Consider the following 57,671-nt stretch of genomic DNA (forward strand, 5'->3'; position numbering starts at 1 on the left):
ATGCTTGTCTCAAACGGGATGCGTATAATACTTTGCATCCATTTTTTGTCAACAACTTTTTGCGTTTTTCTTTGCTTAGGTTGTTGATAAAACGCTTCAATTTGTGGGCTTCTTGTTGCCCTCTCGTTGAAGAGGTGCGCATTCTACAAACTTCTGAGAACTACGCAACCCCTGTTTTAAAAAAACCATAAAAAAAGCGACCGTTCGGTCGCTTTTTAAACAATACAGTGTATTTAGCTTGTTTTATGCTCTTTTTCGTCAGCATTGACGTCGGCGGATGGCGATTCAACGTCGTCTTCGTTGTCTTTAAAGTCGGCATCAGCTTCTTCATGATCGCCTACTACATCATCTAACGTCATTTTGTCGACTGTGCGAAATGTATTAACCGGTCCGGCCAGCGCATACAACGCAAATACAATAAACAGAACCAACGCAGGTTCGGTAGCAACAATAACAAACACCATCAGGATAATGAGTAGGGCAACAAAGGGAACTTTGCCATGCCAGTTAACTTCTTTAAATGAGTTATATTTAAAGTTGCTCACCATTAGCAGGCCTGCCGCAGACGTTACAATGGCAACTAACCAACCATAATCGTTGCCATTGGCGCCGTATTCCACGCCAACCCATACCAGCCCTGACACTAACGCCGCAGAGGCGGGGCTTGCCAAACCTTGGAAGAAACGTTTATCGGCAATGCCAACTTGGGTATTAAAGCGGGCCAATCGTAACGCTGCCCCAGCAACGTAAATAAAGGCGGCTAGCCAACCCAATTTACCCAGCTCACTTAAGCCCCAGTTATACGCCACCAGCGCTGGCGCCATACCAAACGACACCATATCAGCCATCGAATCATATTCGGCCCCAAAATCACTTTGGGTATTAGTCATTCTGGCAACCCTGCCGTCAAGCCCATCGAAAATCATCGCTACAAAGATAGCTACCGCAGCAGCTTCAAAGCGTCCATTCATAGATGAGACTACGGCAAAAAAGCCCGAGAATAGCCCTGCTGTAGTCAGCAGATTTGGCAACAGATAGATACCTTTGCGTTTACTTTGAGACATAGTTCCTCGTTTGTTGGATACGCTTACAGGCTTTAGTATTTCATAAACCAACCCATGCTAGATAGTAAAATGTGGTGCTTCCGGTTCACTGGGCAGTACCTATTTCTATTCGCCGACTACGTTATATTCTGCCTTTTACCTATGCCAGCACGCACTATTGTGCGACTCACTACGCTCATTGGTGATTGAAGATTGCTTCTGTTACCGGGTTAGCTACAGCCAACGGACCACTGCCCCTTTTGCTGTTTAATTATTCAATTTGTTATCTTTGCCCCGTCATAAGCGTTACCGCCGAATGGCTCCTGGGCTGAATTTGGGTAAGTAGGATGTGCTGTGCGCTTTACCTGAAGATTCAAAACGTTGATTGGCTGATTGGGGTTGCTAGCTAAACAATACGCTGATAACGCAGTTTAATAACCAGCCCGGGCTGTTATGCGACACCCGACATTATTTGCCACCCCATATTTACTGTTATTAATAGCCAAGGGACGACTGCCAGTAATAGTTGACGGGTAACATATAACGGCCTCCTAGAGTTTAGTTTGCTTTCGATGCTAATTCACAATCTATATTGGCCACCTAACGTCGCAAGGCCCGTTTAGCGCTTTGCTGTCAGCTTATCTGAATTCACTAACAGCCTATACTTACAATGGTAACCTTAAAGCCCGGTTTGTGGCGGAGCAAAACAGCGAATATGGGCTTAGCGAGCTAGCTCTCGCTAACAAAGGCTCGCAGTGTGTCGATATCCACCGGCTTTACAAAGTGGGCATTGAAACCCGCGGCCTGGGCGCGTTCCCTATCGGCCGATAGTCCGTAACCGGTCAATGCTGCCAAAGGAATTGTTGGTAGTTTTTGACGTAGGTGTTTAGCAACTTCGTAGCCGTCCATGCCGGGCAGCCCGATATCCAACAGAATAACCTGCGGCTTGAATACTTCTACCTTCGCCAGCGCTGCAGGTCCATCATGAACAATGACCACTTGATGGCCGGCGACTTCCAATAACAAGGTCAGGGTTTCAGCAATATCAATATCGTCCTCCACCACTAATACACGTTTATGACACGTCGTACTGTTGCGTACTGTTGACGCTTGAGACTGTAACGCCTCATTAGCTGTTGCCAAAGGTAATGTTACTAAAAATTCTGCGCCCTGATTTAACCCTTCGCTATGGGCCTCGACATGTCCCCCGTGTAACTCTACGAGGCGCTGAACGATGGTTAGGCCAATGCCTAACCCCCCTTTTGACCGATCAAGCCCACGCTCCGCTTGCTTAAAAAGATCGAAAACCCGCGCCAAAACCTCGGCGGTAATACCGATACCGGTATCTTTCGTGCGCAGTTGCACATGTTGCTGTTCGCGCGTAACAGTAAACTGAATATTCCCCCCCGGATCGGTGTACTTAGCTGCGTTGGTGAGTAAATTCACCATTATCTGTTCAAGTCTTATCGAGTCTCCTATTACTATCACCGGCTCGTCGGGTAGCTCAATATGCAGTGTATGATGATTATCTTCCATCAGTACACGTACGCTTTCCAGCGCGTGTACAGCAATCTGCACCAGGTCCACCCGCTCTTTCTTAATCTCTACTAACCCCCGCGTAATACGCGATACATCTAATAGGTCGTTCACTAACCCTTGAAGAATACTTGCCTGGCGATTGAGAATATCCAGATACCGCGGGTTAGTTTTTGCGCTGTCCTGTTCCAGCAGCTTGACTGTATTGCTGATTGCGCCCAGGGGATTACGTAGTTCATGGGCTAGCATTGCCAAAAACTCATCCTTACGCTGGTCTTCTTGCTTCAGTTGCTCGTTGGCAACGCTTAAAGCCTCAGCGGCTTCCCGCCGTACTCGCGCAAGTTCGAGGCACGCCCCTACCCGTGCAGTGAGCTCTCTTGCGGAAAATGGCTTAACCAGATAATCATCAGCACCGGCCTCAATTCCTTCCACCCGCGCTTCTTCGCCTGCACGCGCCGACAGTAGAATAACCGGAATACTTCGGGTCGCGGTGTTACTGCGCAATATTTGAAGTAGCTCGAAGCCATCTAAACCAGGCATCATGACATCCGCTAAAACCAGATCGGGGGCCCTCTTTAAGATACGCTCCAGGGCGGCCTCGCCATCGCTGACGGCTTCAACCGCCCAGTAGGAGCCCAGTAACCGTTGCAGATAGTCGCGCATATCGGCGTTATCATCGGCCAGCAGCACACGAGCCTTATGGGTGTCCGACGCATCCTCTGACGAACCACTATGCGACGCTGCGTTCAAAAGCCGGGGTTCTTCACCCTGCGTATCACCGGCGTGAGGTAACCAGCGTAGCGCCTCTTCTACATAAGGACGAGCGCCCACCGCCGTGGTGGAAAGTGTGCGCTGAGCACAGATTTGTTCCGGCGGGAGATGCGCAGCTCCTAACGGGATCTGCACAACGAAGGTAGAGCCTACCCCGAGCTGGCTACGCACATTGATTGTGCCACCATGTAGGTTCACCAGCTCGCGCACCAAGGACAAGCCGATACCGGTGCCTTCATGGGTACGATCATGGGCGTTTTTTACACGGTGGAAACGCTCGAAAATATGTGGTAATTCTTTATCAGCAATGCCTACACCACTGTCTTGCACCTGCAACTCTACTTGCGTATCAACCTGGCGCAACGCGATACAAATCTCACCGTCAAAAGTAAATTTCAAGGCATTAGAAAGCAGGTTAAGGACAATTTTTTCCCACATATCGCAGTCAACGTACACCTCTTCATCAAGCTCAGCCATATCAACCACCAGGGCCAGCCCGGCTTTTTCAATAGCTGAGCGAAACGTACTGGCAAGCTCCTGGGTCAGGTGGGCTAAATCGGTAGGCTCATAACTTGCTTCTGTGCGCCCCGCTTCGATACGTGAGAAATCAAGCAGCGTGGTGACCAGTTTAAGCATGCGTAACGCATTACGGTGAACCATTTCCAGTTCAGGGTTTTTGAGCACCTGTTGCGGCGAACGTAATGCATCTTCAGCCGGCCCCAGCATAAGCGTAAGGGGGGTGCGCAGTTCATGGCTTACGTTGAGAAAAAACGCTGTCTTTGCGCGGTCGAACTCTGCGAGTGCTTCCGCTCGCTTACGTTCCTCTTCATAAGCGCGGGCGATACCCACGCTTCTGGCAATACGGTCAGCGGCGAGCCGAATAAGTTCTTTGTACGCGGCGTCAAAGGCCCGCATGGTACTTACCCCCACTACCAGATAACCATAATGTTGATCTCCTGTACCGGTTAAAGCGGTAGCGACGGCCCTGGCAGGAGCATGGTCCCAGCGACCACCCGGCATGGTATCGGGAGTGTTGACTACCAGTAGGCTATCGGCAGTTACCTGCGATAACGGCCATGTGTGGGGGCTAGCAGAATCCAACCCAATAACAGCCGGCTTTCCCGGGCCTTCATAATTGTTGAGCCCCGCAGTGGCAACCAACGTGGCGTTGGCTCCCTCGGCATCAACCAGATAGAGCAACGCAAAGGGAAAATCAGCATCATTGCCAGCGAGTACATTGGCCGCCATTTTACAGGCATCTTCTGCTGAACCGGGCTTCTGCTGAGCGCCCAGATCGCGCAGCAGAAGTAACTGACGTTCACTTTGCACTTGTAAGGTGGTTTCCTGACAGGTTACGAGCACCCCGCCGATCCCACCCGCATCATCCCGCACCGGGCTGTAAGAAAACGTGAAATAGGTTTCTTCTATAAAGCCTTTGCGGTTCATGGGCAAAAGCAGGTGCTCATTCCATGTTGCTCCCTTTCCACTAAGAACATGTTCGGTTTGCGGGCCCAAAATATGCCAAATTTCCTGCCACACCTTATGTGCCGGCCGTCCAATAGCATCTGGGTGTTTTTCACCTAACACTGGCAAATAGGCTTCATTATAAATATGCAAAAGCGCCGGGCCCCACCACAAGGTCATTGGAAAACGGTTCTCAAGTACCATCGCGGCCGTTGTCCGTAGGCTTGCCGGCCAGGTTTCATAGAGGCCAAGCTGCGTTTTAGACCACTCAAAGGCGCCCAGGCGCAGCGCAAGGTCGTCATGTCCTGTCAGCAGATTATCGACATGCTCTATATTCGGGGTGGGTTTCGTCATACTGCATATTCCGGGTTTTTATTAGTCTTGTCATACGACGTGCTAATTGGCGATTATCTTTCTTGCTACACAATACTATTTGGCTAGTGGTTTGCCAGTGTTTTAGTTGGATAACTATAGCAATGGACAAATTATACTCGATAGGCGGCTAACGCTTTAATCCTTAGGCATTACTAATTTAAATTAGCAACTTAATCATCATATATAGGGCTGCGAAGCGCTATGTAAAATACCGGTAAAATACGGGTGAAATGTCCGGTAATAATTGATATCTAACCCCGCCTATTTGCGCGCTATATTGCTACCCTGCTTATATAAAGGAGTAAGTAAATGGCACAGGCCGCCACATCCGTTTCCTTTGGTTAGCGCAGCGAACATCTGGTGCATTGGATACCTCGTTTACCCTAGCTGACAGGGGACTATAGGCATCCTCTTAGTATAACACCGGGCGTTGGGCTAGGTGCGGCGACTTGTGTACGTATATCCGGTTACCCTTACCTTCAGGCCAAATAAGTTGAACTATTCCAAATTCCCTGAAGTAAAAAGTGTGTAAATTCATCAGGCGGAGATCACCTTATCTGTCGACAAAAGGACCTGATATGAAAGAAAAGGCGCATCGTTCTACTATTCTTCTGCCGGTATTTATACCTGCCGTAGTTATCATTTTGTTACTTGTGATAGGCACAATCAGTGCTCCGGAACTGGCGGGGGAGGCTTTCGCCAGTTCCCTTGCCTGGATAACCCAAACCTTTGGTTGGTTCTACATGTTATCCGTAGCATTATTCCTAATGTTTATTGTGGCTGTCGCTGCATCCGGCTGGGGCAATATAAAACTTGGCCCGGACCACGCAGAGCCGCAATACAGTTTTCCTGAATGGTTCGCCATGCTGTTTTCCGCAGGCTATGGCGTAGCGTTACTCTACTTTGGGGTGGCGGAGCCGGTTTTACATTATGCCGCGCCTCCCGCTGGCGCGCCGGAAACGGTAGATTCCGCAAAACAAGCGATGCAAATTGCCTTCTTCCATTGGGGGTTTCATATTTGGGCCATTTACGGTCTGGTGGGCTTGGTGTTGGCGTACTTTGCCTTTCGCCAAGGCCTGCCGTTATCAATCCGCTCTGCATTGTACCCGCTGATTGGCGATAAAATTTATGGGCCTATAGGCCATGCCGTAGATGTATTCGCTATTCTGGGAACCTTGTTCGGTATCGCTACTACACTTGGTTTATCTGTTACACAAATTAATGCCGGCTTGCATTTTCTATCGGCGGATATTCCTATTGATATCAGCGTGCAAATTAGCACTATTGCTATAGTAACTGCTGCCGCTACGGTATCAGTATTGGCGGGTATGGATAAAGGCGTAAAGCGCCTATCTATACTCAATATGGTACTTGCCATTGCACTAATGTCGACAGTATTTATTTTTGGCGAAACCGTTCATATTCTCGAATCTTTTTTACAGAATACCGGCAGCTATTTAAGTGGAATTGTAGAGCGCACGTTTAACCTGCAAGCCTATAGCCGCAGCGACTGGATTGGTAACTGGACCCTGTTTATCTTTGGCTGGACCATTGCGTGGGCCCCGTTTGTTGGCATGTTTATCGCCAAGATCAGTCGCGGCAGAACCATACGTCAGTTTGTTGTTGGCGTAATGCTGGTACCCACTATGTTCACCTTTTTATGGTTCTCGGTATTCGGTGACACAGCGCTTAATGCCATCATGAATGAAGGGGTCACTACCCTTATTTCCGATGTACAAGACAACGAAGCGATTGCTTTGTTTAAACTTTACGACTTGTTACCGTGGTCTTCAGTGTTGTCGGGACTCACCGTTATTCTGATCATCACCTTTTTTGTTACCTCATCTGATTCTGGGTCATTAGTTATTGACTCGCTGGCCTCAGGCGGCAATGAGCACAGCCCGATGTGGCAACGTATATTCTGGGCAATGCTTGAAGGCACGGTAGCAGCGGTTCTGCTTTTGGCAGGCGGGTTAAACGCATTACAAACAATGACCATTATAAGTGCACTGCCCTTCGCCATAATAATGCTAGTCGCCGCTGCAGGGCTATGGCGCGCATTAATTATAGAAGGCCATCGTACTGACAGTTTGCAAGCACATACACTGAACAAGAATAATAAGCGTAGCAGCCAATGGCAAAGTCGGTTAGCTGCTATGGTGGATTACCCCAGTAAAGATAAGGTACACACTTTTATTGAAGAAACCGTAATTGAAGCGATGAATGATGTTCAGGCAGAACTACATTCCCGGGAGTGGGATGCAGAGGTTGAATTCGACAACTCGCTGGGTCGCGCCTATTTAACCGTGAAGCGTCATCATCATATGGACTTTATTTATGATATTCGGATGACCGAACATTTAGTCCCTGGTTTCAGTTATGCCGAGCTTAGGGCCGAAGATGACGAATCAGAAAAATACTATCGGGCGGAAGTATTCTTGCGCCGTGGCGGGCAAGCGTATGATATTTACGGCTATGAGAAACACAGTATTGTTAAAGATATTCTGGATCAATTTGAAAATTATTTGCACTTTTTGGACAACACCCCTGGCCAACTACCTTGGCAGATGGACGCCCATGACGAGATGTTGAATAAACCGAAACCATAACTCGCCATACCAAACCACAGTTACTGCCAGCCCCTCGCCTGGCAGTAACTGAATAATGTATACGATATTTGCAAAGCTCGAACTTGTACGAGATAGCGACCCCCATTTTAAAGGATTTTGGTCGCCCCAATGAACGTTTATGCAAGATAGAGGGAAACTGTGAGCCCCCTGACTCTTACAGAAGCTCTAGAGCGTAACTACTGAAATTGGTTTTGGGTATAACTGAAAGAATGCAAACAAACTGTTTATCAGAAAAGAACACGCCCTGATACGCCCAGCGAAGGACTTGTTTTACCGCTGCACTATGGCTTGTCGGCAGAGTGTTAAGCGGCTTAGACTTATCGAGGAAAACCGTGGAAGACCCAATAGGTTCAATCCAGCAAACCGTTTTTGTATTATGCGCGATAGCGATTAGTGCAGTGCTATTTAGCTACTTTTTCGTCGCGAAGGTTTTAATAGCAAGAGGTGTATCCAAAACCAAAAGCATAATAGCGGGAAAAGCGAGTACGACGATATTGTTCTTGGTAGCTTCGTTTATTTATCTAACTTACAAGTAGAGTTTAGAGGTGGGCAGCAGATGTTAAAGCCTCATCACGCCTTCAGCAAAACAGTAGGGTCACAACTCATCACCAGCAGCGCAATACTTCATGCTATGTTACTGGGGATTGAATAACGAATAGCGTTATTTACGTTTAAGTTACCTAAAAAAGGTATTTTATATGGCCCAATTTGCTACCAAGCCGCCAAAAATACTTGTCTGCGAAATATGACAAGCGTTATGTTGATGTCCTCTCCCATCGCTAATGCTAAGGGCGTATTTTATCTTAATTTTCTTACTCCTATGGCGTTTTACCCAGCTACCAGCCCCAACATAACTTTCTAGCGAGTTATAACTGTCAAACTTCCGTATCGGTATTGTAAAATTTTTTACTGATATAAAGGATGAGTTTGCATGTATTTTCCGATAATACTTTTATTTCATTGCTTACTGCCTTTCCCTGGGTAGCAACACTTAAGTTTTGTCAGTTTGTTCCACTACTTCTACCGTAAACTGCTAAGGGTATTGTTTCCTTTATTTACATACACCGCGAAGATACGTTGTAACCGTTAACAGGGCCAAGCAAAGTATGATAAGTCCCGGCTCCTTCCTGTATTTATTATCGAAACCCATATAGATACAGGGCATTTAACGCCGTTGCTCTTAATATCATTAGCTTAATATCATTGCGTTAATAGCCTCTTCTTCTGGCCCCCACACCTCCGTATGCGGAATCTTGTTTCACTCTCATCTATCTTTGCGCACAACTCTAGCTGACGACGGGAAAGCTATAGAAATCGGTAGTGAAGATGATAATTCTTGAAAATAGTATTGTACATTCAAGGCCTTACACCACTCTTTACACTTCATCCACCTGAGCTTCATTGCGCGGGAAATGATCTGGCTTGAAACTGGAAGTTATATAAATCTGTAAGTTCCAGTTTCACATGAAATTCTGGTATTAATAAATTCAATGAGTTACATTTTTTCGTACAAAAATAAACCGTTATCTTTCCGCTTAAACGTGAAAAATTAGATAATTATTCCATTGCACTGTGAAATTTTCTCGACAACATTTTGTCGTTAACTATCTAATTCTGCTCTTAAAAGCGAGGACAACAATGTACGACGTTAGATACGGAATGAAGCAAAAAGTATATATGTATTTAGATGTTCAGAAGACACCCATAAATAAGACTAGCAGAGATCAATAGAAAGAGAAAGAATAGGCTGGGAAGAGCTTTATTTACAAAAGCCTGATTACAACATCTTAATAATACAGGCTCAATTAAAGGGCGATTTTAGGTAGAAAGAAGGTACCGCCTGCGTTTTGCTAGTAAGCGTCAGTCCTGTTTGAATATCGGTTTTGAAATAGCTTTATGGCCTGATTTAATTCTTCTGTTTTGTTATAAAAAGTGAAAGTAGACTTTACTTGACCAAAACCTGGGAACTCTAAGGCGTTTAAATAAGCTCTCAGCTTTGCTTCGTCACAGTTGGTAGCATTACAAAAATAGGGAACCACAAAATACCGTTTAAGGAAATTGTCGAGTGTAATAGGATTAAAATTGACCTTTCTCGTGGTGGAAGTGTATTTAACCCATTTATCTGTACTAGCTCAGACCTGATCTGACAGTTACCCGTTTCACGGTGCCAGTGTCAGATTAGCTTTGAGCTAAGTTCTTCTCAGCCCAAATCTGCTTCCCATCGGTTAATGTTTCCATTGGCGTTCTGCCGCAGCACATTTTGCCCTGATGAGTCCTTCCATTGTTGTAGTATTCCAGCCACTCGTCCAGATCTTTCTGTAATGCTTCCAGCGAGTCATAGAGCTTTTTGCGGAAGGTGACCTGATAGAATTCATTCAGGATGGTTTTGTGGAATCGCTCACAGATCCCATTGGTTTGCGGATGTCGCGCCTTGGTTTTTGTGTGGTCGATATCGTTGATGGCTAAGTAGAGCTGATAATCATGCTGTTCCACTTTGCCACAATATTCTGTGCCCCTGTCTGTCAGAATCCGCAGCATGGGCAGCTCCTGAGCCTCAAAGAACGGCAACACTCTGTCGTTGAGGATGTCGGCCGAGGTGATTGGCGTTTTGGTCGTGTAGAGCTTGGCGAACGCAATTTTACTGTAGGTATCAACGAAGGTTTGCTGGTAAATGCGGCCGACACCTTTGAGGTTGCCGACGTAGAAGGTATCTTGCGAGCCTAGATAGCCGGGATGGTGTGTTTCAATCTCACCGCAGGCCTCATCATCCTGCTTTTTCTTCTCAAGCGCGGCAACCTGCTCATCGGTCAAAATGATGCCTTCGCTTTCAACTTTGGCTTCCAGTGCGGCAAGTCGCTTTTTGAAGTTTTCCAGATTATGTCTGAGCCATATCGAGCGAACACCGCTGCCTGAAACGAACACGCCTGCTTTACGCAGCTCATTACTTGTTCTGGCTTGACCGTGAGCGGGAAACTCAATGGCGTGAGCTATGACAGCTTGTTCGGTCTGCTCATCGACCCTGTTCTTGAGATTAGGTGTGCGTCTTGAACGGTTAATCAGCGAATCAACACCGCCTTCTTCAACCAACTCCTGATACCGATAAAACGTGTCACGAGACACGCCCATCACTTTGCAGGCCTTCGATACATTGCCCAGCTCTTCAGCCAGATTTAACAGTCCTGCTTTGTGTTTGATGATTGGATTGCTAGTATGCAACATGAGAGTTACCTATTTTGTTTTGATTAAAGATTCGACACCTTTATCAAAACGGGTAACTCTCATCTTTTCAAGAAGAAGTGTCAGATTAAGTCGAGACTAATTCAAATCAAGTCGGCGGGTTTATGTTCGTGAGCCGCTACAGCTAGCTTTGGCAAACAGCGACTCTATAACATGCAGTACGGACTTCCCAATTTTCGCGGCGGCGGATAGCGCATATTCCTGACTAAAACCATCAGTAGCCTTCTGTCGAGGGTGTTTGTGCGCGTATTCGGTTGTAAACCCACCTTGTTCGTTACTGATTGTATGTAGCGCCACCTGACAACCGTCTACATAAATCAGGACAGATGTGCTGTTTATTTTGACAACGCCTATTTTGTTGCGGAATTGAAAGGGGACAGAGTAATAGTGCCCTCGCACTAAAATGTGCCCATTCTATTTGATTTGGCTTGTGGCGCAGTAAACACCGAGCTTCGGCAATGGGTTAGGTAGCGGTTTTAAATGCATTTTTTCTTTTTCCAAAAACGCACTTTTACGGCAGCCTGGTTTGTTCGTAAATGGCTTTGAATTGTAAGATTCAAGAAGTGACTCAACTGCTTTTCGTACTTCGTGAATATTCCTAAACGCTTGCTTACGTAGCTTCTTTATTATCCAGCGATTGGCGATACCTACTGCGTTTTCGACGAGTGCCTTATCTTTGGGCTTTCTGGGCCGAGCAGGGTCAATATTAACATCAAACTCCATCGCCAATTCTTGATACAACACATTCAACACAGGCTCTCGACCCGCTTTTATCACAGCGGCTTTTGTATTGTCAGGTATGACTGTATTCGAGACACCACCGAAATGCTCAAATGCCGCAACATGAGCCTCGACAAAGGATAAAGCAGTCAGGTCAGGAGTCGGATAGACAAATGTATACTGAGAGCAAGGCAGAATGGCGACGAAAAAATACACTTTCTGTGATTTGTGGTTGTCCAGCACTATTGTATCGCCAGCAAAATCAACTTGGATTGCCTCGCCTGGTTCATGCTGTAGAACAATAGACAGCTTCTGCAAATCTCTCGCCTTCTGTACTTTTCGATAGCAAGTCGATGGTGCAAAGGCATTCTCGGCATCACGTTGATATGCTTCAATACAATCAATGATAGATTCATTTTCGTTCTCAACCTTATCGAGAATGCTGTCGATATCCGGTGGCGTTCTGTCTGGGCGATCCCACGTCCCAGTGGTTACATAATGTCGAACATCATTGTCAGACATGGTCTTTAGGGTTGAACTGGTAATTGGCTCATCATCATAAATAGCAGCATAACGCTTCAACGTATTAATGCTCGAACCCGTTGATGTACTGAGTTTTGCCCAATTTATCTCTTTCCTGGCTTCTTTCACTCTGATGATACGATTTAATGAATATCTGCGTATATGTGGTGTCATAGTGCTCACCTTTTCAGCACGCAGGCGGACGCCCCCATGAGACTCATGAGGTTTGACAATAATTCTTGAAGTGGACTATGCTGGAATTGTCGGTGAATAATTCGACAATTAAAGCCCCTCAGTCAGGGTGGTCGAAGACCCTGACTGAGGGCAATCCTCATTCTTTCTCTTTGTCTGCGTGCTCTATATCAAAATTAATCTCCACGTCTGCCTGACCAAACGTATAAATTATGAACAGAAATTATTCAACCCTGTGCAGTTAGCGTGGGCTAGTTACAAACGCATGATTTTGAGCAAAAAACCTTGAGAGGAAATGGCGAGATCGTTCTTACACAAATGAGATGTTTTTGAAAACTTACTTTCAAAATATCGATTTTCAAAAATTTAGAAAATTATAAACTGTTGTTTTACTATTTATTTATGAGGATTTTTGAAGTTAAGTGAGAGAGTATTCGATTTTTTTAAAGTTCTTTCTAAAAAAAGCACTACTGCAAAAAAAATTCAGTGATCACTAGATTTTCCCCACCATACTTTTATTTCCGCTTGCGTTCAAGCAACAAATAGTAAAATAACCGTAGATTTAGTTATTCTATCAATAGCAAAAATAATTCTATAAAAACTATCTGTTTTTGATTTAAATCTGAAAGGCTACCTGCAATAGCATGATATTGGTATAGTTTTTATTTATCAATAAGTTGGAGTGGGTCTCCGAATCAATTTATTCGATAGAGCAGGTCAGAAGTTTATAGAAACAGTAATCAATTATTTCAAGAGTGACCCATCAACGTAGAGAGAATACGCAGTTGCAATTTATCCCCCAAGTTGACAGCCTCTCTCAAAAATTTTGATAGAGTGTTCTCAAAAGTTCTGATGGCATTTCTCGGAAAGCCTGACAGCGAGCTAGATCAGTAAGCTGTTGGAAGAGAGTTGGACAGATTTCAGTGGGTCGTTTTTTCTTTCCATCGTGCTGAATGGTGATGCGACTGGCCGTAATGATATTAAACTCTTTCAGTGGCACCGTCGCGAAGTTGGTGGAAGAGCCGCATTTCCAGCGATTTAACTCTATTATGATAAAGTCGTAATGAAACTATCATAATGAAACTTTCATTACGAGGCACCTGGCGGCGGCTTGCGCATAAGCTCGCAAGGAAATGATGTGACAAATGCTATAACGTCTCATCCACATTTGGCGCAATAATGCGCTCACTCACACTAGTTAAATCAATCCTCATCTTTTTCAATCTTGTGTGCATCAATGTTGTTAGGGGCATCAAAATGGTTATGTAACTTGACCATTCTACACATATTTTTTTGGACTTGCGCTTGCGATCGCTCCCGCTCAGTAAGTTAAATTTCTGATGACTTATCCATTTTCTTTTCCATTTTAAGTCCTCATTGAGATAAAAAGATGTGCGGCACTGGCAACTAGAAATGATAAATTAGTGATAGCAAAATGTTCACCCTTCGCTCATAAGGCGCGTCTGAACTATAGGATTATCTAGGACAAAGCCTCTCAAAATACGAGAGGCCTTTTAGGTTTTAATCTAATCAATCGTTTAGTCGCTTTGCGCTACAAAAGATTTTTTTCTCATACCCAAGTAAACGCCAAAGCAGCCTAGAAGAAATAGTACAGCTGAAAGAATGTAAACTGATTTCGTATATTCTCCGTGATTGGATTTTTTCTCGCTAAAGTTCGTTACCTTTTCTCCATCTATTGATATTTCATAAACTGTTGAGTCGGATAGATTCTCCGCATTATCAATTATTAACTCCACTTCTCGTTCGGTGTCTGCCAACAGCTTTTCCACTAAGTTAAAATTTCCGAAGTGTCGGTAATAGATGATTGGTTCATCATATCCTTCAATTTTGAATCGTATCTTCCATCCTAGAACTTCAACATTAGATGCTTTTCCTGCGATTACTTTAGTTGCCGAGTAGTCTGGGAAACTTCTGTTACTAATACCCCAATAGAGCAATGCCAGACTAATCAACACCACAATAAATCCGCTCAGTGTATAGATATATTCAGCTATTCTCGATTTCATTGATCTTCTCTTCGAATCTCTTGTGCTGATATCGCGACTGCACTCTCAGCAACTTCTGTCAATGCACTTCTCCCCGCTACCCCAACAGTGACTGTAGTTGCTAGAGCTGCGGTTGCACCGCCTTCTACAGCTTTTAAAGCTGCCTTAGTCTTATCGATTTCAACAGGGTTTCCTTGTGCAATATCACCAGCGGCATCTGCTACAACCTGTGTTCCTCCGGCTGCTGAAGCTCCTGCAACAGTAGATTTTACAATCTCTTTCGCAGCCTGCTTACCTGTATTTTTAGCTGCCTGAGTAACAGCAGTTTTCAAAACAGCTGATACTGCTTGGCTTCCTGCACCGCCAGTAAGAACACCAACCAGAGCACCTGCGGCTCCAGCTACTAGTGCTTCACTATTTGAAAAGCCCAGGTCTTTCGCTTGATTGTAAGCTGTATAAGCACCAATTGCTCCGGTAATGAGCTGTATGAATTCGCCGTCTGGGTCAGTGTACTTATATGGATTGTTATTAGCGTAAGCATAGCGGTTGAAACCATGTGTAATGCTATTGCCACGCTGCATGTGCGCCAACGCATCCACTGGATCATTCGAATAAAAACGCCCGATAACTGGATCATAGTATCGTGCCTGCATATACATTAGTTACATGTACGATCCCTCAAAGCTTCAAAGTAACCATTACATCATTGATTAATAACAACCCTTAGCTTAACTCCACTTACCTCATCAATATAAGCTGCCGTGGCTCCTAGAACAGATAATTGATCTTCAGTTACTTGAGCTTTTGATATAGCTGGCTGGACAATAGCTACACCCAGCTTAAAAGTTGAATACCTTGCTACCTTTGCAAAGTGAATCAAATCTTCGTACTTGCCTTTATCAATTCGTGATGCCTTTCCTTGATTAAGCCTAGTACGCTCACGATCCATCAATCGTAAGATTAGTTTCTCTTTATCACCAAACCACTTAACACTTTTTTCTGCTTGCCCCGCCACTTGATATACGTCGTCAACCCTTGCTCCAGGGCGTGCTACACCATTTTTCTTAGAGCAATACTTACAGTGAAAAAGGTCAATGACGAGTTCTTTGTCACCGTTGTTTTTTATCGCAACGATATCAGCGACTTCACCTGCTCCGTCATCATCAAAAACTAAGTCATAATTGTCTTTCAATTTCTGAATTGTATGATATTGAATAGAGTGAGTTAGTTTTACCGTAGTCTGTGACTCTACAGATATGTCAACTCCTGCCCAATCCCAGTCTTCTGTATTGTTGACATCGGACTTCCCAGCTTTCACTAGACAGTTATCTGTTTCGTAAACCAAGCATTCTCGAATTGAGCAGGTGAGACACCGTCTGTATGAGAATGTCGTTTTTTGGAATTGTAAAACATCTCGATAAAATTAAATATCTCTGATCTGGCTTCATCACGGGTGTCATATATCTTTTTCTTTGTAACCCGTTTCTTAAACGTAGCAAAGAAGCTTTCCGCTACCGCATTATCGTGACAGTTACCGCGTCGGCTCATCGAGGGTTTGAGGTTGTTTTCCTTCATGAACGCCAGATAATCTGCACTACCGTACTGACTTCCCTGGTCGCTGTGCACTAGAACCTGCTGTTTCGGTCTGCGTTGATAAACCGCCATGAGCAGCGCATTGATAACCAGATGCTTATCAATATTTTTGTCCATTGACCAGCCCACTACTCGACGCGAAAACAGATCAATGACGGTGGCCAGATACAAAAAACCTTCGTAGGTTCTTACGTAAGTAATGTCGCTGACCCAGGCTGTGTTGGGGCTGGCGGGAGCGAAAGCACGTTCCAAAACATTATCAGCAATACGTGAGGGCTTGCCGTTCTTAATGTATCGACGCTGGTAACCAATTCGTGCACGAAGCCCGCTTCTACGCATTATCTTCGCTACACGATGAACGCTACATGATTCTCCGGCTTCCAGTAAGTCACGATGGATCCAGGGACTGCCGTAGGTTGCTCCACTGGCGATATAGAATTCACGTATCAGTTTTAACAGGCGTTCATCTTCAATCGCTCGCGCACTTGAGGGCTGCTTCAGCCAGGCATAGAAACCACTGCGGTGGATTTTTAGAACGCGAGACATCGCAGCGACCGAAAATTCTCGCTGATGGTCACGGATAAAGGCGTACTTCACTCTGGCTGGCTTGCAAAGTACCTTGCGGCCTTTTTTAAAATGTCTCTTTCCTCCGTCACCCGCTTGAGTTCAGCCTCTAGCTGAGCGATACGGACAGAATCATCAGCGGACTTCTTCGGTTCAGATTTTTTATCCAACTGCTTTTGCCAGTTGTACAACGAATTACTTGAAATGCCGAGCCGCTCTGCCACGTCAGCGGCAGAATACCCGCGTTCAGTAATTTGCTTAACGGCCTCGACTTTAAACTCGTGGGTATATCGTTTGCCTTTGCTCATAAACACCTCTTTGTGAAGTTACATTGTAACTGTTAAAAGTGTCTAGCAAAGTCTGGGAAGTCCACTTACGTAAGAACCTACGAAGGGTTTTCACACCTTTATAGCCGAATTTTATTTTATCGAAAATACTCTCAGTTGAAATTGCAAATTACACCTGAGCTGGTACAGTTTTATTATCTAATAAATATTCGTGTATGGTCCTGGGGTTCTCACTGTGCGCATGGCCTTGGGGTATGAAACCACCAGCAAAAGGCTACATAAAAAATATCGAATCATGAATTTTCCTTAGGAAAAGTTGGGGCCGACCACGCTGGTCAGGGCGGCGGTGATAAGTAACAACGCTGCTGCCAGTGCAATTTCCAGCGTAATAGAACGGGATAGCTTACTTAATGTTTGTCGATTTTCCAGCATCGGCACAAGCTTACGTTTATGACGCGCTGCGAGCAGCAGTAGTCCGCTAACACACCCTATCTTTGCCATAAGAGTAAGCCCGTAAGCAGAAGTAAAAAGCTGGGAGACATCATTAAATAACTGCAGTGCCATAAGCACGCCAACAATAATCATCACTCCCACCAAAAACTGTGCAGATAAGCCAAACTTATACATAAGCGACTTGGTTTGTTCGACGGGCAGGTGGCCACAGGCAAGCTTTAGTGGGATCAGTGCACCAAACCACCATGACATAACGAAAACATGGACTATCAGTAGCATTTTTTCAACTAAACCTTGCTCTGATATGTGACCGGCAAGGGTATAGCTGTAAAGCGCAGCAGCTAATGCCAACAACACACATCCACGCATTACTGTGTGCTGAAAACGAAGTTTGGTAGCGACAAGCAGCGACCACAGGGCAAAAACAGCGGCGCCGCCACGAACCTGGGCCATATAGCCTAAGGGTGAATCCCACATAATACTAAGCATGGTAGGGTTCAGTGCTCCGCTTAAGCCGCTTTCTGCAAACGCGCCCACTTTTGCCAAAAACCATATTGGCACCGAAATAGCCACAAGTACAAAGCTGCAAATAAAATAGCGCGTTAGTTTGCGGGTATAGGCTTCGGGCAGTTTGTGAGTACTTTCTGTAAAGCCAAATGAATGGAGAAATGCATACCCGGCCATGCCCGCAGTTCCTGCATAAAACAAAGCTTTACAGACAATAATAACGGTATTCCAGATATACATTTCCATCATTCAGTCCTTTTAGTGCACCATGAATGAATAAGAATCTTTCATCTTGTGACCATCGCTGCCCATCGCAATCCACTCAACGTTATAGGTGGCCGGAGACAGCTCTGGAAGCTCCCAGGAATAGTCAGCTTCTGCTTCACGACTGGGTGTAAAACCAAAATCAATCTCGTCACCATTCTTTTTAGACAGGGTAACCTTCATCAATTGAAGTTTTGCTGAGAATGACAACTCCAGCGTTTGTGGGGCGGACATTAACATAGCATCGTCTTTTGGCATGGTTTTGGTAAGCTCTACCCCGCCATGAGAAAACGCTGCACTGCTAAACAGTAAACCTGATATCACTAAGCACTTATGAATTACTTTCATTTTTAACCTCATTTGTATTAAAAGAATCGATATAAATCTGTTGCGGCTCAATATGCTGCGATAACAGCAATGACTTTACTTCTGCTAGCATAGGAGCAGGGCCACATAAGTAAAAATTGGCACTGTTGAAAACGTCAAAATTAAGGTGTTGACGCGTAAGTTGTTGTACATACCCAGAATGTCCTTGCCAGGCTGGCGAGGGTGATGAGAGTGTGGGCAGATAAGTGAAGTTTTCAAAGCGTTTAGCCAGATGCTCAAATTCATCTGAGTAACACAAATCTTCTTCGTTGCGTGCGCCATAGATAAAAATCATCTGGTGTGACACACTATTTTGTATTAACGCTTCATAAATCAATGCCCTAAGCGGCGCTATACCTGAGCCGCCGCCTATCAAAACTTTTGCGCCGGGCTGATACGCACGCTCAGCAAAACTGGCGAACGGCCCGTAAGCTTCAACCGATTCACCCGGTGCAAGAGAGCATAAATAGCTCGAGCCCGCCCCGCCGCTCTTCTGAGTGGTGGTATTACATTGCCACTTAATAGTAAAAATAAGCTCATCACATTCACCACTATAATTTGCTATCGAATAGCTTCGGGTGGTGCTTTTGTAAGATACTGTCTGCGCGTCAAACTGAGCCCAGTAAGAACGCCACCGGGACGGAATATCAACCGGCACAGTACGACGTTTTCCACCAGGAATAGAAAATTGCATCGAAGAGCCGGCATTGAACTTTTGCAGGTTACCGCCTGTCACCTTAAAGGCAATTTCTTTTATCGTAGGGGTAATGTACTGGGCGCGGGAAACCTGAAGTGTCAAAGCCTGAGTGGCCATGTCTTTCACTATAATTGAGTCCACAGAATGAGCAGCGTGTTGACACGCTAAACGGCAGCCTGCAGCCAATTCACTATGACTAATAAGGTGTGTTTCGGCAGGCTGTGCCGGAAGGCTGCTCTGAGTATAAAATCGGCACGTTCCACAGGTTCCTCCGCCGCCGCACTTGGCCGGCAACTGCAGTTGGTTTTGTGTTAGCGTGGTCAGCAGCGTGGTATTTTTACGTCCCTGAACGGTTACGTTTTGGTTGTTATTGGCCACCAGAACGTCAATCTTATGCAAAGCGCCGAGGCGTACTGTAAAACGTCCTGCTTTTAACAGCATGATGAGCCAGGCCAAACCTGACAACCCAAAGGCCAGCGCTAAAACCGCAACGATAATAAGCAAAGGGTGGTTAAAACTGCCTGTGTCCCAGTAGTCCATGAAATGCAATTTGAACATTAATGCCACAAACCGGCGATGTTCATCGCTGGCTGTTAAAAACCGCCCAGACTGCTGGTCTATATGGATATACGTTAATGCCGAATCATCAAAATAGGCTGACCAGTAGGCATTTTTTTGCTTTGGTAATAACCCACCCGAAGATTGTTCAAGCTCAATTTTACTGAGCGCTGCATCACCGCTGTAGCGTTCAAGTGCTATCGCTTTCGCCCACTGCTTGTCAATTGAAAATGGCTGGCCAGAGACCGCATCAAATAGCCGCACCTGTCTGGGCTGGTAATTATGCGGTTGTGAATAAAGAATAACTTCATAAACGGGCTTGCCGGCCAGCAAAACCGTTTGTATTGACTCAGCCTTTTTCACCGGAAGCTGGTTGACCGGATATAGTTTGCCGGCATATACCTGCCACTCGATACCCTGAGGCTTTTGAATTTTAAGCGCAGGGCCATCATTAGAAAACAAACTCAGGTACAAACCAGTACCTAACCAGATAAGCAGCTGAATACCTATCGGTACCGACAACCACCGATGACTTTTTGTTATTAACAGACTCATTGGTCTTCCCCTTTCATAAGGGGCCGACACACCCGCCAGTAACTCAGAAACGCGCCACTGAGGGCGGCTAACAAGCCGGTGAAAATAGCACTTAAAAGAAACACATTACCGATGGTTCGCCCATCATCTAAATCCATAATATGAAAGCGCCACATCCAGTCAAAGCTGCGCCAGCCATCGTGACTTACTGTTACCACTTCACCAGTGTGTTGTTGCACATAAAAGGTGGGTGCTTCAGGGGCATCAAAATCAATACGCCAAAAGGGCAGGTACCGTCCTGAAGCTTCTTCAGGCAAATTTTGCTTAGTTTCAATCAGCGTTGCTGACGCTATACCGGTGGCGCCCGTATAACGAGAAGCAGCAATATCCCGTGCGGTAGATTCATTTACCGAAACCAGAGTTTCCCCTGTGGTTGCGCTTATTGTTTCAGGCCGAACCGGTGTGTCAGAATTTGCCGCAAATGTAGCAATATAAACCGGGCTGCCCAGCCTGGATATTAAACGCACCTTTGTCGCCGCCGGGTACTGCGCCATAATATCAGCGGGCGATAGAACCACCTCATCCACCGCAAAAACAGGCTGCTTCGTGGTCAGATGTTCACCATGAACAGTATGAATATCGGTAATAACCATATACACGCCCGACAACATCCAGATGACAAACTGTACGCCCACCACCAGCATCAGCCAACGATGAACCTGTCTGAAAGCCCTAATCATCAGCCGTTATCTTCTTATTATGATGTTTAATAGTGTGCTGTTTTGCTAAACAGTAGAACGCCGGAAGTACCAGTAGTGTCAACACCACGGCGCTGGTCATGCCCCCTATCATTGGTGCGGCAATCCGGCTCATTACCTCTGATCCTGTGCCTGAGCCATACATTATGGGTAACAACCCAATAATAATAGTGGCCACCGTCATCATGACCGGACGTATCCGTAAGCCTGCACCATGCAACAGTGCCTGGCGGTAATCACTGGCTTCGATGATCTGGCGATTTTTTTCAGACTCATCCAGCAGCTCTTTAAGAGACTGATTCAGGTAAACAAGCATAATGACGCCAATCTCGACGGCCACGCCCGCTAAAGCGATAAAGCCAACCCCTACTGCCACTGAAAAATTAAATCCTTCAAAATAAAGCAGCCATAAGCCGCCAATCATGGCCATAGGCAATGTCACTACAATCATAGCGACTTCACTAAAGGCCCGGAAATTCAGATACAGCAAAATAAGAATAATGGCCAGGGTAAGCGGCAATACAAACGTTAGCTTTTCTTTGGCCCGCTCCATGTATTCATACTGCCCGGCCCAGGTCAGCGAGTAGCCTGCCGGAATATCCAACTTATCTTGTAGTACTGTTTTTGCGTTTTCTACATAGGTACCCACATCGACATTGTTAATATCCACAAACGACCAGCCATTGATACGGGCGTTTTCGCTTTTGATCCCTGGTGGACCTTCTTCCACGTACACATTGGCAACATCGCCCAGTGAAATACGCTGGCCCGAATCGGTAACAATAGGCAAGCTCATTAACTTCTCGGGCGAGCTTCGATAATCCTGAGGATAACGAATATTGACAGGGTAACGCTCAAGGCCTTCTACGGTTTCGGTGACATTCATGCCCCCAATCGCCGAGGAAACCGTAGCTTGCACATCGCCAATATTAAGCCCAAACCGGCTGGCACGCTGACGCGATATATCAACTTTCAGATAGCGGCCACCGGCCACCCGCTCTGAATACACCGACGCAGTACCATCGACCTCTTTGAGTATCGTCTCAATATCCTTACCAATTCGCTGAATAACCGACAGGTCTTCACCAGCCACTTTAATGCCCACCGGGGTTTTGATACCGGTAGCCAGCATATCTATGCGGGTTTTTATGGGCATGACCCAGGCGTTAGTCACACCAGGAAAATCGATAAGATTGTTCAGCTCTGTTTTAAGTTTTTCAGTGGTCATGCCATCACGCCATTCACTTTGCGGCTTTAATTGAATAAACGTTTCAATCATGGTCAGTGGCGCCGGGTCGGTGGCGGTTTCGGCCCGACCCACTTTACCAAACACACTTTTAACCTCAGGCACAGTGCTAATCAACTTGTCAGTTTGCTGAAGCAGCTCCCGCGCTTTACCTATCGAGATCCCCGGGTATGTGGTGGGCATGTACATTAAGTCTCCCTCATCTAAAGGAGGAATAAACTCGCTACCAATTTTATTGACCGGATAAAACCCGACCACAGTGACGACGATGGCAATCAGTATGGTAGCCTTGGGAAATTTAAGTACTTTGGTGAGTAGCGGCATGTAGCCTGCTACCAATAAGCGGTTTAACGGATTTTTCTTTTCCGAGGTTACCTTGCCGCGAATAAAATAGCCCATTAAGACCGGCACCAAAGTAACGGCCAGTCCGGCTGAGGCAGCCATGGCATAGGTTTTGGTGAAAGCCAACGGCGCAAACATGCGACCTTCCTGAGCTTCTAAAATAAATACCGGCAAAAACGATACGGTAATAATCAGTAAGCTGAAAAACAACGCTGGCCCAACTTCAGAGGCAGCCCGGATCACTACCTGCCAGCGGTTTTCATCGGTTAGCGGGGTTTTTTCCATATGCTTATGCATATTCTCTATCATAACGATCGCGCCATCGGTCATGGCGCCGATGGCAATCGCGATGCCGCCCAATGACATAATGTTGGCGTTGATACCCTGAAAATACATTACAATAAACGAGACCAGAATACCTAACGGCAGGGTAATCACCGCCACAATAGATGAGCGCAGGTGAAACAAAAATACCACACACACCAGCGCCACAACGACGAGTTCCTGACCAAGCTTGGTCCATAGGTTGTCTACGGCGTTATTGATAAGCTGCGAGCGGTCGTATACCGGTACCACCTCGACACCCGGTGGTAGTGATTTTTTAAGCGACTGCAGTCGTTCTTTAACCCCCGCAATGACTTTTTCGGCATTTTCGCCAAAACGCATCACCACAATACCGCCCACTACTTCGCCTTCACCATTTAGCTCGGCCACACCGCGGCGCATCTGGGGGCCCACATTTACCGTGGCAACATCGCCGATGGTTAATGCTGTCCCCTCTTTTACCAGCCCCAGTGGAATTTGGCGGATATCATCCAGGTTTTGAATATAGCCGGTGGTGGTCACCATATATTCTGCTTCGGCCATTTCGACCACCGACGCACCGCTTTCCTGATTTCCCCGCTGCACAGCTTGCTGAACATGCGACAACGGAATACCGTAACCACGCAGCTTTTCGGGCATAACCTGAATTTGGTACTGCCTGACCATACCACCTACCGCAGCGACTTCAGATACGCCATCTACAGTTTGCAGTTCGTATTTTAAAAACCAGTCTTGCAGGCTGCGCAACTGACTAAGATCATGCTGACCGGTTTTATCCTGCAAAGCATAAATATATACCCAACCCACACCCGTGGCATCCGGGCCGAGTTGCGGCTGAACATCATCAGGTAATGCCGAGGCAGCCTGATTCAGATATTCCAGTACGCGACTGCGCGCCCAGTACAAATCTGTATCGTCATCAAAGATAACGTAGACATACGAGTCACCAAAAAATGAGTACCCGCGAACAGTGGAGGCGCCGGGCACCGATAACATAGCGGTAGTCAGCGGATACGTTACCTGATCCTGCACTACCTGCGGCGATTGTCCCGGATAACTGGTTTTAATAATAACTTGTACGTCAGATAAATCGGGTAAGGCGTCAACCGGTGTTTTGTTAAGCGAATAAATCCCGCCTAGCACCAGCATCAGGGTCATAAGTAACACCAATACGCGGTTTGCGACTGACCATCTAATAATTGATTCAATCATATTGCTGTTCCACTAATGCATTGAATGGTCAGAGGCCATAGGCTTGTCTTGGGCCTTAGCGGGCTGACTGCCTGATGACATAATATGAATACCGGTGATCTCAAATCCACCTTCAGCTAGTCGGGTAATCTCAAAATGCAATGACTGTCCTTTTTCAAGGGCATTGATGTCTACACTTTCCCCCACGGTAAAATCCATCACCATCTGCGGCCATTCCCAGGCTTCCACCGGCATGTGATCAATGGTGACCATGCGATGATCGGCCATTACCTTAGTGATTTTTCCCTGCGCCCAAACTGATTGATCATCTTCTTTTGCTGCTGTTTGAGATGTTGGGGCCGCGTGCCCCTGATTAGTCGGTTCAGATGACCGCTGTGAAACAGAAGCGTCTGAGGATGCGCCTTCCATTCGCTTGAAGTCAGAGGCTTTACTTGACTCTGAGTCAATCAAAAACTGGGCTGACGTCACTACTACGTCGTCTTTATTTAGCCCCTGAGTGATAGCGATTTGCTCATCGCTTATCTGCCCCAGTGCGACTTCAACTGACTTGTACTGACCATTGCCTACCACAACCACAACCCTGTTCTGTTGTCCGGTTCTGATTACCGCTTCAGCCGGAACTAAGATAGCGCTTTGCGACGCAGTTTTTTCAATAGTGACATTTGCCAGCATGTTAGGCTTCAAGATGTCATCGGGATTATCCAGCCTTATTCGTACGGTGAGCGTACGGGTATTTTCATCCAGCTCGGGATAAACAAAGTCGACCTTACCCTGCCACTCTTTATTGGGTAATGCAGGTACCTGAATAACCACAGGCTGGCCTTGCTCAATCAACGCAGCATCACGCTCAAACACTTCAGCATTTATCCAGATAGCAGATAAATCAGCAATACTTAGCAAGGTCACTTCAGGTTTTACATAAAAGCCCTCGCGAATATTAAGGGCGTTAACAACCCCGGTTTGGGGCGATACATACGTTATTTGCTGCTTAACCTGTTTTGATTTTTTAAGCGCTTCAATTGAGGCGTCTGATACTTTGAGCGCGTGTAGCTTATTTTTGGCTGCCTGCCTGAGTTTCTGGTTACCACTTTGCAACGCCAGCAAATACTCTTCTTGCGCATTAACCAGCTCGGGAGAATAAATAGAATAAAGAGGGTCGCCTTTCTCAATGCTCTGGCCATTCGCTTTAATATTTAGCTTCTCAATCCAGCCGCTTACCCGCGAGTGAATGTGTGTCAGCTGTTCTTCATCAAACTGGACATAACCTACGGTTTGAATCGTTGACTTAAGCGTTCCCCAGGTGACCGGCTCAGTGCGTACACCCAGATTATTTTCTACCCGTGCAGAGATTTTTACCGTACCGGCGGGGGAGTCCTGTTCAGCGTTGCTGTTAGCGTAAACCGGGACCAGGTCCATTCCCATCGGGGATTGACCCGGCTCGTCACGCCGATAGCTGTCATCCATAGGCGCAACCCAGTACAAAGGTTTTTCAGCCTCATTTTTTACAGGAGTCTCTGGTGAGTCATTTAAAACAGCCACCAATAATGCCCCCAGGCCCAGACCTGCCAGTAAGGCAATAATAACGTTTTTATTCATTTGGAGCAGATCCCTGTTCTTGAGTGAGCGCTGATGTTGACGATGTGGATGTTAATGACAAAGGAGCCAGTAAATAGTTAAGCTGCGCTTTTGTTTTCGCTACCCCCACATTTAACGTCAATAAGGTAAGCTGATTAGTCAGTTCGGTAACGCGGCTACGAATAACTTCAGAAAACTCGCCCGTATCATTGGTATAAGCATTCAGCGATGCTTTAGATTGCAGTGTGGTTTGCGGCAAAATTCGGGCACTATAGAGAGACTGACGTTCATTTAAACGAGTCAGCTTCGCACTGAACGAGGCAACCTGCGACAGCAGCTTTCTTATCGCAAGATGCTTTTCGGTTTTAAACGCCTCGGCATTGTAAATAGCAGCTGAGATTTGTTTTTGCTGCTTGTTGCCCGTAAATAACGGCACATCAAAACTTACGCCAATACTGAACAAGTCTGAGCGCGAATCACCCATCGCGTTTTCATCGCGGTATGCGTACGATGCGTTCACCCCCCACTGTGGTTTGAGGCTTTGTCGGGCCAGCGTCACATCTTTTTCGCGAGCTTGTTGTTCTAAATCAAGGGCCGTAATGGTGGGGTGAGTAAATAACTTTTCAAGTATTTCAGTACGATGTACTTGAGTGTTTAACCAGGCCTCAGGAAATTGCAGACTGAACTCAGGCTGTGCGCGGCGCGGTGTATTCTGCCCAAAATCACGCTGAACAACTTCATCAATCGTGAATAAGGTAGAATTTGCATTGGTTTGAGGGTTGATGAGCCACTGGTTAAGTGTATGCAGTTGTATTTCAAGCTGTTGATATTCTTCTGCTAATTTATCTTCTAGTTGAATAAGCTCCAGTTCGGCAAGAAGCACGTCTTGCTGACTGGCCTCACCTAACCCACTTGAGTAAGCCGTTTCGGCAACGCTTTTAGCCTGTTCAAACAATGATTTATTCTGTTCAATAAGGTCAATGGAGGCTTTGGCCAGGTATATATCCAGCCATAACAGTGAAACCGCCCTTGCAATAGCCGCTTTGCGGGTCTCACGTTGATAGGGCGCAATAGAAGCAGCAATGTTGAGCTTTTGTTGTTCTAATTCTAATGACTGGCCTCGCGGAATCGTTTGCGAAACACCTACCTGTAGCTGAGTCATGTTTTCCTGCGAAAAACTGCCCGAGTCTACGGGTAAATTCAGCATACCTATTTTCACCACAGGGTCGGGCAAGGTGCCTGCCGCTATCGCCTTTTGCTGCAGGGCTTGTTGGGAAAGTTGACTGCCGTTTAGCCAGGGGTCGTTTTCAATCGCTGTGGTGATCAATGAATCCAGAGAGGGCAGCGATTGCGCGCCAACACTAGCCGTAACTGCGAACGATAGCAGAGCCAGAGCGACCTTGAGTTTGTGTGTGAAAGCCGGCATTAAAATTGTTCCTCATAGGCATCAATTTGTGCATATGTGCTATGGGTACCATCCTTGTGCAAAAGAAGTATTTGATAAGGCTGGAATCGATCGCCCATTTCCATTCCCGGGCTGCCCATTGGCATGCCGGGTACGGCAAGACCTATCGCGTCAGGTACCGGGCTATCGATAAACTTTTGTATGTACCGGGCCGGGATATGACCTTCAAACACGTAGCCGTCACGGCTTATAGCGGTATGACAAGATTGATATTGAGAAGCAACCTGATACTGGCGCTTTATATCAGACAAATAAGCGGTATTTTTGACCCCCGCATTAAGCCCTTCGGTATGGATGTGTTGTACCCATTTTCCACAGCATCCACATGAAGGGGATTTAAACACAGTAAGCGCTGCTGGCGATTCTTGGGACAGAGCCTGAATCTGAGAGTTAGGTTCAGTTTGGGCAGATTCGGTCTGGATAGACTCAGGTAGAGTGGATTGCGCGTAACCTGCGCTTGAAAATAAAAATAACATCGCGCCAAGCGAAAGAAAAATGTTGAACATGCGTGCCTCTGATTACAGCCAAATTTAGTGCTTAAAGTGAACAATTCACTTCACATAAAAATAGTAAAACCCAACGGTAATGTGCCATACAGCAGACACACTTATCCTGGGGCTAGGCTGGTATAGGAGGACGATACAACGAACTGGAGATTTGGATAGGAGCGCGCAAACCTGCGTGCTTAATGGCATTATCACTATGAAAAGACAGCGCTAATGCATTATCAGAGCTAAGTGGAGTATAAGCAGAGCAGGCATTTGCCGGGCAAGCGCAGGTCATTTGGCAACACTGCGAGTGATCAACTGTGTCAGCGCCCATGTCCATAGCAACGCTTTGAGTACCGACCATTAGCATATGCTCACTATGCGTATCGCTGGGCATTTCACAAACCATAGTATCCATAGCCGACGTTTGCCATGTTAAGGCAGTCAGCATGATCAGACACACAATTTGAGACCAACGTTTTTTCATAATACCCTCTTGATACGCCTTTATGATATACAAATTTGTGTGCTGCTGTAAAAGAAAATCATTAAAAAGTAATCTAAAGTTGAAAAACATTGGTATTAGGTAAGGCTAGACAAGATTTTTGTTTTGAATTGCTGGTTAAGTCGCCTAAAGGCGATAAAAGGTCTATAAACGTGCTATGAAAAGTATCTTCGGTAAAGTTTTCATCGCTTTTGCGCTACTGCTTTTATTTGCAGGAAGTGCGGCTGCGTGTTCATCCGATACCGTTGCATCACCCAAAGACCCGGTTACCCAACTTTCAGAATATCGTTTACTACAGTCCGAGACCCCTTCTTTCTTAAAGAGCTCTCAAGCTACAAGCTTAGCCGATACGACCAAAAACACATCTCATCCAGATTGCTGCGAAAAGATATGCAAATGCAAAGCAGTATCGTGTCATGCCGTGTTTGCTATGGTTTCCTCATATCAAACGCTTACCGCTCAGGCATTTAACGAGCTCAGCGTATTCACAGAACATCGCGTTGCAAAACGTTTCATTGCGCCTTTATTCAGACCTCCGATTGCCCCTCTACACAGCTAATATAAATACGTTAAAAGATTTTATTTAAATATAGCCATATTTCATTGAGAGGTGGTGCTGCTTATTCTTATCAGCCCCCTGTATATCGGTGAAATGGCATATGAGTTTTGGAGGAACCTTGCTATGCAGGATATTGCTCAAGGTAGAAGAAAGTTTGTATTAGGTGCGTTAGGGGTGGGTGCTGCCGCTGCGCTTTCTCGTGTAGCGCCAGTTTGGGCAACACCTCAGGGCCGCAATTTTAAAGATCAGGTGCTTACCAGCGACGTCATACATTTAGACATTGCTAACGCCCGCATGCCTATTGGCCACAAGTCCGGTAATGCAATTGCTATCAACGGACAAATGCCAGGCCCACTAATAAGGCTACGCGAAGGACAGCGTGCAAACTTGCACGTATCCAATCAATTAAACGAAGATACCTCGATTCACTGGCACGGCATTTTGCTTCCCGAAAATATGGATGGGGTGCCGGGGGTTTCGTTTGCCGGTATCAAGCCCGGCGAAACATTCAAATATGCATTTGATGTAGAGCAATATGGCACCTACTGGTATCACAGTCATTCAGGATTACAGGAGCAGCGCGGGCACTTAGGTCCTTTGATTATTGAACCTAAAGATGGGGATATAGGCGCAGACCGCGAACATACTATTGTGCTTAGTGACTGGACGTTTGAAGATCCACACGATGTTTTAAGAAAACTGAAAGTGGCCGAGGGTTATTACAACTATCAAAAGCGCACAATATTCGACACGCTCGATGACGTAAGTGAACAGGGGCTGGCAAAAACCTGGAAACAACGTGAAATGTGGGGGGACATGCGCATGAGCCCCAGAGATATTGCTGATGTAACCGGCAGTACCTATACCTACCTTATGAATGGTCGGACGCCGGATGATAACTGGCAGGCGCTATTCTCGCCGGGTGAAAAAGTCAGGCTGCGTATTATCAATGGATCTGCCATGACCTTTTTCGACTTCCGAATTCCTGGATTAGAAATGACCGTAGTTGCTGCCGATGGGCAGCCTGTAAAGCCCGTTAAAATTGACGAGTTTCGCATCGGTGTAGCAGAAGTTTACGATGTTATTGTTGAGCCTAAATCTGCCAAACCCTTTACTTTTTTTGCTGAAAGTTTTGATAGAAGTGGTTTTGCCCGCGGTACCCTTACCCCGCAACTTGGAATGTCAGCCCCTATTCCTGCTCGTCGCGAAATGACCGAACGCGGTATGGCTGCAATGGGTATGGGTAGCATGAAGATGAATGACAATTCAAGTGGTATGAACATGGGCTCTGACACACAGGGCAGCCTGCAGAACATGGATAAAATGTCAGGCTCAGGTCATCAAAGTAAAACTTCCGCGCATTCCCACGCAAACGCAGAAAGCGGTGCCTTGCCTGTAGAAAACATCACGATTGAACATGATGATGACCACCATGGAGCCGGGGCGGCAATGATTGCTCAAAATCCTCAGTCCAGACTTGATGAACCAGGTATAGGTCTTGAAGATGCTCCCCGGCGCGTTCTTGTCTATGCCGATTTAGAAGGGGCGCATCCCTGGCCAGATGAACGAGAACCTTCCCGACAAATTGAACTGCATTTAACTGGCAATATGGAACGTTACATGTGGTCGTTTGACGGAGTGAAATACAATGAAGTCGATGGGCCCGTTAACTTCAAATTTGGAGAGCGTTTACGACTTGTCATGGTGAACGACACTATGATGGACCATCCGATTCATTTACACGGAATGTGGATGGAGCTTGAAAACGGCAATTATCCTCGTCCACGTAAGCACACTATTAATTTGAAACCAAGTGAAAAAGTATCGCTACTGATTACCGCTGATGCGCCTGGCAACTGGGCATTTCACTGTCACCTACTTTATCACATGGAAGCCGGTATGTTTCGTGTGGTCAATGTGTCGTAAGGAGCAAATTATGAATAGTATCAAAAAAAGTATTTTGCTTGTGGGCACACTAAGTTGCTTCAGTACACAAGCTCAGGTTAAACCCGAATGGCCTTCTCCTGTGCCTGAAATTATCACCGGACAGGTGTTTTTTGACCGGCTGGAATTAACGCGCACTAACGCCCAGGAAAACCGGGCAGTGTGGGATATGCAGGCGTGGTATGGAAGCGACTATCATCGCGCGGTATTTAAAAGCGAAGGGGAAAATACTCAAAATGACGGTAAGCCCACCGATCTTGAAAGGGCTGAACTTCTGTATGGATATTTAATTTCACCATTCTGGTCTTTCCAAGTTGGCGCTGGTGTAAAAGGAGAATTATCCTCAGAAAGTAATTTAGAAGAATACGCTGTATTTAGTTTTTCAGGATTGGCACCCTACTGGTTTGAAATGGAAAATTCATTAAGGATAAACAAAGAAGGTGATATTCAATTTGTGGGCGAAGCTGAATATGAGTGGCTGCTATCGCAAACCTCTTATTTACAACCAAGAATTGAATTAGTTGCCAATATAACCGACTCTGAAAAATACGATCGAGAAAGTGGCTTTAGCGATATAAGAATAGGGCTAAGATATCGGCAGGAAATTGCAAGAGAATTCGCCCCTTACATTGGAGTTTACTGGAGCGAATCTTTAGGAAACAAAAGGGATAAATTAAAAAGACTCGGTGAAGATACATCAGAAAAAGGAATAGTCATTGGCGCCAGACTTTGGTTTTGAATTAACTATTCACAGTATACATTAATAGTTTTTTAGAAAGAAAAAACAAATAAAAAAAGGCCGGCAATAACTTGCCGGCCTTTTTTATAGAATGAGAAGAAGGTACTACTTTTTGCCTTCAAGGCTACTCAAAATATCTTTGAAGCTTTGTTTATTCTCATCTTTACTGTCGGCTTTATTACAGCCCCCTTGCGTCTGATTTTGCTCAGTTTTAGGCTGAGTAGTAAGAGAGTTTGTAGAAAAAAAGTTTGAATATAATTGCATAATGTCACCGTTTTGTTCACTCAATTTCTCTACAAAAAGCAGAATTTATGCCACCCTCTACCAGAACAACATAATCAACGCCCCTACTATCATAAACAGGTTCTCTGACAGTGAGATAAAGCCTAAGGGCACGTTGCTGTCGCCACCTACACAGGCACATTTCAATTCTCGCTTGTCTATGTACACGGCTTTAATCACCGATACCGCCCCCACCGTACCGATAAATAACGAGAAAGGTGCAACGATAAGCGCGGGCAATTGTGCCACCATACCAATACCGACATAAGCTTCGACAAACGGGTAAATATACCCGTATCGAACCCATTTCATTGCCAACAAATCGTAAGTAATGAAAGAGTTGGTAAAGCTATATAGGTCCTGAAGTTTCTGAACCGCTAACAGCGTCATAGAAAACGCTATAAACAGCATCAATGTTCGAATAGAGAAAAAGTCACCTGATACAAACCATTGAAGTGCAAGTGTTAATAGCGCGGCTACCGAGAATATAGCGATAACCGGTGTATAGGTGGTGCCCTGCTGACCAGCTTCATCTTTATCAAAAAACTCACGCAGCTCGTCGTAGCCACCCACGCGCTTATTGTCTATAAAGGTTTGCGGGGTTGTTTCAACATCATGCTTTTCTTTAAAGCGGTCAGTTTCTTCCCGAGACGTTAATTTATGGTCTTCAATATCGTACCCTTCTCTTTTTAACAGGTCGACAGAGCGCAGGCCATACGGACAAATATGCTCATCGGTAACCATTCGATAAATGATTGCTTTCTTGCTCATGAAATATGCTCCGGTTATAGCTTGCCTTCAAAGTCAGGAATGGGGCGATTTGCAGCCTCTGTAGCAGTTTTGGCCTTGCCATTTTTTTCGATATCGTCAATCAGCCATTTCATTTCTTTAATTTCTTTGCGTTGCGCCTTGATAATGCCATTTGCTAATTCTCTGGTGCGTTTGTCTTCAATATTCGAACGCTCACTGGTAAGAATCGCGATTGAATGGTGCGGAATCATGGCTTTCATGTAAGAAGTATCTGATACGGTGGTTTGCGACCGGACCAGGAATACGCCTAAAATGAATATGATAAAGGCGCCGACAAAAATACTGATATTTAACTTTTTGTTACTATACATACCCAACATAAATGCCAACATAATAATGGCCATAACTGCGCCCATATAAATGGCCATATAGGTTCTTGTTTCACTAAAGAAGACATGTGACATAGCATATGTATTTAAATACATTAATCCGAACATCGCGATTGTCGATGTTGCAATCATTGCAAAAAACTTTGAATATTTCATACTTGAACCCTCTATAAATTATCAGAGTGATAGTTAAAAGAATTTGTACTTTCAAAACCAAACAAAGGTTTAATAATCGAATTTATTGCAGGGTGTAAACAACGGCTGTAAGAACGAAAGTTAACCTTAAACTTGCTGTTAAGATTGGTATTTAAAATTTTCGGCAGTTTTAGACGCAAGTAATTTAATCCATGATAGCTCAGAAATTAATTCTGCGCTGAATGTTGGGGTAACTGTGAGACAGAGACTATTTCATTAGACCCGTACTCAGGTAATAACTGCATCACTCATGGTTAAATGGTGAGAAGGGCTCTACTGCCTGTTGGTTGTTCTCTAATAGCCACAAAAAGTATTACGATGATATACTGGGAATAGTTCGAAAGAAAACGATACCAGATAGAAGCCTATCTACGCGAGGATTTGAGTTATCGGGGTGGACTTCCCAGTTGACTAAGGCCGGACCTTTTGCTTGCCATAAATACTGCCCAGCGCTATATAAGCCAAATGAGATCGAGGCACTGTCCCCCGTTTATGAAAGGGAAATTTTATTTCGAATATTACAAGGGCCACTTGGTTGGATGCTGCGCGATATTGCTACGCCGGATGCGGCACTTGCCCGTATTAGCGTGGCGATTAATTGGCTGAGAGGAAACTTCGAAAAGTCTATCCCGATAGAAGAACTTGCAGAGATGGCATCATTAAGTGTGTCGGCATTTTACCGACATTTTAAGTCGGTTACAGCCCTAAGCCCATTGCAGTTTCAAAAGCGTATACGCCTGCTTACAGCGCGCTCTTCGTTGTTAGCCGGAGAAGGGAATGCGACTACTATTGCTTTTGGCGTTGGTTATGAAAGCCCCAATCAATTCAGTCGAGAATATGCCAGATTCTTTGGCCTGCCTCCGTCTAAAGATATTGCAAGGTTTAGACTCAGATAGCGGGTGCCAAAAAGGAACGAGTGAACCCAAGATTCAGCGTCTGCAATTCCTTATCACCTCTAGTTTAGGAGCTAATGAGCGAAGAAATGCCTATTCCTGTCAGGTTTGCTACGCTCAAAACCCGAGAAGCAGGTAAACCTGCAAATGCTGCGGCCGATAGCCCTTGCAGAGAAACGACTATATAGTCAGCCAATTCTTCAGCTTTGTCTGGTTCTTTCTGAACTATGAAATTCTTAATAAACTCACGAGATAATTTACAGTAGTAGTTCGAGATCATTCGTGCTTTTTGATCCGCTGCACGCATTCCCTCAGCGACCATGCAGCCACGTTCTGTTTCTGAACGAACGTATAAACAGGCTGCTTGATGTACTAACTCTTTAAGTGCGTCCGAAGTGTCTCTTTCAGGCGCTAAAATTTCATTCACAGGCAAATTATTTTCTGCGATATAGGCCTCTATGGCAAACTCAAATAAATTTGCCTTACTGCCGTATGCTGCATATAAACTGGGAGGATTGATATTTAATGCCTGAGTCAGCTTAGCTATACCCACTGCATCAAACCCGCACTCATGAAACAAACTTTTCGCCACTGCTATACCCTTACTCCGATCAAAGGTTCGTCTGGATGTTTGTTTTTCAATGCGCTCTTGATATGAAATATTTGATGTAAACAACTATGCCTCCTAGATAAAAACGCTATTGACAGATCAATCTTTAGTGGTCACTATAGTATGCTATAGTAGTCACTAAAGAAGGTATTGTATGCTGAATTTGAATGGAAAGGTAGCGCTTGTCACAGGAGCAAGTAAAGGGATTGGTTTTGCTATTGCTAAAAAGCTGGCTGATGAAGGTGTAAAAGTAGTATTGACAGGAAGGGGAAAGCCAGAACTAGATATCGCAGTAAATAAAATTGGTGGGGATACTGTTGGTATTGCATCCGATGTCACGAGCCAAAGTAGCTTAAACGACCTGTTTTCCGAAATACGAAATCAATTTGGCCGGTTAGACATTTTGGTAGCAAACGCAGGTGGCGGAGAGCACGCTCCTCTGGGCCAAATCACTGAACAGCAAATCGACAAACAATTTGCGACGAATGTGAAAGGAGTTGTGCTTACTATGCAGGGAGCTTTAGCCGTCTTTGGTTCATCAGCTAGCGCTATTATTATTGGTTCATCTGCTTCGATAGATCCTGGTCCAACAATGAGTATTTACGGTGGGACTAAAGCTGCGGTTAGAAATATGCTACGTTCTTGGGTTAGCGAACTAAAAGGGAAAGGGATCCGCATTAACATTGTAAGCCCAGGCCCAACGAATACCGATTCTCTGCGAGAAGCCTTTGGTGAGCATGCAGAAGAGGGAATGGCCTTTTTGAAAAATAAGAGCCCCATTGGCAGGATTGGAGAACCAGAAGAAATCGCATCGGTTGTTGCATTTCTGGCAAGTGATGCCTCCAGTTATGTGAATGGTGTGGAGTTATTTGCCGATGGTGGCGCATCTCAAACCTAAGAGTGAATTCACTATGAGTGTATTAGACCATATAGAAATCCCCGTAGCGGATGGGGCATTAGCAAAGCTATTTTATTCACGCACTCTTTCTGCTCTGGGGTTGTCGATTGTCATCGACATCCCATCACACCGTAATAAATTCGGTGGCATGCGCTGTGGATATGGGATAAATGGTTACCCTTGTTTCTGGATCCACGATCAGGATAGTCCTGCCGCCTGTATACACATTGCTTTCAAGGCAGATTCAACTGAACAAGTGAATGAACTATATAAGCTCGCCTTGATAAATGGAGGGAGTGACAATGGACCACCAGGAATCAGACACCATTATCACGACGATTACTATGCTACTTATGTATTTGACCCAGATGGAAACAATATAGAATTTGTTTATCAATCAAAAATTTAGCGTACAGAAAACGTTGATAGCCACGTCACGCTTAGTGCAACCGAGATAGCATCACAAATATGTGCCAGTTGATGACCAAACTTACCGTTATGATCCTGCCATTTATTTTGTTATCTCAGTGGATTTACCAGCAGTCGGGCAAGTGCATCCCTTGGCTGATGGTGGGTCGTATCTAGCAGTTAGCCTGACGCTTGCCCCAGTCACAACAGAGTTGTTAGATGCATGGCTTCGAATGGATAAGCCAAACGAAATCGCAGCACGATCCCCCGTTTATGAAAAAGAAATTTTATTCCTGATATTAGAAGGCCCACTGATCTTCCCCCGATTTTATAGACTCTACCCTTACTTTTGAATAGACCTTTTCTTACTCTCTCATTTTCCGCTCTATTGAATAACTTGCTTGGTCCGCTTAGGGCGTTTAGCTGAAGTTACAGTTAGAGGTGAGCGATGACCGCTATTTGCACAAAGCGGCACTCTTACCTTCATCGATAAGGTAATAGAAGAAATGCCATTCCCGATACAGCGAGTTCAAGCTGATCGCGGAACGGAGTTTTTTGCTGAAGAAGTACAGCTCAAATTGATGGAGCATGGCATTAAATTTCGCCCTAATAAGCCAGGCTCACCTCACTTAAATGGCAAAGTTGAAAGGTCACAAAGAGCTGACAAAGAAGAGTTTTATTCGACCGTTAATTTGGATTTGGAAGAACTCAAAAACGAAACGTTACCTGAGTGGCAGCATTACTACAATTGGCAACGCGCTCACGGCTCATTCAAAGGTAAAACCCCAATGGATATAGTATGTGAACGCCTTGAAAAAACACTGCTCTGGGAAGACGTTCACGCTAACTACGAAACTGAAAATGAGCGCATTCAGCTATCGAATTATCAGCGTGATCTTCAACTACGAAAAGTGAAATGATGTCTATGAATCACACAGATAACTATCAGTTCAATGAGCGATGAGCGGAAATTCGCTCAAATACGTTTTTGTACAAAAGTGAGTTCCCGACACTAACTGTTTTTACTAAATTCGTATAATTCAAAGTATCTCAGATAGAGGCAAATAGCTTCAAGAGGTACAACCATTAGCTGTACTAGCTCAGACCTGATCTGACAGTTACCCGTTTCACGGTGCCAGTGTCAGATTAGCTTTGAGCTAAGTTCTTCTCAGCCCAAATCTGCTTCCCATCGGTTAATGTTTCCATTGGCGTTCTGCCGCAGCACATTTTGCCCTGATGAGTCCTTCCATTGTTGTAGTATTCCAGCCACTCGTCCAGATCTTTCTGTAATGCTTCCAGCGAGTCATAGAGCTTTTTGCGGAAGGTGACCTGATAGAATTCATTCAGGATGGTTTTGTGGAATCGCTCACAGATCCCATTGGTTTGCGGATGTCGCGCCTTGGTTTTTGTGTGGTCGATATCGTTGATGGCTAAGTAGAGCTGATAATCATGCTGTTCCACTTTGCCACAATATTCTGTGCCCCTGTCTGTCAGAATCCGCAGCATGGGCAGCTCCTGAGCCTCAAAGAACGGCAACACTCTGTCGTTGAGGATGTCGGCCGAGGTGATTGGCGTTTTGGTCGTGTAGAGCTTGGCGAACGCAATTTTACTGTAGGTATCAACGAAGGTTTGCTGGTAAATGCGGCCGACACCTTTGAGGTTGCCGACGTAGAAGGTATCTTGCGAGCCTAGATAGCCGGGATGGTGTGTTTCAATCTCACCGCAGGCCTCATCATCCTGCTTTTTCTTCTCAAGCGCGGCAACCTGCTCATCGGTCAAAATGATGCCTTCGCTTTCAACTTTGGCTTCCAGTGCGGCAAGTCGCTTTTTGAAGTTTTCCAGATTATGTCTGAGCCATATCGAGCGAACACCGCTGCCTGAAACGAACACGCCTGCTTTACGCAGCTCATTACTTGTTCTGGCTTGACCGTGAGCGGGAAACTCAATGGCGTGAGCTATGACAGCTTGTTCGGTCTGCTCATCGACCCTGTTCTTGAGATTAGGTGTGCGTCTTGAACGGTTAATCAGCGAATCAACACCGCCTTCTTCAACCAACTCCTGATACCGATAAAACGTGTCACGAGACACGCCCATCACTTTGCAGGCCTTCGATACATTGCCCAGCTCTTCAGCCAGATTTAACAGTCCTGCTTTGTGTTTGATGATTGGATTGCTAGTATGCAACATGAGAGTTACCTATTTTGTTTTGATTAAAGATTCGACACCTTTATCAAAACGGGTAACTCTCATCTTTTCAAGAAGAAGTGTCAGATTAAGTCGAGACTAATTCACATTAGCCTTCTTGAAGCTGACTGTTGAAAACAAGTTATTCATAGAATATTCAGTCCAAAAATATCTTTCACATCGAAAAGCACTTTTTCTGTTTTATCTCTAGAGATTTGACTTCCTTTGACCAAAATATCAACTAGTTGTGCCTTATCATGTAAAAACTCTGTTCTTTTCTCTCTTATTGGTCGAAGCATGTCCTGTAAACACTCTTCCAGTATTTTTTTCGTTGTACCGTCGCCAAGACCTCCACTTTGATAGTGCTCTTTTAGTTGGCTGATATAGTTCTCATCTGGATGAAAAGCATCGAGATAGGTAAATACAACATTTCCTTTGATATTACCGGGATCTTCGACTCTTAGGTGATTAGGGTCGGTATATATCGATTTGATCGCTGCGGAGATCTCTTTTTCGGTAGCTCCAAGATTAATGGCGTTGCTCATCGACTTAGACATCTTATTTTTCCCATCCGTACTAGGTAAACGTGATGCATTACTCAATAAAGGTCTACATTCATTCAAAACAATACGCCCTGCTATTGTGTTAACCTTTCTCACTATCTCATTGGTTTGCTCTAGCATTGGTAATTGGTCATCCCCAACAGGAACTAATGTTGCGTTAAAGCCCGTTATATCAGCCGCTTGAGATATTGGATATGTCAAAAAGCCAGCAGGGATAGATCTTTCAAATCCTTTGTTTTGGATTTCACTTTTGACTGTTGGATTTCGCTCTAACCGACTGATGGTCACAAGGTTGCTGTAATACATAGTCAACTCAGCAAGGGCGGGTAGTTGTGATTGAAGGCAGATAGTTGTTTTAGACGGATCAATACCAACAGCTAGGTAATCTGCAACGACATTAAGAATGTTGGATGACACTTTTCTCGGATTATGGGCATTATCAGTAAGACCTTGCATATCAGCAACAAGAATGGTTTGCTCATGAATTGCCTGTAAATCTACACGCTGCTTTAGAGAACCGACATAATGCCCTAGGTGTAACGCGCCCGTAGCTCTATCTCCGGTTAAAACAATTTCTTTTTTATCAGTATCTTGTTTTGAATCCATAGGTATATCTCCTAATTAGAAAAGATTGCTACTGGAGATACAAAAGAAATTACATTCTTAGCTAACTTCCAGCAGCTTAAGAATGTAAGAATTCAGTGCCGCTCTAATTAGAGCGCCACCAGAAGAATAAAGTAGGCGTTAAAATGCATTTCATTCAAACAATCTAACAACAATCCTTTTAAAACTCAACTCTCTCAAAAGTAGTTTTCAAACAGAAAAAATTATGCAAAAACACTGTCCTTGGAGAAGCTAATCCATACTAGTGACCGTCTGTCTCAGTTTAGGGGAAGTGGACAGCTGAAGCATCCTCCGGCTGCAAAAGCATGAGCGAATTATAAAGGTCTGCTTATCGCGCAAAGATGCGAGAAGCGAGAAGCGATACCTTGGATTACATCGAGATGTTTTATAACAGTAGCCTGGATTATCGTTGCAAAATTATTGACACCAGTTGCTGCTGAGGTAGCTATAGCTCCAGAAATAGATGTAGCTGTATAGGTCTGCCAATCAGTTTCATGTCCAAAAAAGATCGCACATGCAACTAATTTGAGTGCAAAATCTTAATACATCTCGCCGTTCTAGAGCGATTTTTCTATTAGAGTATAGAACCAACTGCACAACCAGCTAGTTAGAGTTTTAATACCAATCAGTAAAAACCACTTAAAAATCTGTATCTTAGGTGATTTTTCATGATCTAATCCTGAGTTTCATTTAACCGGAAATAATTTCATATGAAACTGGAAGTTACACAAATCTCATCAGCGCTCACAATACGGGGGTATTGGGCTATATACGTGCTCAATGTTTAATCGGTGTCATAATAAACCAGCGAATTGTCAGCAACTTATGATTGTCGGTTTTTTTTACAATTAAAATGATCCGCAGCATGTAAAAATTACAAATTGCTGATATATATAAGATTTTACATATGGCACAGCTCTTGTATAAGCCAAGGTAGGCTAAGCTTGGGTATATAGGAAAATAATTATGAAGAGCATTTATAAGGCATTAGGCCTGATTAGCATGCTGACAATAGGAATATCAGGTGCACAAGCTGCTGATACTACGTGGGATTTTAGGAGTAGCAATCGGGATATTGTTAACACCGCCCCTGGCTATTATGGTAATTCACTAACAATGAACCAAGACGGTGTCAACCTTGCGATTTCTGCATGGTCAGATACTTATGATATCAGTGGCCCGGATAAAGTTGAGTCCGCTTATGTCACCAATAATTCTTATGGGCTTTTAGCTTACAACCGAAATGGTGGTTACAGTGAACAACATTATATCGATAACTATAAAGACACCGATATGCTGTTGTTTTCGTTTAGTGACGCAGTCAGCTTAACGTCATTAAAATTAGGTTCCTATTATAACGACTCCGACATTTCTATTGCTGCTTTTGATTCACTGCCAAGCCTATCTGGAAGCACCTGGGCAGGTGTAGCGTCGCAGGCAATATTTAGCACAAGCTTCACCGATGTCGGTTATGGTAGTTTCGATCTTACCTCTGTCGCTAAAGAAGCCAAATATTGGATTATCGGTGCATATAAGAATGTATTTGGTGCGGGTAATGACCATGATTATGACAAATTCAAACTATTAGCCCTTACCACCCACAAATCGGACGAAGAACCGCCTGTGGATGTGCCAGCTCCGGCTACCGCATTATTAATGTTGCTAAGCCTTGGCTTGCTGACAATGCGCAAACGTCACAAGTAAGTCATAATTTTCATACCTAAAGCCTCGACCATGTCGGGGCTTTTTTGTGTACACTAACTAGATATAAAAAAGCGAGTTTCTACGAGGTTACCGTGAGAAGTCGATTGAAAGGATGTTTGCTGGGAGTGATGCTTGCCAGCCATACTGTGGTATTTGCTGATGAGGCGCAGTCGTATGATGACGCGCTTACCTCTTTTGTACAAGGTGACGTACAGGCCTCTTACCTGGTACTGAAACAGGTTTTACGCGATAACCCGGATCATTTGCCTTCCAAGCTGCTTATGGGCCGTATTTTATTAATCGACGGGTATGTGGGTGAAGCCATTGATGAGCTCGAAGAAGTATTGCTGGCTGGCGGTGATGAAGATCTGGTAATGCCGCCGTTGTCGCGGGCTTATTTGTTTGCTGGCATGTACAATAAAGTGTTTTCTATTCTTAACCGTCACACATTAAGCGACGATGCGCGTCTATCTGTTACGTTAGTGGCTGGCACTGCGCATATACGCCTGAACGAACGGGATGCTGCAGTCAGGCTTTACACTCGTACCCTTAAAGACTTTCCTGACTCCTTAGCGCTGCTTAATGCTCAAACAAACCTGTTAATTGATTTGCAGCGGCTTGATGCCGCGCAACAAATACTTGATAAGTCTTTGCAGCTTGATCCTAAAGCACCTTTTACACTGTTGGCCAAGGGTAAACTTGTTGCGGCTAAAGGCAAGACAAAACAAAGTCTGGAAATTTTCCGTGAAGCCTATGCTATCGCGCCAGAAAACCCCGCCACAATGCGTGCTTATGCTGGCGCTCTGGCAGAGGCCGGGGAGTATGACCATGCCAATAAACTGATTGCGGATATTGAAGCGCAAACCCCCGGAGATGTGCAAAACCAGTTACTCAAAGCACGTATTCTGGCGTTAACCCAAAATCAGCTAGCCGCAGATAAAATTTTGCGTGAGCTTACCGAACGGTTGAGCTTATTGACTGATGAGCAGTTGAATGAGCAAATTGAGCTAAGCCTGATAGCGGGTATCGTTGCGTATTTGAATAAAAATTACGACATGGCAAGCACTGAGCTAAACCGCTATATCGGAAAACGCGATGCCACCCCTGAGCAACTTGGTATGCTTACTGACGCGATGCTGCGTACCGGGGCCTATAAAGATGCAGCCAAATTGTTAGAGAAAAACGAAGAGCTGGTGGTTAAAAACCTTAATTTGGCGCAACTAAATTGTGAATTATTTATGTTGTTAAAGCGCCCCTTTAAGTGCGAACAACTGTTACCGGAGCTCACCCGCCGTTATCAGGGGGAAGAACAGTTCGCCGTATTGCAGGCTAAACTGTTTCTTAATACCCGCAAACTGGCTGCAGCAAATGAAATTTTACGTAATGAACTGGCAGACTCCGACAACGAAGAAGTACTTAAATTAAAAATTGCGCTATTAACCGACCGTCGAGACTTTGCATCTGCATTAACGTTGGCCCAACAGCTACTTACGAGATTTGCTGACAATATCGACTATCAGGCCATTACCGCAGACCTGCTGATTCGAAATAATAAGCTTGATGAAGCCACCGTGCTGGTAAACACCATCTTAGAGGACGAGCCCGGCTCGGTTCCAGGCCTGGTGGCCCGGTCGCGTATTCAGTACTATAAAGGTAACTATCCGGCTGCCCGGCGCGCTATCGACGATGCCTTGAAGATGGATAAAACCAGTGTTGCCGCACGCGTACTGGCCGCGCAAATTTACCTTGCTTCTGACATGACCGAAAGCGCTATCGAGCATTTAGTCGCAGCGAAAACCTTAGATAAAAAAGATTTACGTTCGCGAGAATTATTGCTCAATATTTATCGTAAAGAGGGAAATAATAAAGCCGCGTTAAGTGAAGCAAATGCGCTTCTGGCTATCGACCGTTTATCACCAGACTATCATCTGCAAAAAGCGGCTATATTGAATGAGTTAAAAGATGCCGAAGGCGCCAAAACACAGCTGAATATGGTTTACGCTCTATGGGCGAAGGAGCCACACAAACTGATGTCGCTGGCCCGTTTTCAGCGTCGTGCTAAGGATTTTGAGGGGGCCATGAAGTCGTATGAAACGGCTATTCGGTTGGTTCCTTCTGAACCATTGCCCTATATGGATATGGCCGCCTTTCAAATTAAACAGGAACTGCTTAACCAGGCGCAATTAACGATTGAGGAAATCACGCAACGGTTTGGCCCTTCGGCCGATGTTTCGATGCTATATGGTGATTTAGCCGTGGCACGCGGGAGTTTAGCCGCTGGTTTTGATTTCTATTTACAAGCTCTACAACAGGACAGTGCCTTTACCACACCTTTATTAAAAGCATTTACGTTAGCAAAAGACGGTGTGAAACGGCAGGCGTTAATTACGTATTTATCGCGCGTTACCGCTAGCAACCCCGACAATCTTTTCGGGCAGAATTTATTGGCCGACTTACATTACCTGAATAACGACTATACCAAGGCTACGCCTATGTATGAGGCGCTGCTTACCTCAGATAAATTAACGCGCCGGGCATTCGTATTAAACAATCTGGCCAATATTTATTCGCTTACCTCGCCACTCAAAGCCATGGCGCTAATTGAGGAAGCCTTAGCGTTAGAGCCTCGTTCAGCAGCGCTGCTTGATACTAAGGGATGGATTTTAGCTCTGGATAATGATTACCTGGGTGGACTGGGAGTGCTGCGTCAAGCCTATATTCTGGACGCTTCCGACCCTTCTGTGCAATATCACATTGCTTACACCCTGGCTAAATTGGACCGCCAGCAGGAAGCACGAGAATTACTGGAAGAACATGACACTCTGGCAAAGCAGTTTCGCGAAAAGTCAGATGCCCAGAAGTTAGCCCAGGCGCTCTAACCAAACGCTGACTACGAAGTTTGTAGCTAAAGGTAATGATATAAACCAGCTGTTCATATCGATACAGCGACGGGTAATGTCTTTATGTAAACAAGGAGGCGCGCAAGCCTCCTTGCTTTTTCTTCACACTACCCGTTCGCCGGTCATACCGACACGGCGCGGTTCTTTCTATCGGCTTACCCTGCCCAGGTTCCCGCTTGCCACATAAATCGGCTAATGGCGGGTAGCATCGGGTTTCAGAATAACAATCTGATCGTTATCTTCATCTATCCTGATGGTGCTCTCTGGCATGATATTGCCTGCCAGTAATTCCTGGGCGAGCGGGTTTTCAATTTGCGTTTGAATTGCCCGTTTTAACGGCCTGGCGCCAAATACAGGATCAAAACCCGCAGCTGCCAGTTTATCCATTGCGGCGGCAGACAATTCAAACTTAAAGCCTTTTTCAGCCAACCGCGCCCGTAGGGAAGCCAGTTGAATTTTCGCAATAGATTTGATTTCCTCTTTGCCCAGTGGATGAAATACCACAATGTCATCTACCCGGTTAATAAATTCGGGCCTGAAGTGTTGGCCGACCACCTCCATCACCATGTTTTTCATTTCATCGTACTGACTTTCCTGATGTTTATCCTGGATAATATCCGACCCCAGATTAGAGGTCATAATGACCACACAGTTTTTAAAATCTACGGTACGGCCCTGCCCGTCGGTCAAACGGCCGTCATCAAGTACCTGCAACAGAATGTTGAACACATCCGGGTGCGCTTTTTCAACTTCATCAAGCAGGATCACCGAATAGGGTTTGCGTCTGACAGCTTCGGTAAGGTAACCGCCCTCTTCATAGCCCACATACCCCGGTGGCGCACCCACCAGCCTGGCGACCGAGTGTTTTTCCATAAATTCAGACATATCAATACGGACCATGGCCTCTTCAGTATCGAACATAAAACCAGCCAACGTTTTACACAGCTCGGTTTTACCCACCCCGGTAGGGCCTAAAAAGAGGAACGAACCAATAGGCCGATTCGGGTCGGCCAGCCCGGCTCTTGAGCGGCGGATAGCGTTTGATACCGCCGTCACCGCTTCAGCCTGGCCGACAACCCGTTTGTGCAGCACCTCTTCCATACGCAATAGCTTATCGCGCTCCCCTTCAAGCATTTTATTCACCGGTATACCTGTCCAGCGTGACAATACTTCGGCTATCTCGGTATCGGTAACTTTATTCTTAAGTAGCTGGGTTTCGCGAGTTTCATTTTCAGCCGCTTTTTCCAGCTTCATTTCCAATTCGGGAATCCGGCCATACTGTAACTCTGACATACGATTTAAATCAGAGGCGCGCCGGGCAATTTCTAAATCCAGCTTGGCTTGCTCCAGCTCTGACTTTATGGTTTGGGTCCCTTGCATAGCTTCTTTTTCATCGTGCCAGATAGTTTCCAGCTCGCTATATTTTTGCTCGGCCTGCTCACGTTCCAGCTCGATCATTTCCAGCCGCTTGTGGCTGGCATCATCGGTTTCTTTGGCTAATGCCTGCTCCTCCAGTTTTAGCTGAATAATACGTCGCTCCAGCCGGTCCATATCCTCCGGTTTGGAATCGATCTGTAAACGGATGCTGGAGGCTGCCTCATCAATCAGATCGATAGCTTTATCGGGCAATTGCCGATCGCTGATATAGCGGTGCGATAGGCTGGCCGCCGCCACAATTGCCGGATCAGTAATATCCACCGAATGATGCAACTCGTAACGCTCTTTCAAGCCGCGTAATATAGCGATGGTATCTTCCACACTGGGCTCTTCCACCAGCACTTTTTGGAAACGTCGTTCCAGCGCGGCGTCTTTTTCAATATACTGACGGTATTCATTTAGGGTAGTCGCGCCTACGCAGTGAAGCTCACCACGGGCCAGTGCAGGTTTTAGCATATTTCCGGCGTCCATTGCGCCATCGCCTTTACCCGCGCCAACCATCGTGTGCAATTCATCAACAAACAAGATAACCCGGCCCTCTTCTTTAGCCAGCTCGTTCAATACTGCTTTTAGTCGTTCTTCGAATTCGCCGCGATACTTGGCACCTGCTACCAGGGCTCCCATATCTAACGACAATACCCGTTTGTTCTTCAGCCCTTCTGGCACTTCGCCGTTAACAATGCGTTGCGCCAAGCCTTCCACAATAGCGGTTTTACCTACCCCGGGCTCGCCAATCAACACTGGATTATTCTTTGTGCGGCGTTGCAATACCTGTACTGCCCGGCGTATTTCGTCGTCGCGGCCAATAACCGGGTCAAGTTTGCCCTGCTCGGCCCGCTCGGTCAGATCAGTGGTATATTTCTCTAATGCCTGGCGGACATCTTCGGCATTGGGGTCAGTAACTTTCTGACCGCCGCGCATTTTATCAATGGCATTTTCTATTTTGTCTTTGGTTATGTTCAGCTCGCGCAGAATATCTCCCAGCCGACCCTTATCGTCCAGTGCCGCCAGCAGAAAAATCTCGGATGTGATGTATTCATCTTTACGCTGTTGCGCGATTTTGTCGCATACATTAAGTACCATGCCACTGGCTTTACTTAACTGTACATCGCCCCCGATGCCTTCTACCCGCGGCAGCCGTTCAATCGCTTCACTTAGCGCAGAACGTAGTGCATTAACATTGATACCGGCTTGGTCCAGCACCGGCCGAATGGAACCGCCCTGCTGATTGAGCATGGCCGTCATCAGATGCACCGGCTCAATAAACTGATGATCACGGCCTAAAGCCAGTGACTGAGCATCTGAGATAGCAAGTTGAAATTTACTGGTAAATCGGTCTAAACGCATAATATTTTCCTCGCAAAACCTATTGCTAATTTATGGGTGCAGGCCGGCTACGATTCAAGTCGATTAATGAATAATCACTGCGTTTTATTGATTTATATCAAGTCAGACCGATAACGGTAACGATACGTCCGGTGGGGGTGGCGTGATGGTGCTGGGCATAACGATGGGAGTAAAACTGATGTGGTTGTCGGTACGTACACAAACCGCTTTGGGTGACCATCGAAACGCCAGCTGCTGAAAGCTGTGCGGCGGCGATATAATTTAAATCTAAACGAAATTTACCAGCAACGGGATCCGCGCTAATTGCTGCCGGAAAGTCTTTAAAACGCGCCGCTAGAGTAGCATCGACCTGATAACATGGGCCGCTTATCGCCGGTCCTATCCATGCAATCAAATCGGTTGCAGCACTTTGCATAGTGGCTATTACACCGCCAATAATGTGGTGGGCAAGCCCCTGCCACCCTGCATGGATGACAGCCACTTCGCTGCCGTCCCGGTCACACAGTAAAATAGGTACACAGTCGGCGGTCATTACCGCGCACCATTTGGCCGTAGAGCGGCTAATACTGGCATCCGCCGGCAGATCGTCTGGCGTGGTCGACAAAAGTTTACAGTGGGTACCATGTACCTGATTTAACCAAACCAGTTTATCCGCCCCAGGCAAGCCATTGCGATTAGCCTGCACGTGCTGGGAATCATCGCCTACGTGCATGCCTACATTCAAACCTTGGTATTGCCCTTCGCTGATACCGCCCAAACGGGTTGTGCTGTACGCCGTCACATTGGCTGGCGCTGCCCATTCGGGGTAAATCAGCTCAGGTTTAGTCATCGTCAAAGCCGTTTTCACGGGTATCCGCCCTGACTACCTCCAGTAATTGCACCATATCCTGCGGTAAGGGTGCAGTCCAGGTCATCCACTCTTCGGTTTCTGGATGAAACAGTGACAATTGAACAGCATGGAGAGCCTGGCGCTTGAACGCCCTTAGTATATTAACAAACTCATCGCTGGCACCTTTAGGCAGACGCGGGCGACCGCCGTAAACCGGGTCGCCGGCTAACGGATGTTTGATATGAGTCATATGCACCCGAATCTGGTGGGTACGGCCAGTTTCAAGTTTCAATCGAATATAAGTATGTGCACGAAACTTCTCTTTTACCCGAAAATGGGTAACTGCAGGTTTGCCCGTTTCCCGCACCGCCATCAGGGTGCGTTTTGTGGCATGGCGGCCAATTGGCGCATCGACTTCGCCGCCGCCGACCATGGTGCCCAGGGCCAAAGCTTCGTACTCGCGGCTCATGGTCCGCTCTTGAAGCTGGGCTACCAGATGCGTTTGGGCCGGTACGGTTTTGGCCACCACCATTAATCCGGTAGTGTCTTTGTCTAAACGGTGGACAATGCCGGCTCTGGGCACTTTATCGATATTCGGCACATGGGCTAACAATGCGTTAAGCAAAGTACCGTCACTATTACCTGCGCCCGGATGCACCACCATATCTGCCGGTTTATTTAACACCAGTATGTGGTCATCTTCATAAACAATGTCCAACTCGATATGTTGGGGCTCACTGGTAGTCTGCACTTCCATAACTGCATTGACCTCAACCGTTTCTTCCATCAGCATTTTGTGCCGGGGGGTTGAGTTAACTTCGCCATTAATAGTCACATTACCATCCAGGATCCAGCTTTTTAGCTTGGAGCGAGAATATTCAGGGAACAAATCGGCTAAAACCTGATCTAACCGTTGGCCAAAATGTTGTGGTTCAGTTACCGCTTCAAGGTGCACGGTATTATGTGTTTGGGTCATACGTACTATTTTATCGTCTTAAAACCGCTATTATAACAAGCTTTGGTGGTTGTTAAGGTAAACTTTGCAGGATTTCTATGGTGTTTGTCTGAATGAGTACGTTAGAATGCGTTGTCATATCACGCATAGAAGCAACACCAAAGACGAATTTGGGGAATGAGTAAAGTATTATGAAGTCATTTCGTTATATGGCGCCACTGCTAGTAGGTGCCATGATATCTGTAGCCGGGTGTAGCTCTTCTGATGATGCAGAAGAAAAAGCAGCCTTGGCTAACATGGGCGCGCAACAGATGTATGAGCGTGCTAAAGACAGTATGGCAGCCGGTAACTTTACCGCCGCTGCAAACACACTAAGCGCACTGGACTCCCGTTATCCTTTCGGTCCCCTTTCTCATCAGGTGCAACTGGACCTAATTTACAGCTACTATAAATCGGGAAAGATTGACGAGACCGTCGCCACTATTGACCGGCTTATTCGGCTAAACCCGAATCACTCTGATGTAGATTACGCATTTTATATGCGTGGTTTGGTGAATATGGAAGCAGATACCAATCTGTTCCAGGAGCTGATGAATATTGACCGCGCGGACCGCGATCCGGCCAAGTCGCGCCAGGCCTTTGAAGATTTCAGACGCTTGATTCAGCAATACCCTGACAGTAAATATGCAGCCGATGCTCAAAAACGCATGGTATTTATTAAAAACCGGTTAGCTCGCTATGAAATTGCTATCGCCCGTTTTTATATGCGCCGAGAAGCTTTTGTAGCCGCGGCTAATCGTGGGCGTTATGTTATCGAACATTACCCTGATTCTGATCAGCTTCAACAGGCCCTTGAGATTATGGTATCCAGTTATGAACAACTGGGCCTGACCGAGTTACGCGATAACGCCATGAAAACGTTAAAACTGAATTACCCGGACAGCGAATATATCAGCTAGTTTCTACTATTGCCGGCCTGTGTAGTGCGCACTGGCCGGTGGTAATCTGGTGCTATTCGCCTAGGTTAACGTTAAGATCTCTTCGCAATTGCCTTCTTCGGCTGTCCTGCACTACCGACCCTGTATTACCTGTGTATTACGAATCCTATAGCACTCCCCATAGAGGGGGGAGTTGCTGAAACGGTTATAGTCGGCTTTAATACCATCACTCGTTACAGCGTTGAAAGATAAGCTGTAAGCCCCGCCTAATGCCATGCCAGTTAACATAAGCCATATTTACGGGTAACCGCAAACCTATGTTAAGTGTAGGTAATGGGCGGATGGCAGATGGCAGATGGTAGATGGTAGATCACACGCTGCATTCAGCATCATCCGGTAAAATGCCTAGGTCTTCCAGCACAGATATAATCTCATCCTTTCCTGAAACTATTTGGCCTTAACCTTGGGGAAGTTCACTGCAGGGTAGATAATGCCAGACCAACTGAATGAAGGTGGGATAGTTAGCAGGTAGATAGTAAGGACTCGCTGCGTTAACCACAAAAGCAGCGGTGCGACAGAGAAAATAAAGGGTACAAAACAGATGACGTGTGTTCAGCAGCTTACTTATAGTGCGTCATATCTATAGCGCATCATATCGAGTTACATATCGCGCCGGCGGCGAATGGCCGGCTACCGGAAGAAAACGTGACTAAACGGATTGAGTAAACGCGCTATACCCGAAGTAAAATGTAATGGCTGATCTAATACACTGAAGACCAAACAGCCATGAGGGTCGTCTGAGCGCGGCGTGTGTGTATGCTCTTCATCCATTGCAATGAAATCGCCAGCTGCATAATGATTAATACCATCATCAAATTCGCCGTCAATCACCAGCGTAAACTCAAAGCCCCGATGGGTGTGTTCTGGTACACCGCCTCCCGGCCCCATATAGATAAAATTTGCTGCCCCCGAAGCACCGATGTCTACCGGCGCCTGCCATAACCTACCGACCAATCCGGACCAATTACCCATCGTCGGTATGAACTTGCGAAGCGTACGCGGCACACTAAATCTGCGCCCATCTAATTCAATCATAGAAGGCGGTATGCGCGAGCTTCGAAACGGACGGGCTTTGGGAAGCTGAGTAATAGAGGCAAGCATAGAATCTAAATCTTGCCGGATATGTTCGGTGTAATTGCTGGGGCTATCTGATAACACATGGTTCGCCTGCCGCGCAGTCTCTGTTTTCACGACATGCTGACACCGCGCGCACATATCACAGTGCGCAGAAATCATTATCGCTTCCACAGGCGACAACGCACCCTGAGCAAACTGTTTAAGCTGCTCAGGTGCAGGGTGGAACTTAGTCATGGTCTTGTAGCATACCCTTCAATCTTTGTAGCGCTAAACGAGTGCGTGACTTTACTGTCCCCAATGGGATACTCAGTTCGTCAGCTACTTCCTGCTGCGATTTACCGTCGATATAAATAGCTTCAATAACGGCTTTTTGTTTAATTGGCAATGACTCAAACATAAAACCAATTTGCTCAAGCGTAATTTGTTCATCCAATGATGTTTCATTGGCGTCGGCAGTTTGCTCGCACAATACCGGCCATAAGTCGTCTGAACAAATATCTTCTTTTCGATTTTGGAGCTTGCGTAGCATATCAAAACGGATATTCCGTGCAATGGTAAATATCCAGGTTGAAGGGCTGCCTTTTTCTGCGTTAAACAGATGCGCCTTCTGCCAGACATTGGACATAGTGTCTTGCACCAGCTCCATTGCCAGGGCTTCATTACCCATCTGTTTTAATGCGTACGAGCGTAGTCTGGGTGCAAAGTAACTGAATACGCGGGCGAAAGACCGTTTACAACGTCCTTCTGCTACCGCTACGATGTATTCTGACATCTCACCTGCACAATCTTTAGGCTTAACTACACTATTGCTTTGTTCCAATGGAATTCCAACTAACATAAGCTTCGTCCGCGTTCCTATCTGGTGATAATTATCTACGAGCGAAAGGTTAAAGTGACGTTCCAGAATCTTCAGTATAAATCAAACTTCAGGTTTGCCAGTAAGCATAATAATGCATGTTTTCAAACCAAGGCACTTAAGTAATTCAGCAATGCGTTGCAGTTATGCTGTGCCAGAAAATACTGTTTCTGTTTGGCGTCTACCGGGAGCAGTTCTAACCATCTGTTCAACACCCAATACGGGTTCTCAAATTCTGGTTGCTCATACAGCGAGCGAAGATCCGGATAGCGCTCAAATATCTCGTTTAACCTTTCAACCATAGGTGAAATTTGTTCGGAAGGAATATTGCATTGCCATGACTTCATCTTGCGGCACTCACCTACTCTTAGTCCATCGGACTCGGTGACAATATTCTCAACCTCTACACTAGATACTCCAGCAACCTTTATGCCAAGCAACCCATCTTCTAATAATTCGAAATCAATTATTTGTGCAAACGTACCAATTGAATAAATATGCTGGTTGGCCTGCGCATCCCCATGGGCATTTAACATACACATTACAAAACCGCTATTGTTAGCACATACTTGCTTCACCATCCTTATATACCGCGGCTCGAAGATTCGAAGCGACATTCTTCCGCCTGGCATCAGGTGCGCAGATAGAGGGAACAAAGGCAGGTTTTGGTGAGACATTACACAGCAAAATTAACGAAATATTGAGGCTGATTACGCCCGAAAATATAAATTGGATCGTACCGGGCCGCTCCCGGCAAAGTACAAATTTTCCGCAATGCTGATCCCATGTGTGAAATTTTGGGTAACGCTTTTATACATTTTACAAAAAGCTGCTTATGTCGCTCATCGAATCATTTTGTACGCAATATCGGGACCTTACAAAAATTTCATCTGAAGATTTAACAAAAATTTACACTACAGATGTAGAATTCATAGACCCGATAGACCATCACCATGGGCTTTCGCAGGTTCAGCTGTATTTCGCTAAGCTGAAGAAACACGCGACTTCGTGCAAATTTGATATACACAACATAATGCCGTGTGAACCTAACCAGGAAAATATTAGCTATGTGCTGTCCTGGACCATGGCGCTAACCTTAAAGAAATCACACAAAGTGATAACACTTGAGGGTATTACCAAGTTAAAGCAAAACGAGGGTGGCTTTTATTATCATCGTGATTATTACGATATGGGCGAAATGGTGTATGAACATGTGCCGGTGCTAAGGTGGTTTATTATTCAAATAAAGAGGAAGTTGCGTTCATGAGCACTATGTTAATCACCGGCGCCACATCGGGCATCGGCGAAGCGTTAGCCAAACTGGCAGCAGCTAAGGGCTACCAGGTTATTGCCTGTGGACGCAATCAGGACAAGCTAGATATTCTAAGTCAGCAAGACAACATTTCTTCTTTACGGTTTGATATTACCGATCAGGCACAAACTGCTGCTGCCTTAGCTGAGGCCTCCTATGACATAGCCGTGCTAAACGCCGGTACCTGTGAATACGTAGATATAGACGAGTTTGAGCCAGCTATGTTCAAGCGCGTGTTTGAAGCTAACTTTTTTGGCGTGGTGAATTGCGTAAACGGTTTATTACCGTCGCTCAATAAAGGTAAGAAGCTGGTTATAGTGGACAGTATGGCCAGGCTGGCCCCCTTTACTCGCAGTGAGGCATACGGTGCAAGTAAAGCAGCATTGCATTATTTCACCAAATCACTTGAGGTAGATTTATGGGATAAAGGAGTGAAGGTACAAGCCGTCTCTCCTGGTTTCGTAGAAACCCCGCTTACCGATAAAAACGATTTTGACATGCCTATGATGATCAAAGTAGATAAAGCGGCCAGTGATTTGCTATACGGTATTGAAAAGAATCGTAAGAGTATTTTTTTCCCCACCCGGTTTGGCCTGATTATGCGTTTTTTACATATTCTTCCCACCTCCGTGCAAAGAAAGCTATCCTTAACTATGCGTAATAAGCAGTAAGAGAACAACAAATGATAAAACAAAAGGTTGCTGTTATCGGAACAGGAATTTCCGGTTTAACCTGTGCTCATCTGCTGCATCAAAAACATGCTGTTACCGTTTACGAAGCGAACGATTATATCGGTGGGCACACTGCTACTAAACAGGTTGAAGTTGAAGGCCGGCAGTACGCTATAGATACCGGCTTTATTGTATTTAACGACTGGACGTATCCTAATTTCATAAAGCTGATGGACCAGCTTGGGGTGGCTCGTCAGCCTACCGAAATGAGTTTTTCGGTTAAAGCAGACAAGTCGAAGATTGAATACAATGGCAATAACCTGAATACGTTGTTTGCCCAGCGTCGTAATCTACTGCGGCCACGTTTCTGGCGCATCGTTCGTGATATCCTCACCTTTAACAAAGCCTGTAAGAAGCTGGTGGCGCAAAATGCCGATGTGACTGGCAAAACCCTTTACAGTTACGTGCAAGAGCTTAACCTTAGCGACGACTTTGCCAATTTTTATATTCTGCCAATGTGTGCAGCAATCTGGTCTGCCAGTTTGGCCCAAACCCGCGCGTTCCCCTTACAGTTTTTTCTGCAATTTTTTAATAACCATGGGCTACTTAATGTCAGCGACAGACCACAATGGTATACGCTGCCCGGCGGCTCTTCTTCCTACATTGCCCCGCTGACCAGAGGGTTTGCTGACAACATACGGCTTCGCTGTGCAGTTAACCAGGTAACTCGGGTTACCGATGGCTGGCAGATCAACAGCACCCAGGGCAGTGACGTGTTTGATCAGGTTATTTTTGCTTGTCACAGTGACCAGGCATTGGCGCTGCTGGACCGCCCCACCGCCGCCCAACGCGCTATCTTGTCGGCTATCCCTTACAGCCAAAATGAAGTGGTAATGCATACCGACATCAACCAGCTGCCAGCCCGTAAGCTGGCGTGGGCGAGTTGGAATTATCGGCTATCTGAAGATATCGATGAAGCATTGGCTCCCGCAGCAGTGACCTACAATATGAACATTTTGCAGCGACTTGAGGCGGCGCCAGTGACCTTTTGTGTCACGCTTAATAATGCTCAGGCCATTGATAGCAGCAAGATTCTGGGTCGCTACTCTTACGCGCATCCGCAATTTAGTCAGCGCATGGTCGATGCCCAGCAGCGACGGCAGGAAATTTGTGGTCAGGATAATCTGCATTTTTGCGGTGCTTACTGGTACAACGGCTTTCATGAAGATGGCGTGAGAAGCGCCCTGGATGTGACCGCTCGCTTTGGAGTTACCTTGTGAGTCCTAGCGCCCTGTACAGCGGTACGGTCTATCATGAACGGTTCAGGCCAACCCAGCATCGGTTTAGCTATCAGATTCATCTGTTCTGGTTGAATTTAGATGAGTTGGAACGACTTGAGAGTAGCGTTAAACATTTTTCGTTCATGCATCGGGCTCTTGTGCAGTTTCGTAGTACTGATTATCTGGGTATTCACAATGGCAATGTGAAGCAGGCGGTGCTTAACAAAATTGTGCAACTTGGCGGGCCTTCATTTAAGCCTGCCGCCAGCGATAATGGTACTGCTGATATGCAACCTGCTTGTGAGGTTTGTATGTTGGGGCAATTACGCACATTTGGGATGTATTTCAGCCCGGTTAATTTTTACTTTGTTAGGCCAGCTGGCGCCAGCTTATTTACTCACATGCTCGCGGAAGTATCCAATACGCCGTGGCATGAACGGCATTATTATCTGGTCGATATGGCTACGCAGGACGACACCCAAAAAGCCTTCCATGTGTCGCCCTTTAATCCAATGGATATGACGTACAAATGGCGGATTAGCCAGCCAGCGGCCAAATTTGCGATGACCATGGACTGCCATCAGCAAGACCGTGACTTCAGTGCAGGTTTACAGCTTCATCGCGCCCCGCTGACTTCGCAGAGTTTGAAAGCGGCGTTATTTAAAATACCAAGTATGACGGTAAAAACAGTTACCGGCATTTACTGGCAAGCGTTAAAGCTTTGGCTAAAGCGAACGCCGGTTTATTCGCACCCCAATAATTAGTAATTAGAAAAACCAGGATGAGACCATGGCTCACGGTGAAACAGTGGCATCTTTAGCCCCTACCGGTTCGGTTATAGATAAAAGCTGCCGTACCTTATTTTTAAAACTGATGTCCTTATTACCGCAGGGGCATATGGAAATCAGGGAACAAGGCAATTGTGTAGCCCGTTACGGCAATGTTGACGATAGCTTAAAGGCGGTTATCGATATCCAGGCAATAACAGCCTATCGTCAATTGCTTCTCGGTGGCAGCATTGCAGCGGGCGAAACCTATATGGATGAGCTGTGGACCACGCCGGATCTAACGTCTGTTATTCAGATATTTGCCCGCAATCTTGGTTTTCTGGATACCTGGGAAGACAAATTTAAATGGATTAGTTTGCCACTTCATAAAATACAGCATTTGTTTCGTAGCAATACCGCTGAGCAGGCAAAGAAAAACATTGAAGCACATTACGATTTGGGTAACCGCCTGTATACCCGCTTCTTAGATAATAGCATGATGTATTCTGCCGCTATTTACCCTGATGCCAACGCCTCATTGGCTCAGGCCCAGCAACATAAATTGCGTACGTTATGCAATAAGCTCCAGCTTCGCCCTTCCGATCACCTAATAGAGATAGGAACCGGCTGGGGCGGGCTGGCGGTGTTTGCAGCCAAACATTATGGCTGTAAAGTCACTACCACTACTATCTCCGAAGAACAGTATGCCTATGCCAGCGAATGGGTGGCCAAAGAAAATTTGCAAGACCAGGTGACTTTGCTCAAAAAAGACTACCGTGAGCTGACCGGCCGCTATGACAAACTGGTGTCTATAGAAATGATTGAGGCGGTAGGTAAACGGTATTTAGGTAACTTTTTTGACCAATGCAGCCGGTTACTCAAAAGTGATGGAATCATGGTATTGCAATCAATTACCATCGATGACAGACGCTATGAAAGCTACGCTAATAGCGTGGATTTTATCCAAAAGTACATTTTTCCAGGTGGTTTTTTGCCCTCGCAATTGGTGATTAACCAGCAGCTTAAAAAGCACAGCGATATGATGATTCGCGACAGTGAAGATATTGGGTTGGACTACGCCAAAACTCTGGACGACTGGTACCGGGCATTTATGCAAGCAAAAGAGCAATTGCTAACAGATGGCTATGATGAACGTTTTGTGCGGATGTGGACATATTATCTGAAATATTGTGAAGGCGGATTTTTAGAACGTACTATCAGTACGGTGCAGTTGGTTATTACAAAGCCGGCGTGTCGGGTGCCCATTGTCCGTGGCTAGGTTTGCCTGCAGTCAATAAAAAGGCCTGGTTTACAGGCCTTTTTTGTTGCTTTGCCCAGAAGGGCACGGGCATGACGCTTTATTCTATCTGCGAGGCCGTTGCGCGTCACTTTTCTGCCACCGTCACCCTTCTGTCACCGTTACTGTTCAATCACCGAGATAGGTTTTGACAACATAGGTTTGCCTTGATTGATATTTATTTCAACCCGCCGGTTTCTGGCCCGATCTTCGGCGGTTTTAGCTTTTTCGACTAACGGCTGGGTGTCGGCCCGGCCCACCACTGACATTCGGCTTTCATCAAAGCCCTTGGCCCGGCGCATTTCCTCTGCCACGGCCACGGCGCGTTGTGACGACAAATCCCAGTTCGAACGATACAGTTCATTAGCAATGTGCTGACCATCGCTATGGCCAGAAATTTCTACCTCGCCGGGCATGTCTGCCAGCAGCTCGCCAATCTTTCTGACAATAGGTTTAAATTGCGGTTGTAAAAATGCAGAGCCGGCAGAAAATGAACCATTTTCGCGAATCCGGATAGTCAGCTGCTGGCCAAGGCTCTCCATTTCCACCGAGCCATCCAAAATTTGCTTTTGCAGCTGCTCGGCGACTTTCTTCATCATTTCTTCTACTTCAGACTGGTCAGCACTTTGCGCAGCCGATGAGGCTTGGTCTGTAGCGGTTTGCTGGGCCTGGCCGCCCCGCTGTTCACCACGCTGTTTTTGCCGACCGCCAGCAGAGTCTTCATCGCCGGCCTGAAACTCCAGCATTTGCTGCGTCATTTCAATCGTTTGCTGCTGTATTGTTTCGATAGGAGTAGGATCCGGTTTACCGGGCCGAAATTCCATCGCGATAACGCTGGTCCCTTTGGGAATGTCCTTTACCTCGATTTTATTTTGTACACCAAACGCAAACTTCATCGACCCCGCGATTTGCTTGAATTTAAGCACATCCATTTCCGAGAAGGCGAGCAACAATACAAAAAAGCACATC

Annotated in this window: 47 protein-coding genes and 1 pseudogene (1 of these 48 only partly in view); 17 read left to right on the forward strand and 31 right to left on the reverse strand. The window is 45.7% G+C overall.

Features of this window, described 5'->3' with window-relative positions:
- Positions 1-233: 233 nt before the first annotated feature.
- Both pssA and D0Y50_RS12745 read right to left on the reverse strand, forming a co-directional pair.
- Positions 234-1,064, reverse strand: coding sequence for a CDP-diacylglycerol--serine O-phosphatidyltransferase (gene pssA, locus D0Y50_RS12740; protein WP_117317280.1), 831 nt, complete (start codon positions 1,062-1,064; stop codon positions 234-236).
- A 708-nt stretch (positions 1,065-1,772) separates the two neighbouring features.
- Positions 1,773-5,168: an ATP-binding protein gene (locus D0Y50_RS12745; protein WP_117317281.1), complete on the reverse strand. Its 3,396-nt coding sequence runs from the start codon at positions 5,166-5,168 to the stop codon at positions 1,773-1,775.
- Between the two features lie 599 nt (positions 5,169-5,767).
- On the opposite strand from D0Y50_RS12745, the gene D0Y50_RS12750 reads away from it, so the two are divergent.
- Positions 5,768-7,798, forward strand: a complete 2,031-nt coding sequence (locus D0Y50_RS12750) for a BCCT family transporter (RefSeq protein WP_117317283.1) — start codon at positions 5,768-5,770, stop codon at positions 7,796-7,798.
- 2,199 nt (positions 7,799-9,997) lie between these two features.
- On the opposite strand, the gene D0Y50_RS12760 is transcribed toward D0Y50_RS12750, so the two are convergent.
- The 16 genes from D0Y50_RS12760 to D0Y50_RS12830 all read right to left on the reverse strand — a co-directional run bounded on the left by D0Y50_RS12760 (position 9,998) and on the right by D0Y50_RS12830 (position 28,216).
- Positions 9,998-11,038, reverse strand: a complete 1,041-nt coding sequence (locus D0Y50_RS12760) for an IS481 family transposase (RefSeq protein ID WP_117315792.1) — start codon at positions 11,036-11,038, stop codon at positions 9,998-10,000.
- Between the two features lie 120 nt (positions 11,039-11,158).
- A complete protein-coding gene (locus D0Y50_RS20065; protein WP_408640657.1) occupies positions 11,159-11,455 on the reverse strand; it encodes a hypothetical protein in 297 nt (98 codons plus the stop codon).
- A 15-nt stretch (positions 11,456-11,470) separates the two neighbouring features.
- Entirely contained in the window at positions 11,471-12,472 is a 1,002-nt protein-coding gene (gene istA, locus D0Y50_RS12765) for an IS21 family transposase (protein ID WP_117317286.1), read from the reverse strand.
- Between the two features lie 1,556 nt (positions 12,473-14,028).
- On the reverse strand, positions 14,029-14,517 hold the full coding sequence (locus tag D0Y50_RS12770; protein WP_117317289.1) for a hypothetical protein: 489 nt from the start codon (positions 14,515-14,517) through the stop codon (positions 14,029-14,031).
- Complete coding sequence (locus tag D0Y50_RS12775; protein WP_117317292.1) at positions 14,514-15,155, reverse strand: RHS repeat-associated core domain-containing protein; 642 nt, start codon at positions 15,153-15,155, stop codon at positions 14,514-14,516. Before D0Y50_RS12775 ends, D0Y50_RS12770 begins: the two co-directional genes overlap by 4 nt.
- 44 nt (positions 15,156-15,199) lie before the next feature.
- On the reverse strand, positions 15,200-15,814 hold the full coding sequence (locus D0Y50_RS12780; RefSeq protein ID WP_218023537.1) for a hypothetical protein: 615 nt from the start codon (positions 15,812-15,814) through the stop codon (positions 15,200-15,202).
- Positions 15,814-16,961 (reverse strand): IS3 family transposase gene (locus tag D0Y50_RS12785; protein ID WP_117317294.1). Its coding sequence is split into 2 segments (ribosomal slippage): positions 15,814-16,724 and positions 16,724-16,961, totalling 1,149 coding nucleotides; the frame shifts between segments, so codons are not numbered across the junction. The genes D0Y50_RS12780 and D0Y50_RS12785 overlap by 1 nt, the downstream gene beginning before the upstream one ends.
- Positions 16,962-17,246: 285 nt before the next feature.
- Positions 17,247-18,149 (reverse strand): copper resistance D family protein, encoded by a 903-nt coding sequence (locus D0Y50_RS12790; protein WP_117317296.1) that lies wholly within the window; start codon positions 18,147-18,149, stop codon positions 17,247-17,249.
- A 9-nt stretch (positions 18,150-18,158) separates the two neighbouring features.
- Positions 18,159-18,512, reverse strand: coding sequence for a copper resistance CopC family protein (locus tag D0Y50_RS12795; RefSeq protein WP_108566107.1), 354 nt, complete (start codon positions 18,510-18,512; stop codon positions 18,159-18,161).
- Positions 18,496-20,340: a 2Fe-2S iron-sulfur cluster-binding protein gene (locus D0Y50_RS12800; RefSeq protein WP_108566106.1), complete on the reverse strand. Its 1,845-nt coding sequence runs from the start codon at positions 20,338-20,340 to the stop codon at positions 18,496-18,498. Before D0Y50_RS12800 ends, D0Y50_RS12795 begins: the two co-directional genes overlap by 17 nt.
- On the reverse strand, positions 20,337-21,059 hold the full coding sequence (locus D0Y50_RS12805) for a PepSY domain-containing protein (RefSeq protein WP_117317298.1): 723 nt from the start codon (positions 21,057-21,059) through the stop codon (positions 20,337-20,339). The genes D0Y50_RS12800 and D0Y50_RS12805 overlap by 4 nt, the downstream gene beginning before the upstream one ends.
- Positions 21,052-24,201 carry an efflux RND transporter permease subunit gene (locus D0Y50_RS12810; protein ID WP_108566104.1) on the reverse strand — a complete coding sequence of 1,050 codons (3,150 nt, stop codon included), beginning with the start codon at positions 24,199-24,201 and terminating at the stop codon, positions 21,052-21,054. The genes D0Y50_RS12805 and D0Y50_RS12810 overlap by 8 nt, the downstream gene beginning before the upstream one ends.
- A gap of 12 nt (positions 24,202-24,213) precedes the next feature.
- Positions 24,214-25,797 carry an efflux RND transporter periplasmic adaptor subunit gene (locus D0Y50_RS12815; protein ID WP_108566103.1) on the reverse strand — a complete coding sequence of 528 codons (1,584 nt, stop codon included), beginning with the start codon at positions 25,795-25,797 and terminating at the stop codon, positions 24,214-24,216.
- On the reverse strand, positions 25,790-27,202 hold the full coding sequence (locus D0Y50_RS12820; RefSeq protein ID WP_108566102.1) for a TolC family protein: 1,413 nt from the start codon (positions 27,200-27,202) through the stop codon (positions 25,790-25,792). The genes D0Y50_RS12815 and D0Y50_RS12820 overlap by 8 nt, the downstream gene beginning before the upstream one ends.
- Entirely contained in the window at positions 27,202-27,747 is a 546-nt protein-coding gene (locus D0Y50_RS12825) for a DUF411 domain-containing protein (protein WP_232366257.1), read from the reverse strand. The genes D0Y50_RS12820 and D0Y50_RS12825 overlap by 1 nt, the downstream gene beginning before the upstream one ends.
- A gap of 112 nt (positions 27,748-27,859) precedes the next feature.
- Positions 27,860-28,216 (reverse strand): hypothetical protein, encoded by a 357-nt coding sequence (locus D0Y50_RS12830; RefSeq protein ID WP_133175104.1) that lies wholly within the window; start codon positions 28,214-28,216, stop codon positions 27,860-27,862.
- A 175-nt stretch (positions 28,217-28,391) separates the two neighbouring features.
- Between D0Y50_RS12830 and D0Y50_RS19415 the strand changes: the two genes are divergently transcribed.
- The 3 genes from D0Y50_RS19415 (at position 28,392) to D0Y50_RS12840 (ending at position 31,476) form a co-directional block, all read left to right on the forward strand.
- Positions 28,392-28,793: a hypothetical protein gene (locus D0Y50_RS19415; protein ID WP_075610482.1), complete on the forward strand. Its 402-nt coding sequence runs from the start codon at positions 28,392-28,394 to the stop codon at positions 28,791-28,793.
- Between the two features lie 123 nt (positions 28,794-28,916).
- Positions 28,917-30,719, forward strand: coding sequence for a copper resistance system multicopper oxidase (locus D0Y50_RS12835; protein WP_117317301.1), 1,803 nt, complete (start codon positions 28,917-28,919; stop codon positions 30,717-30,719).
- A 10-nt stretch (positions 30,720-30,729) separates the two neighbouring features.
- Positions 30,730-31,476, forward strand: coding sequence for a copper resistance protein B (locus tag D0Y50_RS12840; protein ID WP_108566099.1), 747 nt, complete (start codon positions 30,730-30,732; stop codon positions 31,474-31,476).
- A 105-nt stretch (positions 31,477-31,581) separates the two neighbouring features.
- On the opposite strand, the gene D0Y50_RS19550 is transcribed toward D0Y50_RS12840, so the two are convergent.
- The 3 genes from D0Y50_RS19550 to D0Y50_RS12850 are packed head-to-tail and all read right to left on the reverse strand — an operon-like array spanning position 31,582 to position 33,053.
- Positions 31,582-31,764 carry a hypothetical protein gene (locus D0Y50_RS19550; RefSeq protein ID WP_218023538.1) on the reverse strand — a complete coding sequence of 61 codons (183 nt, stop codon included), beginning with the start codon at positions 31,762-31,764 and terminating at the stop codon, positions 31,582-31,584.
- A 33-nt stretch (positions 31,765-31,797) separates the two neighbouring features.
- Positions 31,798-32,529: a MauE/DoxX family redox-associated membrane protein gene (locus tag D0Y50_RS12845; RefSeq protein WP_108566098.1), complete on the reverse strand. Its 732-nt coding sequence runs from the start codon at positions 32,527-32,529 to the stop codon at positions 31,798-31,800.
- Positions 32,530-32,543: 14 nt separating this feature from the next.
- On the reverse strand, positions 32,544-33,053 hold the full coding sequence (locus D0Y50_RS12850) for a DUF305 domain-containing protein (RefSeq protein WP_108566097.1): 510 nt from the start codon (positions 33,051-33,053) through the stop codon (positions 32,544-32,546).
- A 446-nt stretch (positions 33,054-33,499) separates the two neighbouring features.
- Between D0Y50_RS12850 and D0Y50_RS12855 the strand changes: the two genes are divergently transcribed.
- On the forward strand, positions 33,500-33,988 hold the full coding sequence (locus D0Y50_RS12855; RefSeq protein ID WP_218023539.1) for a helix-turn-helix domain-containing protein: 489 nt from the start codon (positions 33,500-33,502) through the stop codon (positions 33,986-33,988).
- A 64-nt stretch (positions 33,989-34,052) separates the two neighbouring features.
- Here D0Y50_RS12855 and D0Y50_RS12860 read toward each other — a convergent pair whose 3' ends face one another.
- Positions 34,053-34,661: a TetR/AcrR family transcriptional regulator gene (locus D0Y50_RS12860; protein ID WP_117317303.1), complete on the reverse strand. Its 609-nt coding sequence runs from the start codon at positions 34,659-34,661 to the stop codon at positions 34,053-34,055.
- An 88-nt stretch (positions 34,662-34,749) separates the two neighbouring features.
- Here D0Y50_RS12860 and D0Y50_RS12865 point away from each other — a divergent pair, with 88 nt between their 5' ends.
- The 4 genes and pseudogenes from D0Y50_RS12865 to D0Y50_RS12880 form a co-directional block, all read left to right on the forward strand.
- Positions 34,750-35,493: an SDR family NAD(P)-dependent oxidoreductase gene (locus D0Y50_RS12865; RefSeq protein WP_108566094.1), complete on the forward strand. Its 744-nt coding sequence runs from the start codon at positions 34,750-34,752 to the stop codon at positions 35,491-35,493.
- Positions 35,494-35,506: 13 nt separating this feature from the next.
- On the forward strand, positions 35,507-35,902 hold the full coding sequence (locus D0Y50_RS12870; RefSeq protein ID WP_108566139.1) for a VOC family protein: 396 nt from the start codon (positions 35,507-35,509) through the stop codon (positions 35,900-35,902).
- Positions 35,903-35,963: 61 nt separating this feature from the next.
- Positions 35,964-36,254 (forward strand): AraC family transcriptional regulator, encoded by a 291-nt coding sequence (locus D0Y50_RS20070; protein ID WP_108566093.1) that lies wholly within the window; start codon positions 35,964-35,966, stop codon positions 36,252-36,254.
- Between the two features lie 114 nt (positions 36,255-36,368).
- Positions 36,369-36,821: pseudogene (locus D0Y50_RS12880) on the forward strand (integrase core domain-containing protein); the annotation flags it as partial.
- A gap of 226 nt (positions 36,822-37,047) precedes the next feature.
- On the opposite strand, the gene D0Y50_RS12885 reads toward D0Y50_RS12880, so the two are convergent.
- Both D0Y50_RS12885 and trpS read right to left on the reverse strand, forming a co-directional pair.
- Entirely contained in the window at positions 37,048-38,088 is a 1,041-nt protein-coding gene (locus tag D0Y50_RS12885; RefSeq protein WP_117315792.1) for an IS481 family transposase, read from the reverse strand.
- A 143-nt stretch (positions 38,089-38,231) separates the two neighbouring features.
- Positions 38,232-39,254, reverse strand: coding sequence for a tryptophan--tRNA ligase (gene trpS, locus D0Y50_RS12890; RefSeq protein ID WP_117317305.1), 1,023 nt, complete (start codon positions 39,252-39,254; stop codon positions 38,232-38,234).
- 984 nt (positions 39,255-40,238) lie between these two features.
- Between trpS and xdp1 the strand changes: the two genes are divergently transcribed.
- Positions 40,239-40,976, forward strand: coding sequence for an exosortase-dependent surface protein XDP1 (gene xdp1, locus D0Y50_RS12895; RefSeq protein WP_108566090.1), 738 nt, complete (start codon positions 40,239-40,241; stop codon positions 40,974-40,976).
- Between the two features lie 92 nt (positions 40,977-41,068).
- Positions 41,069-43,855, forward strand: a complete 2,787-nt coding sequence (locus tag D0Y50_RS12900) for a tetratricopeptide repeat protein (protein WP_147318243.1) — start codon at positions 41,069-41,071, stop codon at positions 43,853-43,855.
- Between the two features lie 213 nt (positions 43,856-44,068).
- On the opposite strand, the gene clpB is transcribed toward D0Y50_RS12900, so the two are convergent.
- From clpB to rluD, 3 genes are all read right to left on the reverse strand, one after another.
- Positions 44,069-46,660, reverse strand: coding sequence for an ATP-dependent chaperone ClpB (clpB, locus tag D0Y50_RS12905; protein ID WP_108566088.1), 2,592 nt, complete (start codon positions 46,658-46,660; stop codon positions 44,069-44,071).
- 97 nt (positions 46,661-46,757) lie between these two features.
- Positions 46,758-47,489 (reverse strand): peptidoglycan editing factor PgeF, encoded by a 732-nt coding sequence (gene pgeF / locus D0Y50_RS12910; protein ID WP_117317310.1) that lies wholly within the window; start codon positions 47,487-47,489, stop codon positions 46,758-46,760.
- Complete coding sequence (rluD, locus tag D0Y50_RS12915; protein WP_108566086.1) at positions 47,482-48,465, reverse strand: 23S rRNA pseudouridine(1911/1915/1917) synthase RluD; 984 nt, start codon at positions 48,463-48,465, stop codon at positions 47,482-47,484. Before rluD ends, pgeF begins: the two co-directional genes overlap by 8 nt.
- A 170-nt stretch (positions 48,466-48,635) precedes the next feature.
- On the opposite strand from rluD, the gene D0Y50_RS12920 reads away from it, so the two are divergent.
- Complete coding sequence (locus D0Y50_RS12920) at positions 48,636-49,403, forward strand: outer membrane protein assembly factor BamD (protein ID WP_117317312.1); 768 nt, start codon at positions 48,636-48,638, stop codon at positions 49,401-49,403.
- 669 nt (positions 49,404-50,072) lie between these two features.
- Here D0Y50_RS12920 and D0Y50_RS12925 read toward each other — a convergent pair.
- From D0Y50_RS12925 to D0Y50_RS12935, 3 genes are all read right to left on the reverse strand, one after another.
- Positions 50,073-50,753: a ChrR family anti-sigma-E factor gene (locus D0Y50_RS12925; protein WP_117317314.1), complete on the reverse strand. Its 681-nt coding sequence runs from the start codon at positions 50,751-50,753 to the stop codon at positions 50,073-50,075.
- Complete coding sequence (locus D0Y50_RS12930) at positions 50,746-51,357, reverse strand: sigma-70 family RNA polymerase sigma factor (protein ID WP_108566083.1); 612 nt, start codon at positions 51,355-51,357, stop codon at positions 50,746-50,748. The genes D0Y50_RS12925 and D0Y50_RS12930 overlap by 8 nt, the downstream gene beginning before the upstream one ends.
- Before the next feature lie 122 nt (positions 51,358-51,479).
- Positions 51,480-52,052 carry an LON peptidase substrate-binding domain-containing protein gene (locus tag D0Y50_RS12935; RefSeq protein ID WP_117317316.1) on the reverse strand — a complete coding sequence of 191 codons (573 nt, stop codon included), beginning with the start codon at positions 52,050-52,052 and terminating at the stop codon, positions 51,480-51,482.
- 158 nt (positions 52,053-52,210) lie between these two features.
- On the opposite strand from D0Y50_RS12935, the gene D0Y50_RS12940 reads away from it, so the two are divergent.
- Genes D0Y50_RS12940 through D0Y50_RS12960 form a run of 5 tightly spaced genes read left to right on the forward strand, consistent with a single transcriptional unit; the run spans position 52,211 to position 56,684 of the window.
- Complete coding sequence (locus tag D0Y50_RS12940; RefSeq protein WP_108566081.1) at positions 52,211-52,642, forward strand: nuclear transport factor 2 family protein; 432 nt, start codon at positions 52,211-52,213, stop codon at positions 52,640-52,642.
- Positions 52,639-53,358: an SDR family NAD(P)-dependent oxidoreductase gene (locus D0Y50_RS12945; RefSeq protein ID WP_117317318.1), complete on the forward strand. Its 720-nt coding sequence runs from the start codon at positions 52,639-52,641 to the stop codon at positions 53,356-53,358. Before D0Y50_RS12940 ends, D0Y50_RS12945 begins: the two co-directional genes overlap by 4 nt.
- Positions 53,359-53,372: 14 nt before the next feature.
- Positions 53,373-54,638 carry an NAD(P)/FAD-dependent oxidoreductase gene (locus D0Y50_RS12950; protein ID WP_108566138.1) on the forward strand — a complete coding sequence of 422 codons (1,266 nt, stop codon included), beginning with the start codon at positions 53,373-53,375 and terminating at the stop codon, positions 54,636-54,638.
- Positions 54,635-55,402: a DUF1365 domain-containing protein gene (locus D0Y50_RS12955; RefSeq protein ID WP_117317321.1), complete on the forward strand. Its 768-nt coding sequence runs from the start codon at positions 54,635-54,637 to the stop codon at positions 55,400-55,402. The genes D0Y50_RS12950 and D0Y50_RS12955 overlap by 4 nt, the downstream gene beginning before the upstream one ends.
- Positions 55,403-55,427: 25 nt before the next feature.
- Entirely contained in the window at positions 55,428-56,684 is a 1,257-nt protein-coding gene (locus D0Y50_RS12960; protein ID WP_108566078.1) for an SAM-dependent methyltransferase, read from the forward strand.
- A 140-nt stretch (positions 56,685-56,824) separates the two neighbouring features.
- Here the strand turns inward: D0Y50_RS12960 and D0Y50_RS12965 are convergent, their stop codons facing one another.
- Positions 56,825-57,671: the 3' portion of a flagellar motor protein MotB gene (locus D0Y50_RS12965; protein ID WP_108566077.1), read on the reverse strand. The gene runs 86 nt beyond the window's last position; 847 of the gene's 933 nt are visible here — the last part of the coding sequence; the start codon falls outside the window, past its right edge; the stop codon is at positions 56,825-56,827.

Origin of the sequence: Salinimonas sediminis (assembly GCF_003429285.1) — a bacterium.
Taxonomy (GTDB): Bacteria; Pseudomonadota; Gammaproteobacteria; order Enterobacterales; family Alteromonadaceae; genus Alteromonas; species Alteromonas indica.

Coding starts and splice junctions, on each gene's coding strand:
- pssA (WP_117317280.1), bottom strand. CDS start 1,064: ATGTCTCAAAGTAAACGCAAAGGTATCTATCTGTTGCCAAATCTGCTG.
- D0Y50_RS12745 (WP_117317281.1), bottom strand. CDS start 5,168: ATGACGAAACCCACCCCGAATATAGAGCATGTCGATAATCTGCTGACA.
- D0Y50_RS12750 (WP_117317283.1), top strand. CDS start 5,768: ATGAAAGAAAAGGCGCATCGTTCTACTATTCTTCTGCCGGTATTTATA.
- D0Y50_RS12760 (WP_117315792.1), bottom strand. CDS start 11,038: ATGTTGCATACTAGCAATCCAATCATCAAACACAAAGCAGGACTGTTA.
- istA (WP_117317286.1), bottom strand. CDS start 12,472: ATGACACCACATATACGCAGATATTCATTAAATCGTATCATCAGAGTG.
- D0Y50_RS12770 (WP_117317289.1), bottom strand. CDS start 14,517: ATGAAATCGAGAATAGCTGAATATATCTATACACTGAGCGGATTTATT.
- D0Y50_RS12775 (WP_117317292.1), bottom strand. CDS start 15,155: ATGTATATGCAGGCACGATACTATGATCCAGTTATCGGGCGTTTTTAT.
- D0Y50_RS12790 (WP_117317296.1), bottom strand. CDS start 18,149: ATGATGGAAATGTATATCTGGAATACCGTTATTATTGTCTGTAAAGCT.
- D0Y50_RS12795 (WP_108566107.1), bottom strand. CDS start 18,512: ATGAAAGTAATTCATAAGTGCTTAGTGATATCAGGTTTACTGTTTAGC.
- D0Y50_RS12800 (WP_108566106.1), bottom strand. CDS start 20,340: ATGAGTCTGTTAATAACAAAAAGTCATCGGTGGTTGTCGGTACCGATA.
- D0Y50_RS12805 (WP_117317298.1), bottom strand. CDS start 21,059: ATGATTAGGGCTTTCAGACAGGTTCATCGTTGGCTGATGCTGGTGGTG.
- D0Y50_RS12810 (WP_108566104.1), bottom strand. CDS start 24,201: ATGATTGAATCAATTATTAGATGGTCAGTCGCAAACCGCGTATTGGTG.
- D0Y50_RS12815 (WP_108566103.1), bottom strand. CDS start 25,797: ATGAATAAAAACGTTATTATTGCCTTACTGGCAGGTCTGGGCCTGGGG.
- D0Y50_RS12820 (WP_108566102.1), bottom strand. CDS start 27,202: ATGCCGGCTTTCACACACAAACTCAAGGTCGCTCTGGCTCTGCTATCG.
- D0Y50_RS12825 (WP_232366257.1), bottom strand. CDS start 27,747: ATGTTCAACATTTTTCTTTCGCTTGGCGCGATGTTATTTTTATTTTCA.
- D0Y50_RS12830 (WP_133175104.1), bottom strand. CDS start 28,216: ATGAAAAAACGTTGGTCTCAAATTGTGTGTCTGATCATGCTGACTGCC.
- D0Y50_RS19415 (WP_075610482.1), top strand. CDS start 28,392: ATGAAAAGTATCTTCGGTAAAGTTTTCATCGCTTTTGCGCTACTGCTT.
- D0Y50_RS12835 (WP_117317301.1), top strand. CDS start 28,917: ATGCAGGATATTGCTCAAGGTAGAAGAAAGTTTGTATTAGGTGCGTTA.
- D0Y50_RS12840 (WP_108566099.1), top strand. CDS start 30,730: ATGAATAGTATCAAAAAAAGTATTTTGCTTGTGGGCACACTAAGTTGC.
- D0Y50_RS12845 (WP_108566098.1), bottom strand. CDS start 32,529: ATGAGCAAGAAAGCAATCATTTATCGAATGGTTACCGATGAGCATATT.
- D0Y50_RS12850 (WP_108566097.1), bottom strand. CDS start 33,053: ATGAAATATTCAAAGTTTTTTGCAATGATTGCAACATCGACAATCGCG.
- D0Y50_RS12865 (WP_108566094.1), top strand. CDS start 34,750: ATGCTGAATTTGAATGGAAAGGTAGCGCTTGTCACAGGAGCAAGTAAA.
- D0Y50_RS12870 (WP_108566139.1), top strand. CDS start 35,507: ATGAGTGTATTAGACCATATAGAAATCCCCGTAGCGGATGGGGCATTA.
- D0Y50_RS12885 (WP_117315792.1), bottom strand. CDS start 38,088: ATGTTGCATACTAGCAATCCAATCATCAAACACAAAGCAGGACTGTTA.
- trpS (WP_117317305.1), bottom strand. CDS start 39,254: ATGGATTCAAAACAAGATACTGATAAAAAAGAAATTGTTTTAACCGGA.
- xdp1 (WP_108566090.1), top strand. CDS start 40,239: ATGAAGAGCATTTATAAGGCATTAGGCCTGATTAGCATGCTGACAATA.
- clpB (WP_108566088.1), bottom strand. CDS start 46,660: ATGCGTTTAGACCGATTTACCAGTAAATTTCAACTTGCTATCTCAGAT.
- pgeF (WP_117317310.1), bottom strand. CDS start 47,489: ATGACTAAACCTGAGCTGATTTACCCCGAATGGGCAGCGCCAGCCAAT.
- rluD (WP_108566086.1), bottom strand. CDS start 48,465: ATGACCCAAACACATAATACCGTGCACCTTGAAGCGGTAACTGAACCA.
- D0Y50_RS12920 (WP_117317312.1), top strand. CDS start 48,636: ATGAAGTCATTTCGTTATATGGCGCCACTGCTAGTAGGTGCCATGATA.
- D0Y50_RS12925 (WP_117317314.1), bottom strand. CDS start 50,753: ATGACTAAGTTCCACCCTGCACCTGAGCAGCTTAAACAGTTTGCTCAG.
- D0Y50_RS12930 (WP_108566083.1), bottom strand. CDS start 51,357: ATGTTAGTTGGAATTCCATTGGAACAAAGCAATAGTGTAGTTAAGCCT.
- D0Y50_RS12935 (WP_117317316.1), bottom strand. CDS start 52,052: ATGTCTCACCAAAACCTGCCTTTGTTCCCTCTATCTGCGCACCTGATG.
- D0Y50_RS12940 (WP_108566081.1), top strand. CDS start 52,211: ATGTCGCTCATCGAATCATTTTGTACGCAATATCGGGACCTTACAAAA.
- D0Y50_RS12945 (WP_117317318.1), top strand. CDS start 52,639: ATGAGCACTATGTTAATCACCGGCGCCACATCGGGCATCGGCGAAGCG.
- D0Y50_RS12960 (WP_108566078.1), top strand. CDS start 55,428: ATGGCTCACGGTGAAACAGTGGCATCTTTAGCCCCTACCGGTTCGGTT.